Here is a 50,741-nt window from a genome sequence, read left to right on the forward strand (position 1 = left end):
GCTGGCAGCACCCGGCCTTCCGCGCCGAAACGCGCATGGAATTTTCCCCGGAGAACTTCCAGCAGAGCGCCGGCCTGACCTGCTATTACAACAGCAAAAACTGGAGCTACTGCTTTGTGGATTTCGAAGAGGGCCGGGGGCGGACGATAAAAGTGCTGCAGCTGGACCACAACGTGCCGTCATGGCCGCTGCACGAGCAGCCGATTGCGGTGCCGGAAACGGCGCAAAGCATCTGGCTGCGGGTGGAGGTCGAAGGACTGGTTTATCGCTACCGTTATTCGTTTGACGGTGAGGTGTGGCACACCGTGCCGGTTGACTATGCCGCCTGGAAGCTGTCGGATGATTATATCGGCGGGCGCGGATTCTTTACCGGTGCCTTCGTTGGCCTGCACTGCGAGGATATCAGCGGCGACGGGTGCTACGCCGATTTCGACTACTTCAGCTATGAGCCGGTTGCCGGATAACGCTTCAGGCCGGGTAGCCCAGCGCGACCGATAGCTGGCGCCCGGCGGTTTCCAGCAGGGCACGAAAGCGAGCGAGCTCCTCGTCATCGACGCGGGAGGTGAGCGTTGACAGGCTCAGGGCGGCAATAACGCGCGATTCATGGTTCCATACCGGTACCGCCACGCAGCGCACGCCCTGTTCGTTCTCTTCGCTATCGAGGGCATAGCCGTTGGCGCGGGTTTGCGCCAGCGCCGCCAGCAGGGCCTCGCGGGTGGTGAGGGTCGCGGGAGTGAAGGCCGTGTACTGATAGCCTTCCAGCAGGGGCTGGCGCTCTGCTTCGCTGAGCCAGGCGATCAGCACCTTGCCGATCGCCGTGGCGTGGATCGGCAAACGTCGGCCGATGCGCGAGTAGGCGATGGCGGCGAGTTTGCCTTCGATTTTTTCGATATAGACCCCCTCGCGACCGTCAAGGATACCGAGGTGGGTAGTCTGCCCGGTGTGCTGCGACAGTTCGGTCAGCCAGCTTTTGGCCTTCTGACGAATATCGATGGTCCCCACCACAAAATTACCGCGTTCGACCAGCTTCATGCCCAGGCGGTATTTGCCGTTTTCCGGGTTCTGGTCGATATAGCCGTGCAGCTGCAGCGTTTTGAGCAGCGAATGCAGGGTGCTTTTGCTGAGGCCCATCTGTTTGCTGATGTCGGTGATCTTGAGCTCCGTGGCCTGCTCGTTAAACAGGTCGAGGATCGTCAAGGCACGTTCAACAGACTGAATAATAGGCATAATGCACGACCGCTCACGCTAGGGGGGAAGGTGGAAAACGTACCCTTTTTACGCTGAAAAATCAAACGGCTGGCGGTAGTTTCGGGGGATCGTTTTGTCCCGGAGGCGGCGCGTAGCGCCTGTCCGGGCTACTAACCTCAGACGGTGGTGAGCTGGTAGCCCGGTCAGCACAGCGCCACCGGGGAGTGCGCCATCCTGGAGGCGGCGCGTGGCGCCTGTCCGGGCTACTAACTTCAGACGGTGGTGAGCTGGTAGCCCGGTCAGCGCAGCGCCACCGGGGAGCGTGTCATCCCGGAGGCGGCGGGTGGCGCCTGTCCGGGCTACTAACTTCAGGCGGTGGTGAGTCGGTAGCCCGGTCAGCGCAGCGCCACCGGGGAGTGCGTCATCCCGGAGGCAGCGGGTGGCGCCTGTCCGGGCTACTAAATCTCAGACGGTGGTGAGCCGGTAGCCCGGTCAGCGTAGCGCCACCGGGGAGTGCGTCATCCCGGAGGCAGCGGGTGGCGCCTGTCCGGGCTACTAAATCTCAGACGGTGGTGAGCCGGTAGCCCGGTCAGCGCAGCGCCACCGGGGAGTGCGTCATCCCAGAGGCGGCGCATTGCGCCTGTCCGGGCTACTAAATCTCAGACGGTGGTGAGCCGGTAGCCCGGTCAGCGTAGCGCCACCGGGGAGTGCGTCATCCCGGAGGCGGCGCGTGGCGCCTGTCCGGGCTACTAACTTCAGGCAGTGGTGATCCGGTAGCCCGGTCAGCGCAGCGCCACCGGGAAGGGCAGGGGTTACTGCTGTTGCGCCAGGGCGGTTTTATCGACGTAGGGCTTCATCAGCGCATCGGCCTCTTTCTGGGCAGCCTGTACCGCGGCTTCCGGGGTCACTTTGGCATCGTTGACCACTGCGGCCAGTTGGTTTTCCATGGCTTTACGCACGGCGACGGTCTCCCAGGTGGAATACCATGGATGGGCGTACTTCAGCTGCTCCAGCGCAATCGTCGCGCGCGGGTCCTGCTGCAGATAGGCTTTCATTTCCGGGGTATCGTAGGCGGCTTTTCGCGGCGAGAAATAGCCGGTAAAGCGGCTCCAGGCGCCGTTCACCTGCGGGCTGACCAGATAGGTTAAGAACTGATATGCCGCTTTCTTCTGCTCCTCGGAAATGCCTTTAAAGCTCACCAGGCTGGCGCCGCCGATCGGCACCGCCCGCTGCTCTTTTGCCGGCAGCATCGCCACGCCCAACTCAAAATCTTTGCTGTTCTCACGCATAAAGCCCAGCGCGCCGGTGCTCAGCATCGCCATGCCCACTTTGCCGGAGAAGAAGCTGGCGCTGATCTGCTTTGAATTCAGCACGCCGGAGGGCATCACTTTGTCTTTGTAGATCAGGTCCTGCCAGAAGCGCAGCGCCCCGATGGTGGTCGGCGCGTTGTAGTACACCTCGCCGGGGTAATCTTCGTTGAAATATTTACCGCCGTTGGCCCGCACCAGTGCCGAGAAAATCCAGCCGCCGTAGTCATCGTTGGTCGACGGCAGCATGATCCCCCACTGGCCTTTGCTCTCGTCGGTCAGCTTTTTGGCAGCCGCCAGCAGCTCGGCCCAGGTCTGCGGCGGTTGTTTGATCCCGGCCTGATCGAACAGCGTCTTGTTGTAATAGAGGATCGGCGTCGAGTTATGGAACGGGATTGCATAGGTGGTGCCCATCACCTGGGCGTTCTTGTGCATCGCCGGCCAGAAATCCTGCACCAGGAAGTCGCCTGCCTTCTGGTCGCCATATTTAAACAGCTCGTCCATCGGCAGGATCTCCTCCTTCAGCGCCAGATCGGTGGTGAAGTTGGCGGACATGATCACCAGCGCCGGCGGCTGCCCGGCCTTCTGCGCCGACTCGGCCTTGATCTTGGTGGTGTCGTAGTTACCGGTGAAGATCCCGCGCACTTCGACATCCTGCTGCGCGTCGTTAAAGGCTTTGATAACCCGGGTCATCTCCATGGTCAGCTTGCCGTCGACCGGCGCCGGGAACATGAAATCGATCTTCTCTTTCGCCAGCGCGCTGCCGCAGAGGGCGAATGAAAGCCCGACCGCCGTCAGGGTTTTAAGCATGGTCAATCTCCTGGAGTAAACGCCTGATTCACAGGCTCATTAAGTTGTGCTGCTGATCAGCATGAAAGAGATGAATATCGGCAGGCGCGAAGCCGAGGGTCAGCGTGTCGCCTTTCTCCGGCACCGTGCCGCGGTGGCGGCGACTAAAGCGCAGGGTGCCGATAGGGGTGCTGACGTGGAGCAGATAATCGGCGCCCATCAGTTCTCGTTGCAACACGCTGGCGGGCAGGCGCAGGTGGCCTTCCTCCACGCGATCGCTGATATGTTCCGGACGAATGCCCAGCCAGACGCGGGATTCGTCGCGCCAGTCCTGCGGCAGCGGATGACGCAGTTCGCCGAGCTGAACCTGGCCGTCGGCGCAGGGCAGCGACAGCAGATTCATCGCCGGCGAGCCGATAAAACCGGCGACAAACAGGTTCGCCGGATGGGCATAGAGGTGCTCCGGCGGCCCAACCTGCTGCACCTGGCCGCCGTTCATCACCACGATACGGTCGGCCATCGACATCGCTTCGGTCTGGTCGTGGGTCACGTAGACGGTGCTGGTTTTCAGCTGCTGGTGGAGATCCATAATGCTGTCGCGCACCTCGCTGCGCAGCCGCGCGTCGAGGTTGGAGAGCGGCTCGTCCATCAGAAACAGACGCGGATTGCGCACGATGGCGCGGGCCATCGCCACCCGCTGACGCTGGCCGCCGGAGAGCTTCGCCGGTTTGCGGTCCAGCAGGCTTTCCAGCTGCAGCATCTGCGCCACGTGGTCGACCCGCGGCTGCCAGCTGGCCTTGTCTTCCTTACGCACCTTCATGCCGAAGGTGATGTTGTCCTGCACCGACAGATGCGGAAACAGCGCGTAGTTCTGGAAGATCATCGCGAAGTTACGCTCGCGCGGCGACAGGGCGGTGATGTTTTCATTGTGCAGCCAGATCTCGCCTTCGCTCACCGGCTCCAGCCCGGCCAGCAGCCGCAGCAGCGTGCTTTTGCCGCAGCCGGAGGGGCCGACCAGTACCACAAACTCGCCGTCGTGAATGTCGAGGGAGAGGGCATCGAGCGCCGGTTTGCCGTCAAAGCGCTTACTGATGTTTTGCAAACTAAGCATGAGGATTAACGCTCTTCCGTTGGGCAGCTAATGTTTTCGTCATACAGCCAAGGCCCGGCGTGATGGGTCAGCGGGTGCTGGTAGCTGACCCACTGCTCGCCGACCTGGCGGTGCATCAGGCACGAGGCTGGCGACAGGTCGTAGTACGGGCGGCTGTCTTCATGAAAATAGGGCACCTGATGGACGGTGCCGGGAATGGTGGAGATGATCGCCTGGCGGTGCTGGGTCAGGGTCAGGCTGTGGTTATGGCCGCAGAAGATGCGCGTCAGCGAAGGGAAGCGCTCAACCAGCCCCAGCAGGCGGTAGCCGTTTTCACAGGCGATGGGATCCATCTGGGCATTGCCCAGCGGCAGCGGCGGGTGGTGCATAAAGACGGTGGCCGGTTTGTCGCCGCCGTCGAACAGTTGGGCTTCCAGCCATTTGATGGTTTCGTCGGTCAGCCAGCCTTTGGAGGTGCCGGCGCGGCTGGAGTCGATAAACAGCAGGCGGGTGGCAAAATCGTCCACCGCGTAATGCATGTTCTGCGCATCGTTGCCGAGCTGCGGGCACAGCGGCTGCAGGTATTCCAGAAACAGCGCTTTGTCGTCGTGGTTGCCGGGGATCAGGTACAGCGGATAGTTCAGGCCGCCGAGGATCTGGCGGGCCGCCTCGTACTCCTGCGGGCGGCCGCAGTTGACGATATCACCACTGATCACTACCGCGTCCGGGCGCTCGGGCAGGGCGTTCAGCTGGGAGACCACGTCGGCGTTGGCGGCATTCACATCGATAAAACCATACAGTTTTTGACCGTGGCTGCGAAAGTGGGTATCCGAGATTTGCGCTAACAGCATAGATAACTCCTTATTTGATCCCGGAGAAGCCGAAGCTTCGCAGGAACTGTTTCTGGAAAAGGATGAACGCCAGCATCAGCGGCAGACAGACCATCAAGGTACCGGCGCCGATGGTGCCCCACTGGCCGCCGGATTCGGCGCCCATGGCGAAGGAGACCAGCCCCACGGTGAGCACCTGTTTATCGGGATCGTTGAGCATCATCAGCGGCCACAGATACTCGTTCCAGTGGTAGGTAATGCTGACGGTGGCGAAGGCCAGCACCGACGGCCAGGACATCGGCAGCAGCACGCGGAACAGCACCTGCCACCAACGACAGCCCTCCATCAGGGCAGCTTCTTCCAGCTCTTTGGGGATGGCGAGGAACGCCTGGCGCATCAGGAACACGCCGAACGCCGAGGTGAAGTAGGGCATCATCACCCCGGTAAGGGTGTTGAGCAGGCCGAAGGTTTTCAGAGTCAGCATGTTCGGCACCATCATCACCACCGGCATGATCATCAGCTGCACCAAAAACAGCAGGAACAGCGTCTGTTTGCCGCGGAACTCGTGGCAGGCGAAGACGTACCCGGCGGTGGTGATGGTGAACAGTTGCACGATGAAGGTGCCGAAGGTGAAGATCAGGGTGTTAGCGTACAGGCTCAGCCAGTCGGCGCTGGCCCAGGCGTCGCGGAAGTTATCGAGGGTCAGCGGCGGGCGCGGCAGCAGCGAGGCCATGTCTTCGCCGAAGGTGGTGGCGCTGAAGGCGGTCGCCAGCATCCACAGCAGCGGGCTGACCCACAGCAGCGCCAGGCAGGCCATCAGCACGCTGAGGGTAAACGACTGTGAACGACGCAGGCGCAGCCACAGCGGGTGGGATCGCTGCCGCTCTCGCAGCAGCGGCGGTGAGGCTTCAGCGCTCATAGTGCGCTCCTTTCTCCAGCAGTTTCAGGTTGATCAGCGAGAAGGCGAACAGCCCGGCCAGCGTCAGGAAGGTGGCGGCAGAGGCTTTGCCGAGGTCGTGGGTATCCCACGCCAGATTCTGGATGTAGTAGAGCAGCACGGTGGTGGCGTTGTCCGGCCCGCCGCGGGTCATCACCGCCACGTGGTCAATCTGGGTGATGGAGTAGATAAGCGCGGTGGTGATGACGAAGCTGAGGGTCGGGCGCAGCAGCGGCAGGGTGACCTTAAAGAACACCTGGCTGCGGGTGGCTCCTTCCATTATCGCCGCTTCGCGAGTGGAGGCCGGGATACTCTGCAACCCGGCGAGGAAAAACAGCATGTAGTAGCCGGCGAACTTCCACACGCCAATCAGCGCCAGCGCCAGCAGCGCGCTGTTGCTGTGCCCCAGCCAGTTGGTGTTCATCGGGCCGAAGAGCTTTGCCAGATAGTGGTCCAGCAGGCCGAGGCCGGGCATAAAGATAAACAGCCACAGCGCGGCGGCGCTGACCATCGGAATGATCATCGGGAAGAAGAAGGCGGTGCGCAGCCAGCGGTTCACGCGGTGGTTTTCGCTGAGGGCCACCGCCAGCAGCAGGGCCAGGGTGACGCCGGGGATCACCGTCAGCAGGATGTAGAGCAGGTTATTGAGCAGCGATTGCCAGAAGACGTTATCGGCAAACAGGCGGGCGAAGTTATCCAGCCCGACAAAGGGCGCGCCGTCGCTGGCCATGCGGGTGTCGAACAGGCTGTCGTATACCGAACGGCCGAGCGGGAACCAGGTAAACAGCAGTAAAAACAGCAGAGAAGGCGACAGTATCAGCCAGGGGAGCCAGGTTTTTCTCATGGTGGCAGACGTCTCGTTCAGGCGTTTGTGGAAGCCCGGATTGTGGGAACGAATGACTGCAAAGGGATGGCGGGGAGATGACGGTTTGATGAAGTGGCAGCAAAATGCCGGGCGCAAGGGGCGCCCGGCGGGGGAGCGTCGTGCTTAGAAGTCGGCTTTCAGCACCACGCGATAGCGGGCTTTGCCATCGCGCACGTGCTTCAGGGCATCGTTGATCTGCGACATGGGGAACAGTTCGGTAGTTGGGGCGACTTTGCTGCGCCCGGCGAATTTCATCAGCTTGCGCAGTTCAGACGGGTTGCCGGTGGCCGAGCCGGAGATGCTGCGGTCGCCGCCAATCAGGGTAAAGGCCGGGACCTGCAGGGGTTTCATCACCGCGCCGACGGTGTGGAAATTGCCGCCGTAGGCCAGCGCTTCAAAGTACGGCTGCCATTCGAGGTCCACCGCGACGGTGTTGATGATCAGGTCAAACTGACCGGCCAGCGCTTTTAAGGCTTGCGGATCGCGGCTGTTGACCACACGATCGGCACCCATTGCCAGCACTTCCTGCTCTTTCGCCGGATTCGAGCTAAAGGCAGTAACTTCCGCACCCATGGCGTGCAGCAGTTTGATGGCGATGTGGCCCAGGCCGCCGATACCAATGACGCCGACGCGGCTGGTGGCGGTGACGTGGTGCATCAGCAGGGGTTTAAAGACGGTGATGCCGCCGCAGAGCATAGGGCCTGCGGTTTCGATGTCGATGCTTTCCGGCAGGGGGATCACCCATTGCCAGTCGGCGCGCAGTTTATCGGCGAAGCCGCCACGGTTGATGATGGTCGGTACCGAGCCTTCCAGGCAGTTGATCTGGTTGCCGCTGATACAGGCGTCGCAGTGCCCGCAGCTGCGGGCGGTCCAGCCGATCCCCACCTTCTGGCCGATCTTCAGTCCTTTATTCTGCGCTGAGCTGCCCAGCGCCGAGACGTGGCCGATCACTTCGTGGCCGGCAACCAGCGGATAGCTCGACATGCCCCATTCGTTGTCGATCATCGACAGGTCAGAGTGGCAGATCCCGCAGTATTCAACCTGCACTTCGACGTCCTGGGGCAGCAGTTCGCCCGCGTCGTATTCCCATAGCGACAGGTCGGCGCCCGCTTCTTTGGCGGCGTAGCTTTTAATGGTGCTCATGACGGTTTCCTTGGTTTGGCGTAGTGTGCGTTGTCTGGCCAGGCTCAGATAAACAGAAAGTGTAGAGCATCGGGCGGGTGAGTGCTTGGCAGAAGGAGGCGCGGGGGAGATGGCGGCGCTGAGGCGTTGCGGGGAGCAGCAACGGGGAGTTGAGGGACTAAACGCTGTTTTTTTCAACACTTAGCGAGGCTGGCATACGCTGGCGCTTGCATGGCGGCCATCGACAGGTATAATCCACAACGTTTCCGTATCCCTTCAGTGCCGAAGTGGCGAAATCGGTAGACGCAGTTGATTCAAAATCAACCGTAGAAATACGTGCCGGTTCGAGTCCGGCCTTCGGCACCATCGGAACATCAATAGACGTCAACGGACGTCTTTTTTTGTGCCTGAAATTCAGTATCTGCAAGGCTTTCCTCGATTTTTCACTCAACCTAAGTCAACCTGATTCAATCTACATCAACTTACTGATGCGGGTACAACTGCGGGTATATCCCGGTTCGATAATGTTTGTACCCACACAGAACCCTTGAAAGGATACTCATCATGGCTCTGAGTGATGTGAAGGTTCGTTCGGCTAAGCCTGAAGCAAAAGCCTATAAACTAACTGACGGCGACGGTATGGTTTTGCTGGTTCACCCTAACGGCTCCAAATACTGGCGGCTACGTTATCGCTTCGGTGGTAAAGAGAAGATGTTGGCGTTGGGGAAATACCCTGAAGTGTCGTTGGCGGATGCCCGGGCACGCCGGGATGAAGCCCGTAAGCTATTAGCGAATGGCGTCGATCCCAGTGAGAACAAGAAAGCCGTTAAGGTAGAGCTGGAGCAAGAGGCGATAACGTTTGAAGTGGTCGCCAGAGACTGGCACGCCAGCAATCAAAAGTGGTCGGCATCGCATAGTGCTCGTGTATTGAAAAGCCTGGAAGATAATCTCTTTGCTGCTATTGGTAAGCGGAACATTGCTAAATTGAAGACGCGAGATCTGCTCGTACCTATCAAAGCAGTTGAGTCATCCGGGCGGCTTGAAGTCGCAGCCCGTTTACAACAGCGGACTACCGCGATTATGCGCTTTGCCGTTCAGAGCGGCTTAATCGACTATAACCCCGCTCAAGAGATTGCCGGTGCGGTTGCTACGGCGAAAAGACAGCATCGTGCTGCATTGGAACTTAACCGCATTCCTGAATTACTTCACCGCATCGATCAATACTCTGGCAGACCGTTAACCCGACTGGCTGTCGAACTCACGTTGTTAGTTTTCATCCGTTCAAGCGAGCTGCGTTTTGCACGCTGGTCAGAAGTGGATTTCCAAACTGCTATGTGGACGATTCCGGGCGAGCGTGAGCCACTGGAAGGAGTCAAGCATTCTCAGCGTGGTTCGAAGATGCGCACTCCACATCTTGTTCCTTTGTCGCGACAAGCCCTCGCTATCTTGGAAAAGATCAAAAGCATGAATGGGAACCGAGAGCTGATTTTCGTGGGCGATCACGATCCGCGTAAGCCGATGAGTGAGAATACGGTTAACAAGGCTCTGCGAGTGATGGGCTATGACACGAAAACGGAAGTCTGTGGGCATGGTTTCAGGACAATGGCATGTAGTTCGTTGATTGAGTCGGGGCTGTGGTCGAGGGATGCGGTGGAGAGGCAGATGAGCCATCAGGAACGCAACTCTGTTCGGGCGGCTTACATCCACAAGGCTGAGCATCTGGGGGAGAGGAGGCTAATGTTGCAGTGGTGGGCTGATTTTCTGGATGCAAATCGGGAGAAAGAGGTTAGTCCGTTTGATTTTAGGAAGCGAAACGGTGATTAATCGGTCTCAAATGGAAAAGATGTTTTACTTCCTAGACTTAATCCCATATCAGTAGACAGATTCTGTCTTTACGATGAGGTCTGGTAGAGGGGAGATCATCTTCGATGTAGATATGTGTTTGCCGTGTACTACTGGCTTGATAAACTACACTCTGTAGTAAGATGAGGTAAAAAATGGCCAGAGCCGACTTAGTGCTAAGTTTAGTTGAGACTGGGATGAAGGGTGACCTTCCGCGTTTCAAAATAACTGCAGAAGCGATCGCTGCAGAAGCAACAGCACGCCATCAATATCAGCTTGCCGATAAGCTGAAAAATATTCTTACTAGTACAGGCTCTGGTGAGGCGCGCCGTTATACCTACGATTCTGATCTCCAGAATGCCTTTTATGAAATCCAACCGCGTAAAATTCTGGATGATTTGATCATCCCTGAAACCGTGACTACGCAGTTTATGGAGTTGATAGAAGAGCATGCGCGTCGCGATCTGTTGCGGTCGTATAATCTGGAACCGCGTCATAAACTATTGTTATCTGGGCCTCCAGGAAACGGCAAAACTTCAATTGCCGAAGCGCTGGCCAACCATCTCTCGCTTCCTTTCTTTACGGTTAAGTACGAAGGAATAATTAACCGCTATCTTGGAGAAACAGCACAGCAAATAGACAAGTTATTTGAATTTGTTAAAACTCAGCGCTGCGTGCTATTTTTTGACGAATTTGACGCCATAGGTAAAGAGCGCGAAGATGTTAATGACAACGGTGAAATGAAGCGTGTAGTGAATTCCCTGCTTAAACATATTGACCTACTACCTAGCCATGTTGTGTTTGTAGGGGCAACGAACCATGAAGCAATGCTCGATAAGGCCATCTGGCGCAGATTTCAGTTACAGATAACTTTGCCGTCTCCAACACAGAGTATGGCGACGAAATGGTTTGAAGAGTTTGAGAAACGCGTGGGTCATTCTCTCGGCCTTGCCCCTTCGACACTTGCCAGAAAGCTGTCTGGTCTTAGCTTCGCCGAGTTAGAAGAATTTGCTCTCGATGTGCAACGTAAATACGTGCTTGGTCTCCCCGCAAGCGAAAAAAAACTGAAGGAAATTTCCGCTCACTGCCTTAAGCACTGGTCGGAGCGATATCGGCAAAAAGATTAATTCACTAATAAGGAAAGTGAAATGGCGCAGAATCCTCTCTTAATATTCACCCCGCCAAAACCAGTTTTAAAGAGGGACGATCTGACGCCTAATCGTTCATCGATTCAGTTTCCGAATATAGATATCCAGGCTGCACGAGTTTTTCCAAAAGTCGAAAGGCTTGAGCGTAATTTTGCAGAATATATCGAACTTGCTGAAACCGCTGACGGCTTTCTTCCTGAAAAAGTACTTGTGCTGGAAGTCGTCGGCGAAATAGAAGGCCTCGCTACCGCACTTACCCGAGTTAAGGGTTTTGAATATCTTTCCTCCGCATTACTTGAAAAGTCTTTTGATAGTGAAGATTATTACACGTTAAGCAATGGAACCCGTAGACCTGCTTCCAGAAACGCTTATCTGACAATGAGCAGCCAGGCTGGGCTCAGTCGTCTCTTGGCACTGTGGCGCGAATACCAGAAAAATAGGAAAGTAGAATGGGGATTTGGTGCGCTGAAGGCCGTCTTTGACCGACTTACAGATATTCGTTTCTGGGATACCCGAGACAGGCTAGCTGCTACTTTCGTCTTAGAAGACTGGCAGGGACGTGTTGAGGATGCGACTGCTGGATATGATGATCCCGTTCCTTTCGAAATTGAACTTTGGTATCGGTCGTCTCCTGAGGAGCAGTCTAGGGCGGAGTCACGCATAAGAGGTTTAATATCTCGTGCAGGTGGCACCATTATCGGTGGATGCAAGTATAAAGGTATCAGCTATCACGCACTTATCGGTAATCTCCCTGTCAGTAAGGTTCAGGAGATACTCCTATATGGGGGCGAAGCTCTGGAACTGATGCGCTGCGATGATGTAATGTTTTTTAGGCCACTAGGCCAATGCGCTTTTCCCATTATTGAAGAAAATGTTCAGACTGGGGACGAGATATCGACGCTGGTCGGTCAGAATCTCCCCGATCCCTATGCGAGTCCGATTGTCGCTTTACTCGATGGTCTACCACTTGAAAACCACTCGGCCCTCAGAGGTAGGCTAGAAATTGACGATCCGGATGATTTCGAATCTCTTTACACCTCGCCGTCCTATCAGAATCACGGTACATCGATGGCATCTCTGATTGTCCATGGTGATCTTTCGAATCAGATCGAACCGCCTCTTTCTAGGCGTATTCATGTCAGACCAATCATGATTCCCGGGAGTATCAGTTTCGATGGTAGTGTGAGGGAGCAAATTCCTACTCAATATCTTCCCGCTGATCTGATCCATCGCGCCGTTGTCAGAATGAAAAAAGGAGAAAACGGTCAGCCGCCCACATCTCCAGACGTCTCCATTATTAACCTATCTATTGGAGATCCTTGCCGTATGTACGATGCCCAGATGAGTCCATGGGCGAGAATGTTGGACTGGTTGTCTGTTGAATATCAGGTATTGTTCGTCGTTAGTGCAGGAAATTCGAGTATGCCTTTAATTCTGGATAATGTCGCTGGGGATGATTTCTCTAATCTCACCCCTACAGAACTGGAAGAGCATGCTCTTAAAGCAATCGCGGTTCAACGTCCGTTGCGTCGTTTGCTTTCACCTGCTGAATCAATAAATGCGTTAACCGTCGGTGCATCGCATCATGATGGCTTTACTGGCAATATTCCACCAAGACATGTTGATGTATTTTCAACTCATGGAATGTTTTCACCGATTAATACCATTGCGTTAGGAAGGCGAAAGTCGATCAAACCTGAGGTGCATATGCCTGGGGGGCGTCAAACTTATGTGAATAAAACGAACACATCGCGCGATCCGGTCAGGCTTGATGTTTCCAAAACATTTCGTTTTGGACCGGGACTGAAATCAGCTATGCCTGGAGCTGAGGGGGCACTTAATCAGTGTGGTTTCACGGCGGGCACAAGTAACGCAGCAGCGCTAGCGACCAGGAGACTTGCGATGCTGCATGACACGCTCCAGGAAATGAAGGTGTTCGGATACAAGGAAGCACTTTCGAAAGCATCTGATGCCCTGATTTTAAAGGCAATGATGATCCATGGTGCTGAACATAATACTCTCTCGAGCAGAGTAATTAGTCACCATTTAGATGTGAACGGTAGCAGAACATTTAAATCTGATCTTAATCAGTATCTAGGATTTGGCCAGGTAAACGAAAGCCGAATTCACTTTTGTGCTGACAATCAAGCAACACTTATTTATTCAAACGTTATCGAGGCTGAGACTGCTCAAGATTATTTTTTCCCACTCCCACCAAGTCTTGCCGCGAAAACTATTAATCGTCGCCTGGTAGTAACAGTAGTTTGGTTCTCGCCAGTGAATCATGGACATAAAGATTACCGCGGGGCTCAACTCTGGGCAAGTCCAGCTTATGGTGATATTAATCTTGATGAATTTGATTATTATCCTTCACATCTGAAAAATGGCACAGTGTTTCACGACGTTCGCAAGGGAAATCGCGCTTCAGCCTTTACCGAGGGAGATCGGTTGGCTATCAGAATTAATTGTTACGGTCGAGCTGGAATTAAAAATCTCAAGGTTCCTTATGTAGTTATTGCGACATTAGATACACCAGGTACGGCGCTGCCAGTTTATGAGGAAGTTCGAGAGGCGCTACGTATTATGGCGAAACAGAATGCTTAATGTGATATTTAAAAATGTATAAGCACTCATTCACAAACTTGTGAATGAGTGCTTGTTTATCAATAAAAAAATTATTATGGCATTTTGTTAAATTGAGCTTCCGGCTCTATCAGACTCCCCCACTGACCACCTGGATGATAGGGCCTCGGCCTGCTGCAAAACAGTTTGTACGGCCATGTCCTGAAGGTCAGGTGGATATCCATATTTACGTAGAATACGCTTTACCAGCACCCTCATGCGCGCACGAGCAGAGTCACGACGCGCCCAGTCAACCGATACATTTGCTCGTAAATTTATAAGTAGTTCATGAGCGATGATTCGAAGTTTGTCATCACCCATCAGTTGTACCGCATTTTCATTTTCAGCCAGAGCGTCGTAGAAGGCTATCTCTTCATCAGACAACCCCGATTCTTCGCCCCTTTGACGGGCGGCACGGATATCTTTTGCGAGGCGGATAAGTTCTTGCAATACTTCAGCCGTAGTGATGGCATTTGCATGATAGCGAGCTACAGCTTCTTCAAGACGTTCAGAGAAGGCCTTGGTTTGTACCACATTGGCTTTGCTACGTGAGCGAATTCCATCATTAAGCAGCTTGCGTAAAGCTTCCAGAGCAAGATTTTTTTTCTCCATCTGCTGAACTTCAGCTAGGAATTCATCCGAGAGTATGGATATATCTGGGCTTTTAATACCCACAGCCCCTAAAATATCTACAATCTCGGTCGAAATTACTGCGCGGCTAACGATTTGCTGGATAGCCAACTCTCGTTCTTGTTGGGTAATACCCGAACCGGAGCTACTTTTGACTAATGCGGCGCGAATCGCTTGGAAGAAACCAACTTCTTCTCGAATTTCACGAGCTTCATCAGAGGCAGAGGCCAAAGCGAAGGCTTTTGATAGTGCTAACACAGCATCTTGGTAACGGCGATGAGCATTTCTTTTCGCTTCTTTTGAATTCTCTTTTGCAGAAAGATTCTGTTGCAAATTGAGAATCCACTCGATAGCACCAGCCATCATTGCTAATCGTTGTTGTGGTGTTCCTGACATAGCAGAGGCGTAGTCGAAACCATGGAACATGTCACGTACGATTTCGTACTTCTCTATCATTACAGCTATTGCCTGTGCTTCGTCAATTCCGGTATTGTCTTGGTCACTCTTAGAGTATCGTTGCAATGCCGATTTTAGATTTTGCGCAATACCGATATAATCAACAATTAGTCCAGCAGGCTTGTCACGGAACACTCGGTTTACGCGTGCGATAGCCTGCATCAGACCGTGTCCTTTCATTGGTTTATCCACATACATCGTGTGCATGCAGGGAGCGTCAAAACCAGTCAGCCACATATCGCGAACTATTACTAGCTTAAGTGGGTCTTTTGGATCGCGGGCACGCTTAGCAAGCAAATCACGACGTTTTTTATTGCCGATGTGTGGCTGCCAATCATGCGGATCGCTCGCAGAGCCAGTCATGACAATCTTCACACTGCCTGCATTATCATCATTGCTGTGCCAATCGGGACGTAACTTAATAAGCTCATCATACAAAGCAATACATATACGTCGGCTCATACAAACTACCATTGCTTTTCCTTCCAGAGCAGCGACACGGTCTTCAAAATGGGCAACCATATCCTGCGCAACAAGTGCTAAGCGTTTTTTGCTGCCCACCAGCGCTTCAACAGTTGCCCATTTTTGCTTGAAACGCTCTTGATCAATTTCGGAATCGTCCTCGGTCAGTTCGTTAACCTCGGTATCAATATTTGGTTTTTCATCTTCGTCAAGCTCAATACGAGCCAGTCGGGATTCGTAGTAAATAGGGACGGTAGCACCATCTTCTACTGCACGGCTGATATCATAAACATCTATATAATGACCAAATACCGCCGGAGTATTTATGTCATCGGCCTCGATTGGTGTACCTGTAAAACCAATAAAAGATGCATTGGGTAATGCATCGCGCATGTATTTAGCGAAGCCATAAGAGATTTCACCGGTCTTTGTATCGACTTTCGCTCTAAATCCATACTGACTGCGATGAGCCTCATCGGCTATAACTACTACATTACGCCGTATAGTGAGTGGTTCAGCAATCTCACCAAATTTTTGCAATGTAGTGAAAATCACGCCGCCCGATGCACGATTTAAGAGTTTTTGTAAGTCTTCGCGGCTACTGGCTTGAACAGGTGTTTGCCTAATAAGATCACGGCACATTGAAAAGGTTGTAAACAACTGATCGTCTAAGTCATTTCTATCAGTAAGTACTACCAATGTTGGGTTTGCCATTGCAGGATGCTTAACCAACTGACCAGCATAGAAAGCCATTAGTAGACTTTTTCCTGAGCCTTGCGTGTGCCATATAACGCCAGCTCGTTTATCCCCTTGGGACTGTGGATTAACTAAACTTTGACCATCTGCTGTGCCTTCCCTAGAGGCTCGAATAGTAGATTCGACAGCACGATTTACTGCATGAAATTGATGATAGCCGGCAATGATTTTTGAGAGTCCTGACCCAGTTTCACCGAATACCGTAAAGTAATATAAAAGCTCAAGCAGTCGTTTATGTTCAAAAACACCTTCTATTAAGATAGCAAGCTCTGGCAAACCTTTCGGAGTCACATTCTTACCATCAGTTGTCCGCCATGGCATAAATCTTTCAAGATTGGCAGATAGCGATCCTACCCGCGCAGCAACACCGTCAGATACAACTAACAATGCATTAGTGTTAAATAATCCAGGTATTTGATTTTTATAGGTTTGAAGTTGATTAAATGCACTAGCTAAATTAGCTGTAGAACTACCTGGGGCTTTTAGCTCAATTACTGCGAGTGGTAAACCATTAACGAATACAACTACATCTGGCCGTCGTTTATAATTACCTGCAATAACTACAAACTGATTAACTGCCAACCAGTCATTAAGCTCGGGAAATTCAACATCAATAAGCTTAACCTTACCAGCGGTCAGTGTTCCATCGTCCGCGTAATACTCAACATCCACACCTTCTATCATTAGCTTGTGAAGACGACGGTTTTCTTCGAGCAAGGAAGGAAGCTCTGTCTGTATTACTTGGCGTATGGCATCCTGTCTGGCATCCTCTGGTAGGCTGGGATTTAGGCGAGCAACGGATTCCACAAGCCGTTTTTTAAGCACAACCTCATGATGGCTCTCACGCTCAGGGTGATGCCCATCAGGACCAATATCTTCTTCTCGTTGGATGCTGTAGCCAAGGGTAAGAAACTGTTCGAGCAGAGCTTGCTCTACGGCAGCTTCAGATAGAAATGCCATTACTATTCTCCCTTTTCTTCCTCAAGTTCAATCGCTGAGACTTGCACCCCACGAGCAGCATTCAATGCTTCGACATAGGCATCACGATCCAGTTGATAGAGTAACCGGCTAACTTCAATATTAATTGATAACTCATCACTACCGGGTAGTAAAAAACGCAAGATGGTGGTATCACCTTCACCGGCTTCCACTTCTAAACCTATATATCTATCAATCAAAGAGTTATCTTCATTGAATCGTTCCCAAGGTTCTCGTGAACTTATGGGGTCTAACTTAGTGTCCAAATAAGCTTTGTGCAAAAAGGCTACAATAGCATCAGCAGCTAAAACTGCTGTACGCCGATGATGTACTGCGAGCCTTTCTAAATATGGATCTTTTCCATGACTAACTGGACCCGCTTTATTGCGTAGGTCGTTTAGGGCATGGGCAAGCTTATGGTGACTGGAAACTAATTTTCTGAACTGATCATCACGTATGTCACCAAGTTTTAAAGCCCGAATAGCCGCAGTTAGCCAATCAGACAATGAAGGTGTTTCCTGCACCGGCTTGAGGGGAGCCTGAGGTGTGTGGAAGTTTTCCACGATAACTTGACATACGGTTTCAACGACGGTTTTGGCACAGTCAATGCATGCATCGTTATCCTGCTCGAGGTTACGTTCAAGCGCCTCAAAGGTTTGCTGTAGCATTGGAGCTTGGCGCCAATGCGCGCAAGCTTCCCGAATTCCGGGACACCAATCTAGAGTCATATCGCGGCTCCAAAAAGATCACTGCCATTTGGCGCGCACAGGTCTCCAGATATCAGCTTGGGAAGCAATGTATCACGCAGGTTAGCTAGCGTTTCGCTCTCCTGAGCATTGGCCTTAATACTGTTGAATTGAAGGGTAACTATATTAGAGAAAGCTTTCCATATATTCTCGTTTGATGGTGATGCTAATTTGAATGAAGCCACCGAACTAGCTTGAACGCGCTGACGGCCAGACGTACCTGTCATATTCCGAATGGCTTGTTCACGAAAATTGTTGTCTCTTGCGAGCAAATACCCAAATTCAGCAGGTACAGGATACTTTGTACGCATCACTATATATTCAGTTGAACCCCAACCTATCGACTTGTCTGGTAAACATTGAATAAATGCAGTTTTACCGTTTTCAAGGCATGGAGTAATTCTAGCGAGCAATGTGTCGCCATTGCGAAAACGCATACCGCTGCCAAATTGTCGGATGACAGGAGGGGCAGGCCAGCATCCATCAGTAGGTAATGAGGACATTTCTAAATAAGGAGCCTCTGTTCCTCTACGAAGAGGCTCACTGGGGTTGAAGTCGATAATTTCGTTTGCTGGTATCCATCTCCAGCCTTCGGGAATTTCCCCTAACTCTAATTCAACGAGCCGATCTGGGAAAATGTCATAGAGGTCAGCAGGTAGTCCAGGTAATGATTGCCCCTTCTGCCAGCGGCCTTCCATTTTAGCCCTGACTGGCTCGAAATCTACAAACCACGCTTTAAACAAAGCACTAGCCATCTCTTCTAGTAATTTGTTCATCCGTCGATTTAGAGCAATTTTATCGTCCAGAGTGCCAAGAGTATCTCCAATAGCACGCTGCTGGTCGAGTCCTGGAACTCGGAGAACCAGCGACTCTATCATCGCTTTTGTAAGGGCATTTCTCGTTGCCCCAGCAGAGGCTAAAGCCAACAAATGTTCTTGCATTAATGGGCTAATCAAAACGTAGCGTAAAAAACGCTTATCAAGCATATCCGGCTGTGGACGAATAATTGCAACATGCTGATTTACTCGTGCTGGCAAAACTGTTTGATCAACCTGACAACAACGTGCTACTGAATCTCCAGTAATGTTGAGAAGAACATCACCTTCCTCGACAATGACATTGCGCAATTCCCATGCTTGAGAGTCGTCGATATATACGAGGCCTTCACGGGAAAATCGATCGTTGTATATATTTTGGCTACGTATTAGAGCAGTATTGCCACCTCTGTAAGATTCCTTGCCTCCACGAGGCGTTGCACCGCTACCAATTTTAAGACAAACCTCCCCTAGATGGATTTGTTTCCATTCAGTCTCCATACCCAAGCCCTCTCAAATTCGCCTCAATCTTGGTATCTAGCTTAACTGCACTATCGCGTTGCTCATGCCATTGCTTTGATAGACGAGCCATTTTTTCCGCGAAGGGTTCATCATCATCTTCTTGCTCTGCTGCGCCAACGTAGCGTCCTGGAGTCAGTAGATAATCGTGTTTGCGGATCTCTTCAAGTGTGACTGATTTGCAAAATCCAGCCATGTCAGCATATTCGCCAGCTCCATCTTCCCCACGCCAGGCGTGATATGTATCTGCAATTTTCTGTATTTCGTCGTCAGTGAACTCACGTCTGGTACGGTCTATCAATACACCTAATTTACGAGCATCAATGAATAAAACTTGCCCACGGCGGTCGCGTTGTCCGCCTGCATGACCATTCATGGGATTTTTATTGCGAGCTAGAAACCAAAGGCAAGCGGGAATTTGTGTAGAGTAAAAAAGTTGTCCGGGCAATGCTACCATGCAATCTACAGCATCGGCTTCAAGCATTGCTTTACGAATTTCCCCCTCACCGGATTGGTTGGAGCTCATGGAGCCGTTTGCCAGCACTATCCCAGCGTGGCCGTTTGGGGCAAGATGATGGTAGATATGCTGTAACCAAGCGTAGTTGGCATTACTCACAGGGGGGATACCGAACTTCCAGCGCACGTCTTCACGTAAGCGATCTCCACCCCAATCTGAGACATTAAAAGGTGGGTTAGCTAAAATAAAATTTGCCTTCAGATCACGGAGTTCATCCTTATGGAAGCTACCTTCATTATTCCATCGAATGTCGGAATCAATGCCCCGCACTGCTAGGTTCATCTTGGCTAAACGCCATGTAGTGTAATTTGACTCTTGCCCATAAATAGCAATGTCACCTATACGGCCTCCGTGCTCCTGCACAAATTTTTCCGATTGGACGAACATGCCGCCAGAGCCACAGCAAGGATCGTAAATGCGACCAAAGTAGGGTTCAAGCATTTCTACAAGCACTCGCACAACCGAACGAGGAGTGTAAAACTCACCACCTCGCTTGCCTTCAGCACCGGCAAATTGGCCTAGGAAATACTCATACACGCGACCTAGAATATCTTTGGAGCGGCTACCCTCTTCGTTGAGGGCAATACCGGAGATAAGGTCGATAAGCTCTCCTAACATCACTTTATTCAAAGCTGGTCGTGAGTAGTCTTTAGGTAGCACACCTTTAAGCGATTCATTATCTGTCTCAATGGCACGCATCGCGTCATCAATTAGTGAACCGATAATGGGGAGCTTGGCGCTAGCCTGCAGGTGTGACCAACGTGACTCTTTCGGTACCCAGAATACATTATCGGCGAGATATTCGTCTTTATCCTCGGCGGCCAGAGCATCTTCATTCAACAGAGCTTGGCGCTTCGCTTCAAAGGCATCTGAGATGTATTTGAGGAAAATAAGTCCGAGAGCAACATGTTTGTAGTCCGATGGCTCCATGTTGCCGCGAAGTTTATCGGCGGTTTTGAAGAGCTCAGCCTCGAAGCCAAGGTCTCCGCCTTTACTAGTATTGTTTGAACCAGTCAGTGCCATCTTGTTCGTTCCTTTTACTTAATGCTTTCACCACTGGGGCTGAAATCTTGGGATTTTTCAACTCACACAAAGTTCGGAGGTTGCCACCGTGTATGCAGACAGCAAAATATTCGCTACGAACGTGGAATGAGAATATTCCTGTTGTGTTGATTTCAGTATAATGTGGTAAGGGTTTTGTCTAATAATATCACTGTCTTGGCTTTGAATCTGCTGCTCATTTTTTTCTTGCTAGCTGAAGTCTGCCCCCTCGAAAGGCACATCAATATGAATTTAGTTTAAAATTATAACAAATATAACAATAGGTTATGTGACCCTGGCCCGAAATCCTGCGCCATTCAGAAACAGAATGCCGGCATGATCTACACTCCCTGAACGGAGGTGGTGCCGATGAAAAAATCACGATTCACCGAAGAGCAGATTGTTTTTGCCCTGAAGCAGGCTGAACTGGGGACGTCCGTGCTGGAGGTCTGCCATAAGCTGGGTATTTCCGATGCCACATTCTATACATGGCGCAAGAAATGCGGCGGGATTTCGCCTTCGGAGCTGAAACACATGCGGCAGCTTGAGGAAGAGAATCTAAGGTTGAAGAAGCTGGTTGCCGATCTGAGCCTCGACAAAACCATGCTGCAGGATGTGCTGGCAAAAAAGACCTGGCACTGGCGCGTCTGCGCGAATGGGGCCGGGACCTGCAGGCACGCTACGGAGCCAGTGAGAGGCAGGTCTTTTTTGCGCTACGGGTCAGCCGTAGCTCTTTCCGCTACCGTTCTGTGGCAGCAGACGACAGTGCGCTGCGCCTCCGTATCAGGAAGATCACTGAAACCCGGGGTCACTATGGCTACCGCAGGGTTCACGTCATGCTCCGGCGGGAGGGCTGGCGGGATAATCATAAACGCATTTACCGACTCTACAGCGAGCAGGGGCTGTCCCTGCGTCTCAAACGCCCACGCCGGAATAAATCGGCACAGCGCCGACAGCCCCAGCCCCAGCTCCAGGGGCTGTATCCGAATCATGTCTTTGTCTCTGACGCCTTATTTGACGGGCATCGGTTACGTCTGCTGACAGTCATTGATCTCTACACACGCGAATGTCTGGGGATCTGCGTGGGCCCGAATCTGCGCTCAACGGAGGTCGCAGAGATGCTGAACACCATTACGCTCAGACGTCCCTTACCACAATTGCTGAAAACCGATAACGACTCTGAATTTGCAGGGAAAATGCTGGATAAATGGGTGTATGAACGAGGGAGCCGTATCGATTTTTCTCGACCGGGAACACCAACGGACAATGCCACAGTGGAGTCGTTCAATGGCAAGCTGCGACAGGAATGTCTGAACGAGAACTGGTTAGTGTCTCTGGAGGACGCACGGTGCAAAATCGAGGCCTGGTGCATACACTATAACCAGAGGCGTCCCCATTCTGCACTGGGCTGGATGACGCCATCCGAATTCGCTGAGAAGCCTGCCGGTTGGCAGAATATGCAGCCAACATGAAGCCGGTTATTCCTGATTACGACTGGATGATATTCGGGATCAGGGTCACCGTAGTACGTTTCATAATTTTTCTATCCGCCGCGAGTCAGCAATACGTTGCTGCATCCAGCTCTCCACCTCACTTTTACGCCAGCGGGAACTGCGCCCCAGTTTGATGGGTTTCGGGAACTGACCGTCCCCAATCAGTTTGTAGAACCACTTATCTGTCATACCGGTATACGTCGTGATAAAGCTCATATCGATAAGCGGGTCTTCAGCGCAAAGGACTGGGTTATTGGTAGTAGCCATGGAATCTCTCCCTCTGAAAATTAATGATGGGAGGAGTCCGGTGTGGTTGAGTTCTATTGCACGCCAGTACTCCTTCAGAGGATAGGGATTGCCAGTAAAAAAATACCTGAGAGCCATATCGGCCCCGATAGGCTGGGGCGAATCTTGACGGGGATATCAGCGCTGGCTGCATCCAAAATTACGCTCGCCATCACCAGTAACTTTGGTATGGTCCTTTGCAAGATATGAAGCCCTTAATAATGCTTCCCGTAGTTGCTCATTATTCCCGCGGTCAATCCAGTACACCGGGCTTTCCGGAAAGTGTGCCAGCGTTGCATACTCCGAAGTACCCACCCGTAAGGCGCTACACCACGCCTGTTTGATTAACCCTGCCAGTGAAGCCGGATCGTTATAGTTACCTGCGGAACACCAGACTTCGCGATTAAGCAACAACACCACGTGGTAGTGCTTTTTACCGTTGCGTTCTCCATATTCCCTTGCCCAGATATAACGCAGGTCGGTCATGCGTTTTCGGTTGCCCTCGCGGTGTTTACGAAGCAGGTATACTGTAATCTTTACTTTCAGAGAGTCTATAAATCGTGAAATAACAGCAGCATCTGTAGATGCAGGAGCATTGGGTAGTCGTAGATCAACCCTCAGCATTAATACTCGCGGATAAGCCTTAAGGGCGTTCAGTAAGGTGTCGGTAATACGTTGTTGCCAGAAAGGATTAGAGGTGTAATTCATTATGGAATCTCCAGTGGTTTGTTTTTCACATCAATGACTGGAGCTGTAAAAAAACACTCTTAAAAATAATGCTTCAGGTAATTAAAACTGAGATTTGATGTTTCAACCTATCTGGATTAAATCATTTCTGATTACAAAAGGGTTATGAAGGTAACCCATAGCTTTAAGCGTAACAGAGAGAAAGGATGTATCAGGTATATATTACCAATCCGACAGTTTGTGCTATGTAAAGTGTGTACATCCGGTGGCCATGCACCATCAATCTGCTCCTGGCTGGTCCTTCAGTCACTCTGGAGTTAACGTTGTATGGGGGAGTTGATTGACTATGCTATTAAAGTGCCATCAGCCCCAGTATTTAAAGGAATTTCGTGCTATGAATGGAACGTTTTTTCCTTGTTTTTTCCTTGTTTTTTCCTCTATTAGGCATCATTTTTAACACGAAAAATCTTCATTAAAATCTTGGCTTAAGTTATCCTAAAAGGAGGCTTGAGAGAAGGAACTGGACATGAGTGATGAGCGTATAAAAAGGATGAGAATCAAATCTGCGCAGGAATTGTCAGGAAATGAACCAATGCTGATAAGGGAATATCTTTCAACCTTTCCATTGTCTATGCTCGGGCGCATATTAATATCGCTAAATATAACGATAGCAAACTCAAATTTCCCTCAGATAGCCAATAATGCCCCGGAATTAATAGATTTTATTTGTTCGGATGTCGTTTCTGATAAAATAAAATCTCCTTTTGATAAGATAAATAAACTTGTAAAAGATGTAGAAGGTGACGCTTTCTCCGATGTTTGTATTGTATGGCTTAAAAATGATATCGAGGCATGCCACTATTTCTGGTGGAAACTGATGCAGCTCGAATGGAAAGGTGTGTTTAAACTGCTCAGAGCGGATAATATACATCTCTACAGTGATGTGGGGAGTAAGCAGCAAGCTCAATGCGTTTCTGATACATTTTGTTTGCCCAGAGTCGTAGGCGGACATAAAGAACGCTATAAATCCATTTTTACCTTATTAAGTTTGTTGCCATTCAAAAATACTGAAATAAATCTTCTGATTTCACATTTATCCTGTAACTACAAGAGAGATAAAGAGATATGCAGGCATGAGGTCAATGTCACCTCTTTGATGAAAAGCAAAGAGTCGGTTTCTTTTTCAGTTTGTTACTTAAAGAAAAAAAATATGTTCCTGGCTGATTTAGAACCTCTCACGGAGAGTGATAGTAAATACGCATTAATCACACAGCTTTATATGCTTACAAGAGAAGACAATTTTAAAGAGTTAGTCACCTCGTTGACTAAAGCTTGGTCACAAAAGAAGGTACGTGAAAAAAGAAAAGAGACGGATAAAAAACGGACTGCCGAACTTCTCGGCTTGAGCAAAGAAAGCATCAGGATGCTTAAGGAATTATCAAAAAAACACAGTATGGGCCAATCAGAACTGATGGATCTGGCTATACAGTCTTTGTTCGAACAAATGCAATAATTCATTATAAAATCAGAAATATATCATCATAATGGATGACGGTAGCTTTCGATCTCAGTGTGTATGTTTTAGTCGTAGTTGTCACGGGACTATGACACTCAGTGTCGCATTCAATTCCATCCGCGTAAAAACTCACCATTTCAGAAGACATATCCGTGCCACAGCCCCCCTTAAAGTGTGAACTCTCACCACACTGACTGAGGAAGATTAATGGCTGTCTACCGTAACGACCCCGATTTAAACCTGCTGGGCCAGTGCAGCAATGAAGAGCTGCAACTACTGGTTTCTATTCTGACCACTGACCCTCGTGACGGCGACATCCGCTGGACAGAGAGCCTGACCAGCACCCCGGAATACCGTCTGCTGGCACCGGAACACCGCCGCTACTGGCAACTGATAGCGGCTGAACTTCAGCGTTACGGGGCCAATACGCTGGTAAGTTTGATTAGGCTGGGGCAAGGCGTGACCTATCGAGAAATCCTTGGTGATGTTTGCGACAAACTTGATGTGAACTTCAACCTGAAAAGCACCACCGAGACCATTGAATTGTGCCTGCTGATGAAGGTGCTGGAGAAAAGCCTGGACCAGATGACATCCGAAGAACTGGCTACCTTTTCCCGCAATATGCAACTCGACCTAACCAACCCCACCCCTCAGCTCATTTTGATGGCAGTACAGGCAGCCATACGTACCTCCTCGCTGGCTGCACTGGAGCTTGCCACCGTACTGTCTGCAAGCGTCATTACCTCACTAGGAGGCGTCGCCACTTGGGGCACGGTGGTGGTGGCATCCAGAGCACTGTCCGTTATTGCCGGTCCCGTCGCCATTGCGCTCAGTTCGGCGTGGATGATTTCCGACATTGCGGGTCCGGCTTACCGGGTCACCATACCGGCCTGCATCATCGTAGCCTGGCTCCGGCAGCAACGTCTTTCCCGCTAATCCATTTTTCACTGCCAGCAGATGACTGGTACCAATATTTTCTGCTGGGAGCACATAACATGTCTGAACAGGGACACCGCTATGATCGGTTGGCCAGCCGTCTCGCCATCCTGGTCAGTCGCCTCTTTATGGGCGAATCACTCAGCGTCAGACAATTGGCTCAGGAGTTTGGCGTTTCTGAGCGCACCGTTCAGCGCGACTTGCGTGAGCGTCTGCGTTATCTCGACATCGAATATTCCCGTGGAAGCTTCCGGCTCCTGGACGCCCGGGGTCCCTTTCGCACCAACAGCGACATTCTCCGCTTTGCCCGGATAACCAGCGTGGCGCATTACTTTCCTACTCTGGATCCCAGGCTGCTGTCGGTGTTGCTCGACAGTGGTCAGGATTCCCCCTGCATTATCTGGAATGCCCCGCCACGTCAGGCACCTGCGTTGTTTGGTGGTTTCCAGGCTATCGTTCAGGCCATCATCCGTAATCGCCGTGTTCACTTTCTGCATCAAGGTCATCAGCAGTCTGCAGTGGCCCCTTACCGGCTTATCTGTCTGGACGGGGAGTGGTACTTGGTGGCCGTATCGAAAGATCGCATTCAGGTGTTCACCCTTTCAGCCATCACTGATGTGGTGATGACCCTCAGCGGTTTTGTGCGAAACAGCCATATCACTCGCATTTTTCAGGACCCGAGATTCATTCAGGCTCTGCCGCATTATCAGTATATCAGCGGGCTCATCAGGGAATGAGCCTGCATTCCCGTCCGTCAGGGCAATTTGCTTTACTCACAAAAGGATACATTCATGAACAATTCATCACTCAGCGCGTTGGTGCTGGTCTGTGGCCTGGTTCCGGTCATGGCGCAGGCTTTCGGAAATAAGGACACTTGGTCCAGCGGTTGGGGCCAAGGCGTATCAGAGTTTGTTATCAAGGGGAAAGGTCAGTCGCAACTGTCTCTGACCTGTGAGGATTACGGCTCGCAACCGGCCACGGTCATATTTACGGACGCTAACGGGCATGAAGTCAGTATGGATGAGGATAAAAACCTCCAGGTCAGCATTGACGGTGGAGAGGCCATTGATATCAGTGAGTCTGGCAGTCGTCTCGGCAGCAATAACCTGGTGCTGGCCTGGACACAGTTGCGTAACGGCAAACAAGTCTCGGTATCCGGCGAAGGTGTTAAGCCAGCTACCTTCACACTAGCTGGGGCGGCGAAGGTGCTGCCAGAGTTTGGCACACACGGCTGTGTGGCAAAGGCATCACACTGATTTGTAACTATTTTTACCGTCTATTGCTGGTAATGAATGATGATGTTCATGTCCCGGCGATACGTTTCTCTTAAAAGGAATACGCTGTGAAAATCAAACAATTGTTGATATCCGCACTGTTTTTACTGTCTGCTTCGGCGCTGGCGGAGCCAACGTCTCCAATAAAAGTGGAGACCAGTGATTATGTTCATCCTGCCGGAACACGCTACGCCACTGTAGTGGTCACCTCGCTGGATGACAGTGTGAAAGTTGAAAACATTGACGTGAACCGGGGCAACTGCCGCATCGACAACAAAAAGTTTATGTCCTCCGTTAACAAGGAAACCATTCTGCCGATCACTCTGCGCTACGGTCAGTCCGTCAAAGTGAATTTTTATAATGAGTGCGTGGCTTCGGAAGTGGTAGTCACCACCGACAAAGGGGCGTGGCGCTACACCTATAACTGAGTAGTCTCTCTGCTTCATCTCCCTCAATAAAAGACGTCACATCACCAACGGACTGCCGTCAGGCAGTCCGGAGTAAACCCTATGATTTTTCTGAAAATGCTGGTGACTGCTTTGGGTCAGGTTCTGACCTGGTACGGCGGTCAGCAGGCCCGACAGTTTATTGAAATCCGCTTTCGTCAGGCCGGTCACGATGACGACAGCATAGATGCAGCCAGAGAAGCAGCCACGCTGCTGGTGACCGCGCTGATAACGGTCCTGATGGCGCAGATATTACGGATCCTGGACAACTTCTGAGCCGCCTTCTGCTGCAACGATCACTGAACCTGCATATCGCCCCTGCCTCCTTCCGGAGCAGGGGCTTTTGTTTTTATGCCCCAAAACCTAAGGAAATTATCATGAAATTAGCCAGCCGCTTTGGTGCGGTCAACCTGGTTCGCCGCGATCGTCCGCTAACCCGTGATGAACTGGCGCATTACGTACCGAGTGTCTTTAGTGAAGAAAAGCATGAATCACGTAGCGACCGATACACCTACATCCCGACTATAACCCTTCTCGATAACCTGCAGCGTGAAGGCTTCCAGCCGTTCTTTGCCTGCCAGACCCGAGTGCGCGACCAGAGTAAGCGTGAACACACCAAACACATGCTGCGCCTGCGCCGCGAAGGCCAAATCACTGGCAAGCAGGTGCCGGAAATTATTCTGCTTAATAGCCATGACGGCTCCAGCTCATACCAGATGCTACCGGGGCTATTTAGATCGGCTTGCCAAAATGGGCTGATTTGCGGTGAGAGTTTTGGTGAAGTACGTGTTCCCCATAAGGGTAACGTGGTGGAGAAAGTCATTGAAGGGGCTTATGAGGTACTGGGGACATTTGACCGGGTTGAAGAGACGCGAGATGCGATGCAGTCGCTGCTACTTCCCCCACCGGCCCAACTAGCAATGGCAAAAGCGGCATTAACCTATCGCTTTGGTGAAGAGCATCAGCCGGTGACGGAATCGCAGATCCTTATCCCGCGGCGCTGGCAGGATGAGAGTAATGACCTGTGGACCACTTATCAGCGCATTCAGGAGAACCTGATTAAAGGCGGACTGTCGGGACGAACGATGAAAGGTAAACGTGCTCAAACCCGCGCCGTCAAAGGTATTGACGGGGATGTAAAGCTCAATCGCGCTCTGTGGGTGATGGCCGAGAATATGCTGCAGCTTGCTTCGTGAGCCTTTCTATTATCCCTTCCCTAAGGCCTTGCCAATAGATCGGCGAGGCTTTTTGTTTTAAGGAGCAAATATGTCTGTATTCAATTTATCCCCGGTATTTCCTGCAAGAGAGCAACGCATCATTCGTCGGGCGTTACGACTGGTGGAGAAATATCAGCGTCAACCGAGTGAGCCATTTACTTCCACCAGCTTCACTAAAACCTGGCTGCAATTACAGATGGCTCATCAGGAGCGTGAAGTTTTTATGGTGTTGTATCTCGACAATCAGCACTGCCTGCTGGGATGCGAAACACTGTTTACCGGCACACTTAGCCAAACCGAAGTTCATCCCCGCGAAGTGGTTAAATTGGCACTGAAGCACAATGCTGCTGCAGTCATTTTGGCTCATAACCATCCGTCAGGTACGACAGAAATCAGTCAGCAGGATAAACACATTACTCAGCGGATAGTGAAAGCGTTAGCACTGGTAGAAGTGCGAGTGTTGGATCATTTGGTTGTTGGGAATGAAGTGGTTTCTTTTGCTGAGCAGGGTTTGCTTTAAACGGAGGTTTTCATGCCATTCACACTATCCCATGAATGGGGGCTACAAAGCGATATCACCCCACGATTTGGCGCAAGATTAGTTCAGGAAGGCAACCGGCTGCATTACCTGGCTGACAGGGCTGGTTTGACGGGAAGCTTTAGCCCAGAGCAGCTACAAAGCCTGGAAAATGCTTTCCCACTGTTTATAGAACAGTTAGAAAATATGTTGCGTTCCGGTGAGCTAAATCCACAGCAGCAACATCAGATGACCATTCAGCTTACAGGTTTAACTTGTATAGCTGATACCCTTAGTAGTTGTGGCTACGTTTACCTCACTGTTTATCCCGCCCAATAACTTCTTCTCTCTTCTTTTATCAGGACCCAAATTATGCACATTTCATCTGTACCGGCCATGGTGCCGGTTTCGTCACGTCTGTCGCCTGTGCAGGTGTGGCAGCAACTGTTAACGTATCTGCTGGAGCATCATTACGGTCTGACACTTAACGACACGCCATTCCACGACGACGCGACTATCGAAGAACATATCGAGGCGGGAATAAATCTAGCTGATGCGGTGAATTTCCTAGTGGAACGTTATGAACTGGTGCGTACTGACCGTAAGGGATTCACTTGGCTGGAGCAGGCGCCGTTCCTGACCTCCACCGATATTCTTAGAGCCAGGCGAGCTACCGGATTAATAAATACCTGAATTCTTCGAGCTTCGTTCCTGATTTTTACCTCTGAACTTCCCACCTTTTTTATTCATCGCATAATGCGCCTGCCACTTCCGGCAGGCGTGTTTGCTTTTATGGACGATTAACGATGCAAACAGAACCCGACGTATTGACGGAACACAATGAGCTCATTCTTTCGACCAGTATCGAACGTGTAGTCACTGGACGCGATTCCGCACTAAAACAGATAGAACAACTCATTGAACAGCTTGATGCCATTTCGCGGTTAACCTCAGAAATTGGCGGTGGTACAGCGCAAGACTGGGCGATGAAGCTAGGGCACCGCTACGATAGTTGGCTGACTGAGAAGGCAGATAAAGCGATGCCTGCCGTCACCCGCAATATCGACAGTAGTATCTGGCGCGATTTGATGCTGAAGTCCGGCATGATGGCCTTAATGGATGCACAGGCTCGCGACCAGTGGCACAAGAACTTGGAGGAGGGCGATCTTCCTGCTATCAGTGAGGCGAACATTCTCAGCACTTTTGAACTGTTACATCTTAACAAAATGGAAGTCTTTGAGCGCGGGATCATTAACGTCTTCAAAGGCCTGTCGTGGAATTATAAAACCAATAGTCCCTGCAGCTTTGGTAAGAAGATCATCATCAATAATCTGGTGAGCCACAATCGCTGGGGATTTAGTCTGAACTGGGGTTGGCGGAGGGATCAGTTGGCTGACTTGGAGCGAATGCTGTTTTTACTGAGTGGTAAATCAATACCTGACAACCGTAGCGATATAACTACTCGGTTGATGGCGCATATTCGAGATAACCCGGATAAGGATGTTTATGAAGATGAGTTCTTCCGTATTCGCTACTTTCAGAAGGGCACTGCGCACTTGACTTTCAAGCGCCTGGATTTGGTCGAGAGGATGAATGATATTATCGCTAAACACTACCCAGGAATGTTAGCGAAGTAGTTTTGGAGAGTTTTGACGCCTACGGCGAACAAGTTTATGATCCAGCTTAATTTCTTTTCCTCATGAAGGGACGGGTATGGGCAACAGAATGTGGATGATCCGCGGTGACGGCGGCAAGCTCTATGACGATTTTCGTGATAAGCAAATTGTAGGCATCGGTTGGTCTCAGCTGGCTCCATTAGTCAAACCCGGCCTGTCCCGAGCCCAGTTACTCGCCTTATACCAGGAGGCAGATCCCTTAACAAAGCTGGGAACAGCCCGTTCTGGTGCATCGCAGGTCTGGCGTTTTGTGAATGAGATCCAAAAGGGTGATTGGGTTATTACCTATTCGCCAGCCAACCGTACTTATTTGCTAGGCAAAGTCACATCCGACTTCCAATATCATCCTGAATGGGTGGAAGAGGGAATGGGGATCGCTCGGCAGGTTAAATGGAATACTCAAGAAATCGACCGCGATAGGCTGTCTGTCGCTACCAAAAACACATTGGGTTCTACGCTGACGGTTTTCCAGCTTCCAGAATATGCGCTAGAAGAGCTTTTGCAGGATAAGAAACCCACTGCAGATGTAATTACTCAGAATCCAATTGCGATGGATGAAGATGAGGTTGTTTCTGATCCGCTTCGCGATATGGAAATGCTGGCGTTTGAGGGTATCAAAGATCGTATCAACTCTCTTGACTGGGATGAGATGCAAAATCTTGTTGCCGGAGTTTTACGCAGTATGGGCTATAAAACGCAGGTTTCACCTGCGGGTGCCGATCGGGGTAAAGACATCATTGCTTCACCCGATGGATTCGGTTTTGAAAATCCACGAATTATCGTTGAGGTAAAACATCGTAGGGAGCAAATGGGGAGTCAGCAGATTCGCAGCTTTATCGGCGGTCGCCATAAAGACGATCGCGGGCTTTATGTCAGTACGGGGGGCTTTACGAAAGATGCTCGCTATGAAGCCGACCGCTCGACGATACCTCTGACGCTCTGGACGCTTGATGATCTCGTCCGTGCGCTTATTGAGAACTACGAGCAAGTCGATATCGAGACCAAACTTTTGGTGCCTCTGAAGAAAACTTTCCTGCCGGCCTGAATCTTGCTTTGATAGCCATATCGGTGTTCTACTGGTGTGGCTTTATACCCACTTGCAATGTCTATTTTTTGTAGGGATTTTAACTTGTGGGTACAAGTGCGGGTATAGCTATTTATTCCTGTTTCTAAATAACATTGATATCAGTCTATTAGGTGTGAAATTCGAGTCCGGCCTTCGCACCAACACTACTTCCTCTGACTTTTCCCTACCTAAACTAACCCCTAAACACCTCTTTCCTGTGCCATTCCACAAAACCCTCTTTCGGATAATTATCTCTCCCTTGCGGTAGCCCGATCGGTTTTCCGTCAAAGTCCCAGAACAGCCTCCCGACGATGCCGCTACCGTTAACGGCTGGAGAAATCTGGACCCGCATATGCTCATCCAGGCCAATCGATCCTTTATCAAACGCCTTATGGTGAATGGCGCACAGCGCCAGGCCGTTGGGAGTTTCACAGGGGCCGCCATGCTGCTTCCATTTGATATGGGCCGCTTCCAGCGCAACGGAAGTATTATCGTGGCGCATATTGAAGCCGCAGATGGCGCACTCGTAGTTATAGGCCCTAAGGACCTGCTGGCGGAACTGCGGATCGCGTTCCCTACGGATTTGCTGGAGACTAAAACCCATCTCGTCGGCGATCTCTTCCTGGATACTCTCCGGGAAATGGGTGTCGAGGATCTGATGTGCAAGGGTGTTAATCAGCTTGTTGTTGGCGGCGAGTAGCGAGTAATGCGCTTCGTCAAAACCTCCCGCCACGTGACAGGATTCCAGCTCTTTAGGCGGGGGCTGGTCGCTTCCTGTTGTCGAGCACAGCTCGGCGTTGTGAAGTTCCCAGAAGCCGTCGCCTTTTAAACGCCAGAAAGGCATATCCGGGCGGTATTGTGCACGCTGCGGGCCAAAGCGTTCCAGCAGACTACGCAGTTGATCGCGAATCTCAGACGTGTAATCAAACATCCGCGGGTGTCCACGCTGATATTGAGACAGCACGTGGAGTAACAACAGCGGCTTATGCGGTGCACGCTGCTCGCCTTTACGCCAGATTGTGATATTGGCAATCGCGTATTGTAGGGTTTTACTTGAAGGCATCGCGTCAGATCGTGAGCTAAATAATTGCGATGATGCTCGCAAACCACCGCCTGTTCAAGCTTCTAAGTCCTGAGACTTAACGTCGGTCTCGTTTGATTCATAATTTGAATGCATGTATTAGAAAGTAACTCGCCGCTTTACGTATAATAAAGCCTCTTTCGACAACATTAATTCACTCTATGAAAACGCTGCCTGACCATCTGCCACGCAAATATATCCTCGAAGCCATCCACGCTTACGATGCCGGTATCGCGCATCAATTCAAACCGGCGCGGTTGTATGAAGTGGAATTTGAAGGGCGTCGCTATCCCTCAAAAGCCATCGTGGGTATCGCCGCGACCCTGATGACGGGCGTGGAATTTACGCCGGCGGACTTTAGCGGTGGGGTTAAATCGAAGTGCGTCAGACTGCTGACCGAGCAAGGGTTTCGGATCATTCATGGTCCTGAAGAAAATGACCCGCCTGAGGAATATGTCATCCCGGAGGAATGGCGGTCGGCGGCTGATTTTGTCGAAGGGGCGGCTACTCAGGTCCTGGTTAACCGCTACGAAAGGGATCGTCGCGCCCGGGAGGCCGCAATTCGCTACCATGGTTGTACGTGCAAAGTGTGCGGCCTTGATATGGAAAAACAATACGGGAATATTGGCAAAGGCTTTATTCACGTTCACCATCTGGTGCCGCTGTCGGTGATCAAACAGGATTACCAGCTGAACCCTAACACCGATCTCATTCCGGTATGTCCTAATTGCCACGCGATGCTGCACCGAACTCATCCGCCGTTAACACCGCAAGCATTACAACGCCTGCTGCAAGAAAATAAACGCTCCTGACCCATCAGGAGCAATGCTGATTACGCCCGCGCGCCTTTCCCCGCAATCACCCCAATAAACTCCTGAACCTGCTTTTGCTTTCTCGCCGACAGCTTCTCAACCCGGCGCATTGCCGCTTCCAGTTCCGGCTCGGGGTCAATTGCCGTCAGCACAATGCAGCCGTCCATCACGCGCACATCCACTTTAGTGCCCGTCGTAAACCCGGCGGCCTCCAGCCACTTGCCGCTCATGGTCAACGCCGCAAGGCGGCTGTGGTCGGCAAAACGACGCACATAACCCACGGTTAACTGGCGCTTATTTTTTGGCAATACTTCTGGTTCACCTGAATCTGAAATACAATCCACATCAGTCATAATGGCTATTCTCTATAAATAGTGATGGTGATGAGCGATGTGGGCGTGCAGTCACACGTTCATATCGCGACTAAATAACACCTGTAAATTTATCCAGTACTAAAAATAAAGTCCAGCTGAAAACAAAACATAATAAGAACCTTCTGCCTTGTTTTCAGAGTTAAATAAAAATGACAATGCGGCTGGATATATTTTGAAGAATAAATGAAGTGAATATAAACCGCGGGCAGGCCAGGTATCACCGAACAAATAAAAACGGCGCTGCTGCGCCGTACAGGTAACGTGGATCAATCGCGCGTTTGTACCCAGAAAGCATGAATCAGGCCGGGGATGTAGCCCAGCAGGGTCAGCACAATATTCAGAATAAATGCCCAGCCGAAGCCTTTACCTAATAGCACGCCGAGCGGCGGCAGAATAATCGTCAATACAATTCTCCAGAACCCCATATCTACTCCCTGGAAATAAAATCAATGAATTACAACGTGACGTTATCTTTAAGCATAGCCATTTTATCCCCGGCTTCCACTCTCCCTGCTTTTTTTACTCGCTTTTACACATGCATATAATCCATGAATGAATTATGGCTATTTGCTCTGAAATGCAACCCGTGCGAGGTTCCTGAACAGTTTCTCGTCATTTTCCAGATGAGGTCAAAGAACTGCAGGAATAATTTCACCTACTATGGCTGCCGATGTCAGGAAAAACAAAAAAGGAGAACTACCGTGATGTTTACTCTGGGTCAGACAGTCAAAAAAACGATCGTAACGGGCGCTCTGCTCATGGCCTCCACGTCATTGTGGGCCGCTGAACACTGGATTGATGTCCGCACTCCCGACCAGTATCAGGAAACACATGTGGAAGGGGCGACAAACATTCCCCTGAAGCAGCTGGAAGCACGCATTGGCGAAGTCACCAAAGATAAAGACGACACGCTGCATCTGTACTGCAATACCGGCAACCAGTCCGGTAAAGCGGAAAAAATGCTGCAGGAGCTGGGGTATAAGCACGCCATCAATGAAGGCGGTCTGAAAGACGTCGAAAAAACACAGAAGATGGTGCAGTAGCTCGCGTTTCCCCCGGTGGGCTCACGCTCCGGGGCAGTAAAAAGCCGGTGTTCGCGAGAGGGCGATACACCGGCTTTTTTGCTTGTAGTACTGAGCCGTGCGGCAGCAGGCGCTTGTCAGTTGAGAACGGTGGTGGGTTCTCCCGCCTTTGCCCGCTCCGGCGGCGTGTCGCACCACAGCGTGTCATAGCGATAACCCGTCAGGTCTTCAACCACATGGCGTGCTTCAGGCGTCACTTCCTGCTTAAGACCGTTGGCCTTCAGGCGCTCAATCTCATCGACAAAAATCTTGTGCGTGCGCTTGTTCAGATGGAAGGTCAGCGCCTGCCACAACGCAATCAGCAGCAGCACGGCGGTTCCGGCAAACAGCAGCGTGGCGATGGTGTTGATGGCTTCCTGCGGCTGCGTCAGGCTGCCTTTCACGAAGCCGCCGCTTTGCAACAGCAGGCCCACGGCAAAGGTGGCGATGGCGACCGTCGTTTTCCGCGAGAAGGTCATCACGGCGGCAAACAGCCCTTCACGACGCTGGCGGGTGATCATCTCGTCAATATCGGGAATAAACGGGAAGACATTCCACGGTGTAAATTCCAGCACGCAGCGGCCAACCTGGTACACGCCGGCGAGGATCACCAACAGCATGACCTTGTTGTCGGTCGGGAACTGATACACCAGGAAGAAGCCGCCGAGGCACAGCAGCATCAGGCAGTAGGCGAAAACATACAGCCGGGAAGGGCCATACTTAATGATTGCCACGCCCGCCGCCAGGGTCACCGGCAGCCCGACAATACTCATCGACAGCAGCGAACCCGCCAGTGAAGAGGAGACCTGCAGGCAGTAGACGCAGAAGAAGACGAACACGGTGTTGTAGACATCTTTCGCCGTAAAGGAGAACAGATAAATTGCCAGGTGCTTACGGAACGCACGGACTTTCAGGGTTGAAGCATACTCCTTGAACAGGTTGCCAAAGGCCGCCAGTTTTTCAGCGCCGCTCGTCGGCTTCTGCTCTTTTTCCAGTTCCGCCAGCATCTCCGGCGTCAGCTCGCGTTCCCAGGTCACTTTCCACGAAATAAATACGCAGATCATAAACATCACGGCAAACACCACGCCGTTGATCAGATACGCATCGGCGTTGTTTTCCCCCAGCGCGGCAATCAGCAGGCCAGGAATAAAGGTCGCCAGAAAGGTCCCGGAGGCCGACAGGAACATGCGGCAGGTGGACAGCTTGGTCCGGCCATTAAAATCTTTGGTCATCTCTGAAGGCAGCGTCTCCCACGGGATCAGCACCATGGCGGCGATGATCTCAAAGGCCAGATACACCGCCAGATAGAACCAGTAATTCATGCCGTCCAGCCACAGCAGGGTGTAAACCAGCATCAGCGGGGCGCCGATCAGCAGGAAGAACCGGCGACGGCCAAATTTCTTACCGAGATAGTTTTTATAAAAGTGGTCCGTGAAGCTGCCCATAAACAGGCTCACGACCGCATCCACGATCCGCGCGATAGCCACAATCGACGCCGCTTCAATCGGCGACAGGCCGACAAACGTGGTGTAGAAGAACAGCAGCCAGGCGCCGATAACGGTAAATGCGCCGCCGCCCATGATGTCCGTCAGGCCGTAGCCGATACTGACGGGGATGGTTACCTTTCTGTTTTTACGGGTCATGCTTTATCCCTGTCTCTGGCGATCAAAAACGAAAATAACGGCGGGCGTTGTCCACGCAAATTCCGCGGATCATGGTGTCGAGGATGTCGCGATCGTCCGGGACTTCGCCGCGCTCGACCCAGCCACCCACCAGGTCGCAGAGGATCCGGCGGAAATAGTCATGGCGGGTATAGGAGACAAAGCTGCGGGAGTCGGTGAGCATGCCGATAAAGTTGGCCAGCAAGCCCTGATCGGCCAGCGCGTTCAGCTGGTTGACCATGCCGCGTCGCGTATCGTTAAACCACCACCCGGAGCCGAACTGCAGCGGCGATTTCATGCCGTCTTCACCGCTCTGGAAGTTGGCGATGGTGGAGGCCACCACGTCGTTGTCGCGGGCGTTGAGGTTATAAACAATGGTTTTAGGCAGGCCGTTATTTTCGACCATGGCGTTGAGCAACGCGTTGAGGCTCTGCGCCAGGTGGGTCTGATCGCCAATGGAGTCAAAGCCACAGTTGATGCCAACCTGATTGAACATCGGCTGGTTGTTGTTACGAATGGCGCCAAAGTGGATCTGCATGGCCCAGTCGCGTTGCTTGTACATTTTGGCCAGCGCGACAAATATCATGCTGTCCCAGGCCTGACATTCGTCTTCCGTCAGCGCATCGCCTGCCAGCCGACGCTGAAACAGTGCGGCCTGACCGGCGGCGTCGAGCGGGCGGAAACGGATCTCCAGCGGCCCGTGGTCCGACACGCGACAGCCGGCGTCGTGGAAAAAGCTCACCCGCGCTTCGAGGGCGGCGAGGAAGGTCTCCAGCGAGGTGATAGTCTGCTGCGTTTTCTGCGCCAACTGCGAGACAAACGTCAGGAAGCGGTCGGGATGGGCGTCGAACAGCTCATCCGGGCGGAAGGTGGGCAGAACCCGGGGGGCGAAATCGGCCTTTGTCGCCAGCAGCTGGTGCCAGGTCAGATCGTCGAGCGGGCCGTCGGTGGTGCACAGCGCTTCGACGTTGGAGCGGCAGATCAGCGCCTGCGGTAAAAAATCATCCTGACGCAACTGCGCATTACAGCGCGCCATGATATCGCGCCAGTTTTTACTGTTGAGAGTGTCGTCGATGCCAAAATAGTGTTTCAGCTCAAGGTGGGTCCAGTGATACAGCGGATTGCCAAAGCTGGATTCGACCGTCTGCGCCCAGGCGGCAAATTTTTCCTCCGCGCTGGCTTGTCCCGTAATGTACCGTTCGGCAATGCCGTTGGCCCGCATCGCGCGCCATTTATAATGATCGCCTTCCAGCCACAGCTGGGTGATATCGCGAAACGGTTTATTTTCCCAAATCGCTTTGGCGTCAAGATGACAGTGGTAATCAATAATCGGCAATGCTTTTGCTACGTCAGAATATAACCGCTGCCCTGGCTCGTTGTTTATCATGAAATGATTATTTATCAGCGACATACCTACTCCATAAACGGTGCTGCTTGCGCTAAAGGTTCCCGCGGTGAGGCGGGGTTCGGTGCATTACGGGAATTCAATGAGGACGAGGGTAAACCCTCTTTTCATTTAACGTCTACTACCATACAAGATGTGATAATAAAAATGTGAGCTGCCGCATGTTATTACCTGTCAGGCAGGTTAAGGGCTGGGGTAAATGCGGTGATATTTATTTTTCTGTTAATAAATAACGGTGTTGGTGTAAGTCTAAAAAATTAAATTCATTATTTTCTTTTACAACAACAAAACAATAATTCCCTCAGTTGGGCCTTCACCCGTTGCGTTCGTGAAATAGATTTCTTGCATCGCTGCACTCTTTTTTTATCGGGTGGTTGATCGGCGGGGTATTAGTGCATATGCTAGTCAATACTAGTATGGTACTTACTCATCAACATGATGCACTGACGCAACGAAAAGGTGGATACGAAATGCAGATGACAATGCGCTGGTTTGGGCCACAGGAAGATAAAATCCCGCTGGAATATATCCGGCAGGTGCCGGGTGTCGAGGGGGTGGTGGGGGCGCTGTATGACGTGGCTCCCGGCGAAGTGTGGCCCGTCGACAAAATTCAGGCGCTGGTGAAACAGGCTCACGACGCGGGCCTGACGATGGAAGTGATTGAAAGCGTTAATATTCATGACGATATTAAAATTGGTACCCCCGAACGCGACCGCTATATCGAAAACTACAAGCAAACCATCCGTAACCTGGCGGGCTTTGGGGTAAAGGTCATCTGCTATAACTTCATGCCGGTGTTTGACTGGATGAAGACCGACATGAATTACGTCCTGCCGGACGGTTCCCTCACCATGGCCTTCGAAAAGCACGGCATTGATAAGAGCCTGGAAGAGGTGGTCAAAGAGGTGCTCGATAACGCCAACGGCTTTGCGTTACCGGGCTGGGAGCCAGAGCGTCTGGCAAAAGTGCAGGAACTCTTCGCCCGCTATGATGGGGTGGATGACGATAAACTGCGCGAGAACCTGTTCTATTTCCTGCGGGCGATTATTCCGGTCTGCGAAGAAGTGGGCGTGAAAATGGCGATTCACCCGGACGATCCGCCGTATTCTATTTTCGGTCTGCCGCGGGTCGTTAAAAACCATGCGGACCTGACGAAGATTTGCGACGCCGTCGATTCTCCGGCCAACGGAATTACGCTGTGCACCGGCTCAATTGCCGAAGACCCGAATAACAACGTCTATGAAATCCTTGCTGAATTTACGCGCCGCAAGCGGATCCACTTTGCCCATGTGCGCAATATCAAGCTGATTAAAGACAAAGACTTCTACGAATCGGCGCACCCTTCGCAGTACGGCTCGCTGGATATGTACCGCGTGATGCAGGCGCTGCACGATAACGGTTTTGACGGGTATATTCGCCCCGACCACGGCCGTTTTATCTGGGGTGAGACCGGGCGTCCGGGATACGGGCTGTTCGACCGCGCCTTAGGGGTAACCTACCTGATGGGGCTGTGGGAAGCGCTGGAGAAAAAACGCGTCTGACGTTCGTCGCCGGGGGTAGCAGGCCCCCGGTTGGCGTTGCACGGCGGGTGGTTAGTGCCAGCCCCGTGCCGCCGCTCTCTTAAGCATGGCGCGCACCACCAGGCGATGGAAGGGCGCAATCAGCGTGATATAAAGCTTCCCGGTCCGGTTGTGGCAATGCACCACGGAGGCCAGCACAACCTCTCTTTTATTCTCTTCACCGCAGTGACGCTGTAGCACCGAGATCCTGAAATCCAGATGCCGGTCATCGGCGCCGATGATCAGCTCGTTACTCTCTACGGCGATTACCGGAAAGAAATCGATGTGCGGCATACCGCCTGCAACCAGCTCGGCTCGCATTTGCGTGGAGGAGTGGATGCCAAAGGGTTTGACCATGATATCCCGGCAGGCCAGCAGCCATCTGAACCAGCGCGGTGGCCTCTCCAGGACCTGATGAGCCAGGGCGTTGATATCAGAAGGCGCATCTGGCGGCAGCGTGATGGCGAAAGCATCAGCAAGCTCGGGTGATGCAAAGAGATTTACGATCCGGCTATTTCCGGGTAACGGCACGGTACGAACGGTTTGCAAGGCGCTCCCTCTGCTGGTGGTGGCATCCGATGACCAGTGTAGTGCGATCCCCTGTTTTTGCGAGAGCCGACCGTGCTGTCCCGAGGTGATAAAAAAGGGCGCCGTGTTGACGCCCTCTTGGTATCCGCCGCTTACGATGACGCGGGCGGTTTCTGCCGGTGGCGGTACAGCCACATCAGCTTATAGGCCGCCGGGATGATAAACAGCGACAGCAGCGGGGCGGTGATCATTCCGCCGATCATCGGCGCGGCGATACGGCTCATCACCTCCGATCCCGCGCCGGTTCCCCATAAAATCGGCAGCAGACCGGCGATAATCACCGCCACGGTCATCGCCTTTGGCCGCACGCGCAGCACCGCGCCTTGATACAGCGCTTCGTCGAGCCGCTCGGCGCTGAAGGTCTGCGGATTTTCCAGCGTCGGGTCGGCCTCAATGGCGTGGCGCAGGTACATCAGCATCACCACGCCAAACTCCGCCGCCACCCCGGCCAGCGCGATAAACCCGGTGCCGGTCGCCACGGACAGGTGGAACCCCATGGCGTAGAGGAACCAGATCCCGCCAACGAGGGCGAACGGCACGCTGGTGATGATCAACAAGGCTTCACCAAAACGGCGGAAGGCCAGATAGAGCAGCACGAAAATGATCATCAGCGTCATCGGCACCATCAGTTTTAACTTCTGGTTAGCGCGTTCGAGCAGCTCAAACTGCCCGGAGTAAGAGATGCTGATGCCCGGCTTCAGCTTCACCTGCTGGGCGATGACCTGCTGCAGATCGTGCACCACCGAGACCATGTCGCGATCGCGGGCGTCGATGTAGATCCAACTTGCCGGGCGGGCGTTCTCGGTTTTCAGCATCGAAGGGCCGGTCACCACCTTCACGTCGGCCACGTCGCCGAGGGTGATCTGCTGCTTCAGCGGCGTCAGGATCGGCAGCTGGCGCAGGGCTTCCGGGCTGTCGCGATAGCTCTGCGGGTAGCGAATGTTGATCGGGTAGCGTTCAACGCCTTCGACCGTTTCGCCCACCATGGCGCCGCCGATGGCGGAGGAGACGAACAGCTGGACGTCGCCGATGGTCATGCCGTAGCGGGCGGCTTTCTCGCGCTGAATATCGATGTTGAGATAGCGTCCGCCCACCAGGCGTTCCGCCAGCGCCGAGGTGACGCCCGGCACGGTACGGGCGACAACTTCGATCCGTTCGGCGACCTCGTCGATATCGGACAGCACCGTCCCGGAGACCTTAATGCCGATCGGGCTTTTGATCCCGGTGGAGAGCATATCAATGCGGTTGCGGATCGGCGGCACCCATAGATTCGCCAGCCCCGGCAGGCGCACGGTTTTATCCAGCTCCTCGATAATCTTCTCCATGGTCATTCCCGGCCGCCACTGATCCTGCGGCTTAAGCTGAATGGTGGTTTCGACCATTTCCAGCGGCGCGGAGTCGGTGGCGGTCTCCGCTTTACCGGTCTTGCCGAACACCCGGGCCACTTCCGGCACGGTCATGATCAGCTTGTCGGTTTTCTGCAGCATATCTGCCGCCTGCGCCGCCGAGATCCCCGGCAGCGTCGAGGGCATATACAGCAGGTCGCCTTCATTAATCTGCGGCAGGAATTCGCCGCCGACGCGGTTAAGCGGCCAGATGATGGTGAGGATCGACAGCAGGGCAATCAGCAGCGTGGTTTTCGGCCAGTGCAGGACCTTCAGCAGCAGCGGATGGTAGATGCGGATCAGAAAGCGGTTGAGCGGGTTGCTGGTTTCCGCCGGGATCTTACCGCGGATCCAGAATCCCATCAGGATCGGGATCACCACGATCGCCAGCAGCGCCGCGCCCGCCATGGACCAGGTTTTGGTAAAGGCGAGGGGGCCAAACAGTTTCCCCTCCTGGCCTTCGAGGGTGAAAATCGGGATGAACGACAGGGTGATAATCAACAGGCTGATAAACAGCGCCGGGCCAACCTCCACCGAGGCGTCGGTGATGATTTTCCAGCGCGTGTCGTTACCGAGCTTTTGCTGTGGATGGTGATGCTGCCACTCTTCCAGCCGTTTATGGGCGTTTTCAATCATCACGATGGCGGCGTCCACCATCGCCCCGACGGCAATGGCGATCCCGCCGAGCGACATAATATTGGCGTTCAGTCCCTGGAAATGCATCACGATAAAGGCGATACACAGGCCGAGCGGCAGAGAAATAATCGCCACCAGGGCGGAGCGGATGTGCCACAGGAACAGGGCGCAGACCAGCGCCACCACGATAAACTCTTCCAGCAGTTTGTAGCTGAGGTTGTCGATCGCCCGGTCGATCAGCTGGCTGCGATCGTAGGTGGTGACGATCTCCACGCCGGGCGGCAGGCTGCCTTTCAGCGTCTCCAGCTTGTCTTTCACCGCGGCGATCACGTCGCGGGCATTCTTGCCGGAGCGCAGGATCACCACGCCGCCGGCCACTTCGCCTTCGCCGTTCAGTTCGGCAATACCGCGGCGCATTTCCGGGCCAATTTGCACGCGGGCGACATCGCGCAGGTAGACCGGCACGCCGTTCGCGCCGGTTTTCAGCACGATGTTGTTGAAGTCATCCAGCGTCTGCAGATAGCCGCTGGCGCGTACCATATACTCCGCTTCCGACAGCTCGACCGACGAGCCGCCCGCCTCCTGGTTCGAAGCATCCAGCGCCGATTTCACCATCGACAGGCTGATGCCGTACTGGGTCAGCTTCTGCGGGTCGACGACAATCTGATACTCTTTGACCACGCCGCCCACCGACGCCACTTCGGAGACGTTGGGGATGGTCTTCAGCTCATACTTCAAGAACCAGTCCTGCAGCGAGCGCAGTTCGGCAAGATCATGCTTACCGCTGCGGTCGACCAGGGCGTATTCAAAGATCCAGCCCACGCCGGTGGCATCGGGGCCCATCTCGGCGCTGACGCCCGACGGCAGTTTGCTCTGCACCTGATTGAGATATTCCAGCACGCGGGAGCGCGCCCAGTACGGGTCGGTACCGTCTTCAAAAATCACGTACACGTAGGAGTCGCCAAACTGCGAGAAGCCGCGCACCGTTTTGGCGCCCGGCACCGACAGCATGGTGGTGGTCAGCGGCCAGGTGACCTGGTTTTCAACGATCTGCGGCGCCTGACCGGGATAGCTGGTCTTGACGATCACCTGCACATCGGAGAGGTCCGGCAGGGCATCGACCGGCGTATGCACGATGGTCCAGGTGCCCCAGATACTGAGAAACAGCGCGCCCATCATCACCAGAAAACGGTTGGCCACCGAGCGACGGATTATCCATTCAATCATTTGTCATTTCCTCAGTGGACGTGTGCCGCCGGTGCTGCGCTTGCCGGAGCCGTACTTGCTGGTGTTGCGGCAGGCGTCTGCGCGCGCATGCGATCCAGCGCCCCGGAGATATTGGCTTCTGAATCAATCAGGAACAGGCCGCTGGAGACCACGTTCTCGCCTTCGCTGAGGCCGCTGCGCACCGCGGTCATGCCGTTGGATTGCTGGAAGACGTCGATACGTTTCGGCACGAAGCGCCCGTCGCTATCGACGGTGATCACCCGTTGCTCGGTGCCGGTATCGATCAGCGCTTTAGAAGGGATCAGCAGCATCGGCTGACTTTGCGTGCTCAGCCGGAGCCAGGCGTTCATTCCCGGCTTCAGCGCTTCATCCGGGTTGTCCACCTGCAGGCGCAGCTGGAGGGTGCGGGTCTCGGCATCGGCGCTGGGCAAAATGGTCCATTTGCTGATGGTGAAGGTCTTATCGGGCCACGCCGGAACCGAGATCGTAAACTGCGAGCTGTCTTTGAGCAGCCAGGCGATAGATTCCGGCACTGCGGCGCTGATCCACACCGGGTCCATCCCCTGAATCTTCGCCACTACGTTATCTTTGGTGATGTTCATCCCGCTGCGTAAATCAAACGCGGTAATCACGCCGTCGATGGGCGCTTTGAGGGTGAAGCGGGTCTGGATTTTGCGCGTCGCTTTGAGGCGACGAATATCCTCCTCCGGCATCCCGGCGAGGCGCAGGCGCTCGAGGATCCCCTCTACCTGGGTGGCGGTGCCGCCGGTTTCCCGCAGCAGTAAATATTCACTCTGGGCTTCGACCCAGTCGGGGATCGTCAGGTCGACCAGCGGCGTGCCCTGGCGGATTTTATCGCCGACGGTCAGAGGGTAAACCTTGTCGATAAACCCCGCCGAGCGCGCCTGGACAATGACAAACTGATATTCGTTAAAGCTGACGCTTGCCGGAAGCAGCTGCGAGAAATGCAGCGGTCCGCGGCGCACGGGTTCGGTTTTTAAGCCCAGGTTTTGGGTTTGCGTCGGGTCGATGCGCACGCCGGGCGTGCTGGACGCCGCTGCGTCTTCATCGGCATATTTTGCTACCAGGTCCATGTCCATAAACGGCGACTTGCCCGGCTTATCAAAACGGGTGTTGGGGTACATCGGGTCATACCAGAACAAGACTTTACGGGCGGCGTGTTCGCCGCTCGCCACCGCGCTGTCTGCTACGGCGGGGGGCGAAAAATAGCGATACAGGCCTGCGGAGATAAGACCGCCAATCAGCATACTGCCGATGATTAGCGCACTGTTTTTGCGGGTGAACGATGCCATATCTTTATCCATATCAACGTTATTGGTGGTTATCTCCGTGGGCCGTTATTGCGCGAGATGGATGTCCTGTAATAAGGAGAGGTTGCCCTGCTGCACAAAGGTAAAGGCGACTTTGCTGCCGGTTTTAATGTCGTTGAGCTGGGTTTGCGGGGTGATGGTGAAGCGCATGGTCATCGGCGGCCAGTTCACGGCCGGGATGGCATCGTGGGCGATGGTGACCTTTTTGCTTTCCATATCAATGGATTTGACTTCGCCGGTGGCGCTGATGGCCTGCGCCTGCTGCGCGGCAGGCTGACTGTTCATCATGTCGCCATGCTGGTGCTCAGCGGCCTGGGCGCTAAACATCACTGCGGAAAGAAAGCCAAAAACGATCGTTTTCGTGACCTGATTCATGATTCATGCTCCTGAGAGTAAGTAAAAAGTTATTCCACCCATCCGCCGCCAAGGGCGGTGAACAGTGCGATTTCGTTGACCTGACGGGCGTAGTTGAGGTCCAGCAGGGTTTGCCGGGTGGTGAACAGCGAACGCTCGGCGTCCAGCACTTCGATGTAGCTCACCGCCCCGTGCTGATAGAGCGTTCTTGCCCGCTGCAGTGTGATTTGCAGCGAGGCGAGGTAGCGCTGCTGGGCGCTGATTTGGTCGGCCAGGCTCTGGCGCAGGGCCAGGGCGTCGGCGACCTCTTTAAACGCGGTCTGGATTTTTTGTTCGTAATTCACCACCGACTGCTGCTGGCGGATTTCGGCAAGATCGAGGTTGGACTGATTGCGCCCGGCGTTAAAAATCGGCAGCTCGATGTTGGGGACGAAATTCCACAACCCGCTGGCGGGGTTAAATAAGCGCGATAGGTCGGTGCTGCTGCTGGATAACGAACTGGTTAAGGTTATCGACGGGAAAAATGCCGCGCGTGCGGCGCCAATATTGGCATTGGCGGCGCGTAAACCGTGCTCGGCTTCTAAGATATCCGGGCGCTGCAACAGGATCTGCGACGACAGCCCGGGCGGTAAGACCACGCCGTTGATATCAAGCAGGCTGCTGGCCGCGTCATCGGGCAGATGCTGATAGCTGCCGAGCAGCAGCTGTAACGCATTGTTGGCCTGCGCCAGTTCGCCTTCACGTTTGGCGATATCGGCGCGGGTGCTTTCGATCACCCCGCGAGCCTGCTCCAGAGCCAGCACATTGGTGCTGCCGGTCAGCAGTTGTTTCTCCACAAAGGCGTAGGACTGCTGATAGTTCTGCAATGTTTCCTGGGCCACCTGTAGCTGGGCCCAGGCCAGGCGCTGGTTGAAATAGCTTTGCGACACATTGGAGATCAGCAGGATATGGACCGCCCGGCGGGCCTCTTCGCTGGCGAAATAGTTTTGCCGGTCGGCCTCGCTTAAGTTCTTCAGTCGGCCGAAGAAATCGAGATCGAAGCTGAGGTTAAGCCCGGCCTGATAGTCGCTGTTGGTGGTGGTATCGCCTTTGAGTTTGCCGCTGTAGGTGGTGCTGGCGGCGCTGTTCAGCTGCGGGTAGCGGTCGGCGTCGGTGACGCCATATTGCGCTCGCGCCTCCTGAACCTTGAGCGTCGCCATGCGCAAATCACGGTTGTTCAGCAGCGCTTCGCCAATCAGCGATTTGACCTGCGGGTCGACGAAAAACGTCCGCCAGCCGGTATCCTGATAGTGGGCAGTGGCGGCGACCAGTTTGTTCTGGCTGAGCGAGAACTGCTGCGGCACCGGCGAGGCCGGCTGCTGGTACTCTGGCGCCAGCGAGAGACAGCCGGTCAGAGCAAAGACCACGCTGAGCGTGATGAGCTTTAATGTGCGCATAGGGCAGGTCGTTTTTTGGCGATGATTGAATGGCTGGTACTTTACAAAACCGCCTCTGTTCGACGCGTGACAGGAAAATGACAATGCTGTCATTTTCCTGAGAATTCATTGCTATCCGGTCGCTCTCCACTAGAATTGGAAACCCGCACAAACGGCGCGTGAAGGAGCATGTCATGAAGATTTTGATCGTCGAAGATGAGAAGAAAACCGGTGAGTACCTGACCAAAGGGCTGACGGAGTCCGGTTTTGTCGTCGATCTGGCCGATAACGGCCTGAACGGCTATCACCTGGCGATGACCGGCGATTATGACCTGCTGATCCTCGACATTATGCTGCCGGATGTGAACGGCTGGGATATTGTCAGAATGCTGCGCGCCGCCGGGAAAAGCATGCCGGTTCTGCTGCTGACGGCGCTGGGTACCGTCGAGCACCGGGTCAAGGGGCTGGAGCTGGGGGCGGATGATTATCTGGTGAAGCCGTTCGCGTTTGCCGAACTGCTGGCGCGGGTAAGAACCCTGCTGCGGCGCGGGGCGTCGGCTATCGTCGAAAACCAGTTTCAGGCGGCGGATTTATTCGTCGACCTGCCCAGCCGCAAAGTAACCCGCAGCGGCGCGCGGATCACCCTGACCAGCAAAGAGTTCACGCTACTGGAGTTCTTCCTGCGTCATCAGGGGGAGGTACTGCCCCGGTCGCTGATTGCCTCCCAGGTCTGGGATATGAACTTTGACAGCGACACCAACGCCATCGACGTGGCGGTGAAGCGGCTGCGGGCCAAAATAGATAATGATTTTGAGCCGAAGCTTATCCAGACCGTGCGCGGCGTCGGCTATATGCTTGAGGTGCCGGATGGCGAGTAAGTGGCTGCAGCGGCCGTTTTCGCTGGCGACCCGGCTGACCTTTTTTATCAGCCTGGCGACGGTGGTGGCGTTCTTTGCGTTCACCTGGATAATGATCAACTCGGTCAAAGCGCACTTTGAAGAGCGCGACGTTCACGACTTAAAGCAGCTGGCGACCACCCTGGAAACGGTGCTCAATCATGGCGATGACTCGCAGGCGCGACGGCTGGAAATCCTGAAAAACGTTATCGATGGCTATGCCAATGTCTTTATCTGTCTGGATGATGCCAACGGCACGATCCTGTTCCAGTCGCCAAATGGCCCGGACCTGAGCCATATTCTGCGCACTCCGGGGCTGGCGGCGCAGCTGCAGGACGGGAGCGTGATCTCGTGGACCGACCCGCACCCGCAGGTCATGACCCATGATAATCATCAGCTGCAGACCCGCGCCTGGCGGCTGATTATGCTGCCCCTCGGCAAGCAGGCGGATGGCAAACCGGCGTATCACCTGCTGATGGCCTTATCGATCGATTTCCATCTGCACTATATTAATGAGCTGAAGGCGAAGCTGGTGTCGGCGGCGTCGGTGATCAGCCTGCTTATCATCCTGATTGTGCTGTTCGTGGTCTATCAGGGGCACAAACCCATTCGCCAGGTCAGCCGACAGATTCAGAACATCACTTCGAAAGATCTCGACGTGCGTTTAGATCCTGGCCGTGTCCCGGTTGAACTGGAACGGCTGGTGCTCTCTTTTAACCATATGCTGGAACGTATTGAGGATGTCTTTACGCGCCAGTCGAACTTCTCCGCCGACATTGCCCATGAGATCCGCACGCCGATCACCAACCTGGTGACGCAAACCGAAATCGCTCTCAGCCAGACTCGTAATCAGAAAGAGCTGGAAGAGGTGCTGTACTCCAATCTGGAAGAGTTCTCGCGGATGTCGCGGATGGTCAGCGACATGCTGTTTCTGGCGCAGGCGGACAATAACCAACTGACGCCTGAGCAGAAAACCATGAATCTGGTGGATGAGGTCAATAAGGTGTTCGACTTCTTCGAGGCGTGGGCCGAAGAGCAGGCGGTGACGCTGCGTCTGAGCGGGAGCGCTGGTTGGGTGACCGGCGATCCGCTGATGCTGCGCCGGGCGATCGGTAACCTGCTATCGAACGCCATTCGCTATACCCCGGCCCAGCAGGCGGTGACGATCCATATCCATGAACGCCAGGGGCAGGTGACGCTGGTGGTGGAAAACCCCGGTAAGCCGATTGCCGCCGAGCATTTGCCCCGGCTGTTCGATCGTTTCTATCGCGTCGACCCGTCCCGCCAGCGCAGCGGCGAGGGGAGTGGGATCGGCCTGGCGATCGTGAAGTCTATTGTGACGGCCCATCACGGCAGCGTGGCGGTGGAGTCCGACAGCCGCTCAACGCGGTTTATCCTGACGTTACCAACGCAGCAGTTGTAACTGCCGGAAGCCGGAGCTATCAGGCTCCCGGCTATCCGGCGGTAGTACGGCGGGATTACTCTTCGAAGTACCAGTAGCCCTGGTTGATCAGGCGCGTCAGTTCCGTCACAAAGGCCGGGTTCTGCAGCGCATCGCCCAGCTCTTGCTGGCTCAGGGTGGTGTAACGGCACAGGGCGTCCAGCGACTGAGCATCGGTTGTTTCCAGACGCTCGCTGTTCACAAAGAAGCTGTCGCCGATATGCAGCACCCGCAGTCCGCTCAGGCGGCACAGGTTTTCCCCGCCGGCCAGTGCATCGACGATTTCATCTTCAGCATACGGCGGTTCCGCCGGGGCGACGTCCAGCTCATGACGTGGCGTGGTCGCGAAGCGGCCGAACCACTGGGTAAAGTCTTCCGGCTGGTTAATCATGTCGATCATCATCGTGCGCAGGCGTTCGAGTTCGTACTCTTCTACCCGGCCAGGATGTTCGCGACAGGTGAGGTCCGGATCGCTGTAGTGTTCGCCGCCGAGGTCGTTTTCCAGCGCATAGTCCGCAAAGCTGCTGATCAGGTCGCGGCCATTAGGGCCACGGAAGCCCACAGAGTAGTTCAGCGCGGTCTCGTGGGTGATGCCATCGTGTGGGAATCCCGGCGGAATATAGAGAATATCGCCAGGTTCCAGATCTTCATCGATGATCGGTGGGAAAGGATCGACATGCAGCAGCGCCGGGTGCGGACAGAACTGGCGCATCGGCAGCTTGTCCCCAACGCGCCAGCGACGGCTGCCCATTCCCTGAATAATAAAGACATCATACTGGTCGATATGCGGACCCACGCCGCCGCCGGGGACCGAGAAGGAGATCATCAGATCGTCCAGGCGCCAGTCCGGCAGAACGCGGAACGGGCGGACCAGTTCGGCGGCAGGCATATGCCAGTGGTTCACCGCCTGGGCCAGCAGGGACCAGCCGGTCTCGCCCAGACCGTCGAAATGTTCAAACGGCCCGTTGCTGGCCTGCCACTGATCGTTGACCAGGCTTACCAGGCGACTGTCGACTTCCGGCTCCATGGCCAGGCCAGCCAGCTCGTCCGGGGTAATCGGATCGACGAAGTTCGGGAAAGCCTGCTTTAACACTACCGGCTGCTTTTGCCAGTACTTCTCTAAAAACTCGGGCCAGTTAATGTTCAGTTGATAAGCCATAGATTCACACCAGTCATGAAGAAACGGGCCTGATTATAGAAAGGTGTCGGTGGCGGGCGCTTTGTCATGCGTCAAAGCCGCTGCTTAATTCACCATCGCGGAAGGGCGTTTTCCATTGCTATATATGTATGGCAATGGATGACCATGAGAGAAGAACCGGGAGCAGCAAGGATAACGTGTTCTTTTGTCTGCGAGGCGAAATAGTGTGAATACGTCTGCAGGCCGCGTGGCATCTGGGTTTCTTTGTTATCAGGCCAGCGCGGGAATAACCGTTTCGTTTAAATAATGAGCGCTTGATAAGTTTTTTGTATTTTAGCGCTTGCCATCCAAAGAGAACTCCCTATAATGCGCTCCCACTGACACGGCAAATGTGAACAACTTCACAGAGTAAGCCGGGTCGGAAAGAGAAAACTTCTGAAAAATGAGGTTGACTCTGAAAGAGGAAAGCGTAATATACGCCACCTCGCGACAGAGCGCCAAGCGCCGTCGCACTGCTCTTTAACAATTTATCAGACAATCTGTGTGGGCACTCAAAGTGACATGGATTCTTAACGTCCTCGGACGAAAAATGAATACCAAGTCT

46 protein-coding genes and 1 tRNA gene (1 of these 47 running past the window's edge) are annotated in these 50,741 nt (G+C 53.2%); 23 read left to right on the forward strand and 24 right to left on the reverse strand.

Annotated elements, in window-relative coordinates; all coding sequences use genetic code 11:
- Positions 1-464 carry the 3' end of a glycoside hydrolase family 43 protein gene (locus tag EDF82_RS23810; RefSeq protein WP_123757935.1) on the forward strand. The gene continues 1,156 nt to the left of window position 1, outside the view, so the window shows 464 of its 1,620 coding nt (coding positions 1,157-1,620); its start codon lies off the left edge, out of view; the stop codon is at positions 462-464.
- A gap of 4 nt (positions 465-468) precedes the next feature.
- On the opposite strand, the gene EDF82_RS23815 is transcribed toward EDF82_RS23810, so the two are convergent.
- From EDF82_RS23815 to EDF82_RS23845, 7 genes are all read right to left on the reverse strand, one after another.
- Complete coding sequence (locus EDF82_RS23815; protein WP_123757936.1) at positions 469-1,227, reverse strand: IclR family transcriptional regulator; 759 nt, start codon at positions 1,225-1,227, stop codon at positions 469-471.
- Positions 1,228-2,000: 773 nt separating this feature from the next.
- A complete protein-coding gene (locus EDF82_RS23820) occupies positions 2,001-3,305 on the reverse strand; it encodes an ABC transporter substrate-binding protein (protein WP_123757937.1) in 1,305 nt (434 codons plus the stop codon).
- Positions 3,306-3,333: 28 nt separating this feature from the next.
- The gene (locus EDF82_RS23825) at positions 3,334-4,395 is read right to left on the reverse strand and encodes an ABC transporter ATP-binding protein (RefSeq protein ID WP_123757938.1); all 1,062 of its coding nucleotides are present in this window, start codon (positions 4,393-4,395) and stop codon (positions 3,334-3,336) included.
- A 5-nt stretch (positions 4,396-4,400) separates the two neighbouring features.
- Positions 4,401-5,225: a phosphodiesterase gene (locus EDF82_RS23830; RefSeq protein WP_123757939.1), complete on the reverse strand. Its 825-nt coding sequence runs from the start codon at positions 5,223-5,225 to the stop codon at positions 4,401-4,403.
- 10 nt (positions 5,226-5,235) lie between these two features.
- A complete protein-coding gene (locus tag EDF82_RS23835) occupies positions 5,236-6,123 on the reverse strand; it encodes a carbohydrate ABC transporter permease (protein ID WP_123757940.1) in 888 nt (295 codons plus the stop codon).
- The gene (locus EDF82_RS23840; protein WP_123757941.1) at positions 6,113-6,985 is read right to left on the reverse strand and encodes a carbohydrate ABC transporter permease; all 873 of its coding nucleotides are present in this window, start codon (positions 6,983-6,985) and stop codon (positions 6,113-6,115) included. The genes EDF82_RS23835 and EDF82_RS23840 overlap by 11 nt, the downstream gene beginning before the upstream one ends.
- A 144-nt stretch (positions 6,986-7,129) precedes the next feature.
- Complete coding sequence (locus EDF82_RS23845; protein WP_123757942.1) at positions 7,130-8,149, reverse strand: NAD(P)-dependent alcohol dehydrogenase; 1,020 nt, start codon at positions 8,147-8,149, stop codon at positions 7,130-7,132.
- Between the two features lie 260 nt (positions 8,150-8,409).
- Here EDF82_RS23845 and EDF82_RS23850 point away from each other — a divergent pair.
- The 4 genes from EDF82_RS23850 to EDF82_RS23865 all read left to right on the forward strand — a co-directional run bounded on the left by EDF82_RS23850 (position 8,410) and on the right by EDF82_RS23865 (position 13,722).
- Positions 8,410-8,494 (forward strand) — tRNA-Leu (locus EDF82_RS23850).
- 198 nt (positions 8,495-8,692) lie between these two features.
- Positions 8,693-9,952, forward strand: coding sequence for an integrase arm-type DNA-binding domain-containing protein (locus tag EDF82_RS23855; protein ID WP_123757943.1), 1,260 nt, complete (start codon positions 8,693-8,695; stop codon positions 9,950-9,952).
- A 173-nt stretch (positions 9,953-10,125) separates the two neighbouring features.
- Positions 10,126-11,097, forward strand: coding sequence for an AAA family ATPase (locus tag EDF82_RS23860; protein WP_049267269.1), 972 nt, complete (start codon positions 10,126-10,128; stop codon positions 11,095-11,097).
- A gap of 21 nt (positions 11,098-11,118) precedes the next feature.
- A complete protein-coding gene (locus EDF82_RS23865) occupies positions 11,119-13,722 on the forward strand; it encodes a S8 family peptidase (protein WP_123757944.1) in 2,604 nt (867 codons plus the stop codon).
- Between the two features lie 87 nt (positions 13,723-13,809).
- Here the strand turns inward: EDF82_RS23865 and EDF82_RS23870 are convergent, their stop codons facing one another.
- Genes EDF82_RS23870 through EDF82_RS23885 form a run of 4 tightly spaced genes read right to left on the reverse strand, consistent with a single transcriptional unit; the run spans position 13,810 to position 20,642 of the window.
- Positions 13,810-17,004: a type I restriction endonuclease subunit R gene (locus tag EDF82_RS23870; RefSeq protein ID WP_123757945.1), complete on the reverse strand. Its 3,195-nt coding sequence runs from the start codon at positions 17,002-17,004 to the stop codon at positions 13,810-13,812.
- A 2-nt stretch (positions 17,005-17,006) separates the two neighbouring features.
- A complete protein-coding gene (locus EDF82_RS23875; protein WP_049267265.1) occupies positions 17,007-17,750 on the reverse strand; it encodes an abortive infection family protein in 744 nt (247 codons plus the stop codon).
- On the reverse strand, positions 17,747-19,084 hold the full coding sequence (locus EDF82_RS23880) for a restriction endonuclease subunit S (RefSeq protein WP_123757946.1): 1,338 nt from the start codon (positions 19,082-19,084) through the stop codon (positions 17,747-17,749). The genes EDF82_RS23875 and EDF82_RS23880 overlap by 4 nt, the downstream gene beginning before the upstream one ends.
- The gene (locus EDF82_RS23885) at positions 19,074-20,642 is read right to left on the reverse strand and encodes a class I SAM-dependent DNA methyltransferase (protein WP_100684826.1); all 1,569 of its coding nucleotides are present in this window, start codon (positions 20,640-20,642) and stop codon (positions 19,074-19,076) included. The genes EDF82_RS23880 and EDF82_RS23885 overlap by 11 nt, the downstream gene beginning before the upstream one ends.
- A 387-nt stretch (positions 20,643-21,029) precedes the next feature.
- On the opposite strand from EDF82_RS23885, the gene EDF82_RS23890 reads away from it, so the two are divergent.
- Positions 21,030-22,132, forward strand: a protein-coding gene (locus EDF82_RS23890) for an IS3 family transposase (protein ID WP_123757947.1) whose coding sequence is annotated in 2 segments (ribosomal slippage) — positions 21,030-21,291 and positions 21,291-22,132 — 1,104 coding nt in all. Because the reading frame shifts where the segments join, the coding sequence is not laid out codon by codon here.
- A gap of 60 nt (positions 22,133-22,192) precedes the next feature.
- Here EDF82_RS23890 and EDF82_RS23895 read toward each other — a convergent pair.
- Positions 22,193-22,420, reverse strand: a complete 228-nt coding sequence (locus EDF82_RS23895; protein WP_100684825.1) for an AlpA family transcriptional regulator — start codon at positions 22,418-22,420, stop codon at positions 22,193-22,195.
- A 156-nt stretch (positions 22,421-22,576) separates the two neighbouring features.
- A complete protein-coding gene (locus EDF82_RS23900) occupies positions 22,577-23,146 on the reverse strand; it encodes an inovirus Gp2 family protein (protein WP_100684824.1) in 570 nt (189 codons plus the stop codon).
- 505 nt (positions 23,147-23,651) lie between these two features.
- Here EDF82_RS23900 and EDF82_RS23905 point away from each other — a divergent pair.
- From EDF82_RS23905 to EDF82_RS23960, 12 genes are all read left to right on the forward strand, one after another.
- Positions 23,652-24,638 (forward strand): hypothetical protein, encoded by a 987-nt coding sequence (locus tag EDF82_RS23905; protein ID WP_123757948.1) that lies wholly within the window; start codon positions 23,652-23,654, stop codon positions 24,636-24,638.
- A gap of 210 nt (positions 24,639-24,848) precedes the next feature.
- Positions 24,849-25,577, forward strand: coding sequence for a DUF3944 domain-containing protein (locus tag EDF82_RS23910; protein WP_100684822.1), 729 nt, complete (start codon positions 24,849-24,851; stop codon positions 25,575-25,577).
- Positions 25,578-25,636: 59 nt separating this feature from the next.
- Positions 25,637-26,314 carry a YafY family protein gene (locus tag EDF82_RS23915; protein WP_049141562.1) on the forward strand — a complete coding sequence of 226 codons (678 nt, stop codon included), beginning with the start codon at positions 25,637-25,639 and terminating at the stop codon, positions 26,312-26,314.
- Between the two features lie 54 nt (positions 26,315-26,368).
- Entirely contained in the window at positions 26,369-26,833 is a 465-nt protein-coding gene (locus tag EDF82_RS23920) for a hypothetical protein (protein ID WP_123757949.1), read from the forward strand.
- Positions 26,834-26,919: 86 nt separating this feature from the next.
- Positions 26,920-27,279: a hypothetical protein gene (locus tag EDF82_RS23925; RefSeq protein WP_046881884.1), complete on the forward strand. Its 360-nt coding sequence runs from the start codon at positions 26,920-26,922 to the stop codon at positions 27,277-27,279.
- 81 nt (positions 27,280-27,360) lie between these two features.
- Positions 27,361-27,573 (forward strand): hypothetical protein, encoded by a 213-nt coding sequence (locus EDF82_RS23930; protein ID WP_100684820.1) that lies wholly within the window; start codon positions 27,361-27,363, stop codon positions 27,571-27,573.
- 98 nt (positions 27,574-27,671) lie between these two features.
- Positions 27,672-28,493, forward strand: a complete 822-nt coding sequence (locus tag EDF82_RS23935) for a DUF932 domain-containing protein (protein WP_123757950.1) — start codon at positions 27,672-27,674, stop codon at positions 28,491-28,493.
- A 70-nt stretch (positions 28,494-28,563) separates the two neighbouring features.
- Positions 28,564-29,034, forward strand: coding sequence for a DNA repair protein RadC (gene radC, locus EDF82_RS23940; protein ID WP_049265504.1), 471 nt, complete (start codon positions 28,564-28,566; stop codon positions 29,032-29,034).
- A gap of 12 nt (positions 29,035-29,046) precedes the next feature.
- Complete coding sequence (locus tag EDF82_RS23945; RefSeq protein ID WP_046881888.1) at positions 29,047-29,370, forward strand: type IV toxin-antitoxin system YeeU family antitoxin; 324 nt, start codon at positions 29,047-29,049, stop codon at positions 29,368-29,370.
- 33 nt (positions 29,371-29,403) lie between these two features.
- On the forward strand, positions 29,404-29,724 hold the full coding sequence (locus EDF82_RS23950) for a TA system toxin CbtA family protein (RefSeq protein ID WP_049265506.1): 321 nt from the start codon (positions 29,404-29,406) through the stop codon (positions 29,722-29,724).
- Positions 29,725-29,837: 113 nt separating this feature from the next.
- Positions 29,838-30,668 carry a DUF4942 domain-containing protein gene (locus EDF82_RS23955; protein WP_049265507.1) on the forward strand — a complete coding sequence of 277 codons (831 nt, stop codon included), beginning with the start codon at positions 29,838-29,840 and terminating at the stop codon, positions 30,666-30,668.
- A gap of 76 nt (positions 30,669-30,744) precedes the next feature.
- Positions 30,745-31,752, forward strand: coding sequence for a restriction endonuclease (locus tag EDF82_RS23960; RefSeq protein WP_004108748.1), 1,008 nt, complete (start codon positions 30,745-30,747; stop codon positions 31,750-31,752).
- Positions 31,753-31,966: 214 nt separating this feature from the next.
- Here the strand turns inward: EDF82_RS23960 and EDF82_RS23965 are convergent, their stop codons facing one another.
- Positions 31,967-32,836, reverse strand: a complete 870-nt coding sequence (locus EDF82_RS23965; RefSeq protein ID WP_123757951.1) for a phosphorothioated DNA-binding restriction endonuclease — start codon at positions 32,834-32,836, stop codon at positions 31,967-31,969.
- 179 nt (positions 32,837-33,015) lie between these two features.
- On the opposite strand from EDF82_RS23965, the gene EDF82_RS23970 reads away from it, so the two are divergent.
- Positions 33,016-33,666, forward strand: coding sequence for an HNH endonuclease (locus EDF82_RS23970; RefSeq protein ID WP_123757952.1), 651 nt, complete (start codon positions 33,016-33,018; stop codon positions 33,664-33,666).
- A gap of 20 nt (positions 33,667-33,686) precedes the next feature.
- Here EDF82_RS23970 and symE read toward each other — a convergent pair whose 3' ends face one another.
- Positions 33,687-34,019 carry an endoribonuclease SymE gene (gene symE, locus EDF82_RS23975; protein WP_123757953.1) on the reverse strand — a complete coding sequence of 111 codons (333 nt, stop codon included), beginning with the start codon at positions 34,017-34,019 and terminating at the stop codon, positions 33,687-33,689.
- A gap of 287 nt (positions 34,020-34,306) precedes the next feature.
- A complete protein-coding gene (locus EDF82_RS23980) occupies positions 34,307-34,465 on the reverse strand; it encodes a YqaE/Pmp3 family membrane protein (RefSeq protein WP_015585265.1) in 159 nt (52 codons plus the stop codon).
- Positions 34,466-34,744: 279 nt separating this feature from the next.
- Between EDF82_RS23980 and pspE the strand changes: the two genes are divergently transcribed.
- Positions 34,745-35,083, forward strand: a complete 339-nt coding sequence (gene pspE, locus EDF82_RS23985) for a thiosulfate sulfurtransferase PspE (RefSeq protein ID WP_123757954.1) — start codon at positions 34,745-34,747, stop codon at positions 35,081-35,083.
- Between the two features lie 116 nt (positions 35,084-35,199).
- Here the strand turns inward: pspE and EDF82_RS23990 are convergent, their stop codons facing one another.
- Both EDF82_RS23990 and uxaC read right to left on the reverse strand, forming a co-directional pair.
- Positions 35,200-36,744 carry an MFS transporter gene (locus EDF82_RS23990; protein ID WP_123757955.1) on the reverse strand — a complete coding sequence of 515 codons (1,545 nt, stop codon included), beginning with the start codon at positions 36,742-36,744 and terminating at the stop codon, positions 35,200-35,202.
- Positions 36,745-36,766: 22 nt separating this feature from the next.
- Entirely contained in the window at positions 36,767-38,173 is a 1,407-nt protein-coding gene (gene uxaC / locus EDF82_RS23995) for a glucuronate isomerase (protein WP_123757956.1), read from the reverse strand.
- A 464-nt stretch (positions 38,174-38,637) separates the two neighbouring features.
- Between uxaC and uxuA the strand changes: the two genes are divergently transcribed.
- Entirely contained in the window at positions 38,638-39,708 is a 1,071-nt protein-coding gene (gene uxuA / locus EDF82_RS24000) for a mannonate dehydratase (RefSeq protein ID WP_123757957.1), read from the forward strand.
- A 51-nt stretch (positions 39,709-39,759) separates the two neighbouring features.
- Here the strand turns inward: uxuA and EDF82_RS24005 are convergent, their stop codons facing one another.
- The 5 genes from EDF82_RS24005 to EDF82_RS24025 form a co-directional block, all read right to left on the reverse strand.
- Positions 39,760-40,275 (reverse strand): DUF2867 domain-containing protein, encoded by a 516-nt coding sequence (locus EDF82_RS24005; protein WP_154145354.1) that lies wholly within the window; start codon positions 40,273-40,275, stop codon positions 39,760-39,762.
- 131 nt (positions 40,276-40,406) lie between these two features.
- Positions 40,407-43,562, reverse strand: a complete 3,156-nt coding sequence (locus EDF82_RS24010; RefSeq protein ID WP_123757959.1) for a CusA/CzcA family heavy metal efflux RND transporter — start codon at positions 43,560-43,562, stop codon at positions 40,407-40,409.
- 11 nt (positions 43,563-43,573) lie between these two features.
- Positions 43,574-44,875: an efflux RND transporter periplasmic adaptor subunit gene (locus tag EDF82_RS24015; RefSeq protein ID WP_123757984.1), complete on the reverse strand. Its 1,302-nt coding sequence runs from the start codon at positions 44,873-44,875 to the stop codon at positions 43,574-43,576.
- Between the two features lie 45 nt (positions 44,876-44,920).
- A complete protein-coding gene (gene cusF, locus EDF82_RS24020; protein WP_123757960.1) occupies positions 44,921-45,268 on the reverse strand; it encodes a cation efflux system protein CusF in 348 nt (115 codons plus the stop codon).
- 29 nt (positions 45,269-45,297) lie between these two features.
- Complete coding sequence (locus EDF82_RS24025) at positions 45,298-46,683, reverse strand: efflux transporter outer membrane subunit (RefSeq protein WP_123757961.1); 1,386 nt, start codon at positions 46,681-46,683, stop codon at positions 45,298-45,300.
- A 173-nt stretch (positions 46,684-46,856) separates the two neighbouring features.
- Between EDF82_RS24025 and EDF82_RS24030 the strand changes: the two genes are divergently transcribed.
- Both EDF82_RS24030 and EDF82_RS24035 read left to right on the forward strand, forming a co-directional pair.
- A complete protein-coding gene (locus EDF82_RS24030; protein ID WP_123757962.1) occupies positions 46,857-47,540 on the forward strand; it encodes a copper/silver response regulator transcription factor in 684 nt (227 codons plus the stop codon).
- A complete protein-coding gene (locus tag EDF82_RS24035; protein ID WP_123757963.1) occupies positions 47,530-48,981 on the forward strand; it encodes a Cu(+)/Ag(+) sensor histidine kinase in 1,452 nt (483 codons plus the stop codon). The genes EDF82_RS24030 and EDF82_RS24035 overlap by 11 nt, the downstream gene beginning before the upstream one ends.
- A 55-nt stretch (positions 48,982-49,036) precedes the next feature.
- On the opposite strand, the gene EDF82_RS24040 is transcribed toward EDF82_RS24035, so the two are convergent.
- The gene (locus tag EDF82_RS24040) at positions 49,037-50,158 is read right to left on the reverse strand and encodes a cupin domain-containing protein (RefSeq protein WP_123757964.1); all 1,122 of its coding nucleotides are present in this window, start codon (positions 50,156-50,158) and stop codon (positions 49,037-49,039) included.
- Positions 50,159-50,741 lie beyond the last annotated feature (583 nt).

Source organism: Klebsiella sp. BIGb0399, assembly GCF_003752615.1.
Classification (GTDB): domain Bacteria; phylum Pseudomonadota; class Gammaproteobacteria; order Enterobacterales; family Enterobacteriaceae; genus Klebsiella; species Klebsiella lignicola.

What these genes read in the sequence shown, in the direction of transcription:
- EDF82_RS23920 (WP_123757949.1), top strand. Translation starts at nt 26,369, where the DNA reads ATGAACAATTCATCACTCAGCGCGTTGGTGCTGGTCTGTGGCCTGGTT.
- EDF82_RS23875 (WP_049267265.1), bottom strand. Translation starts at nt 17,750, where the DNA reads ATGACTCTAGATTGGTGTCCCGGAATTCGGGAAGCTTGCGCGCATTGG.
- EDF82_RS23970 (WP_123757952.1), top strand. Translation starts at nt 33,016, where the DNA reads ATGAAAACGCTGCCTGACCATCTGCCACGCAAATATATCCTCGAAGCC.
- EDF82_RS23840 (WP_123757941.1), bottom strand. Translation starts at nt 6,985, where the DNA reads ATGAGAAAAACCTGGCTCCCCTGGCTGATACTGTCGCCTTCTCTGCTG.
- EDF82_RS23870 (WP_123757945.1), bottom strand. Translation starts at nt 17,004, where the DNA reads ATGGCATTTCTATCTGAAGCTGCCGTAGAGCAAGCTCTGCTCGAACAG.
- symE (WP_123757953.1), bottom strand. Translation starts at nt 34,019, where the DNA reads ATGACTGATGTGGATTGTATTTCAGATTCAGGTGAACCAGAAGTATTG.
- EDF82_RS24040 (WP_123757964.1), bottom strand. Translation starts at nt 50,158, where the DNA reads ATGGCTTATCAACTGAACATTAACTGGCCCGAGTTTTTAGAGAAGTAC.
- EDF82_RS23905 (WP_123757948.1), top strand. Translation starts at nt 23,652, where the DNA reads ATGAGTGATGAGCGTATAAAAAGGATGAGAATCAAATCTGCGCAGGAA.
- EDF82_RS23900 (WP_100684824.1), bottom strand. Translation starts at nt 23,146, where the DNA reads ATGAATTACACCTCTAATCCTTTCTGGCAACAACGTATTACCGACACC.
- EDF82_RS24025 (WP_123757961.1), bottom strand. Translation starts at nt 46,683, where the DNA reads ATGCGCACATTAAAGCTCATCACGCTCAGCGTGGTCTTTGCTCTGACC.
- EDF82_RS23885 (WP_100684826.1), bottom strand. Translation starts at nt 20,642, where the DNA reads ATGGCACTGACTGGTTCAAACAATACTAGTAAAGGCGGAGACCTTGGC.
- EDF82_RS24030 (WP_123757962.1), top strand. Translation starts at nt 46,857, where the DNA reads ATGAAGATTTTGATCGTCGAAGATGAGAAGAAAACCGGTGAGTACCTG.
- EDF82_RS23950 (WP_049265506.1), top strand. Translation starts at nt 29,404, where the DNA reads ATGCACATTTCATCTGTACCGGCCATGGTGCCGGTTTCGTCACGTCTG.
- EDF82_RS23830 (WP_123757939.1), bottom strand. Translation starts at nt 5,225, where the DNA reads ATGCTGTTAGCGCAAATCTCGGATACCCACTTTCGCAGCCACGGTCAA.
- EDF82_RS23980 (WP_015585265.1), bottom strand. Translation starts at nt 34,465, where the DNA reads ATGGGGTTCTGGAGAATTGTATTGACGATTATTCTGCCGCCGCTCGGC.
- pspE (WP_123757954.1), top strand. Translation starts at nt 34,745, where the DNA reads ATGTTTACTCTGGGTCAGACAGTCAAAAAAACGATCGTAACGGGCGCT.
- EDF82_RS23880 (WP_123757946.1), bottom strand. Translation starts at nt 19,084, where the DNA reads ATGGAGACTGAATGGAAACAAATCCATCTAGGGGAGGTTTGTCTTAAA.
- cusF (WP_123757960.1), bottom strand. Translation starts at nt 45,268, where the DNA reads ATGAATCAGGTCACGAAAACGATCGTTTTTGGCTTTCTTTCCGCAGTG.
- EDF82_RS23895 (WP_100684825.1), bottom strand. Translation starts at nt 22,420, where the DNA reads ATGGCTACTACCAATAACCCAGTCCTTTGCGCTGAAGACCCGCTTATC.
- EDF82_RS23855 (WP_123757943.1), top strand. Translation starts at nt 8,693, where the DNA reads ATGGCTCTGAGTGATGTGAAGGTTCGTTCGGCTAAGCCTGAAGCAAAA.
- EDF82_RS23990 (WP_123757955.1), bottom strand. Translation starts at nt 36,744, where the DNA reads ATGACCCGTAAAAACAGAAAGGTAACCATCCCCGTCAGTATCGGCTAC.
- EDF82_RS23865 (WP_123757944.1), top strand. Translation starts at nt 11,119, where the DNA reads ATGGCGCAGAATCCTCTCTTAATATTCACCCCGCCAAAACCAGTTTTA.
- EDF82_RS23915 (WP_049141562.1), top strand. Translation starts at nt 25,637, where the DNA reads ATGTCTGAACAGGGACACCGCTATGATCGGTTGGCCAGCCGTCTCGCC.
- EDF82_RS23825 (WP_123757938.1), bottom strand. Translation starts at nt 4,395, where the DNA reads ATGCTTAGTTTGCAAAACATCAGTAAGCGCTTTGACGGCAAACCGGCG.
- radC (WP_049265504.1), top strand. Translation starts at nt 28,564, where the DNA reads ATGTCTGTATTCAATTTATCCCCGGTATTTCCTGCAAGAGAGCAACGC.
- uxaC (WP_123757956.1), bottom strand. Translation starts at nt 38,173, where the DNA reads ATGTCGCTGATAAATAATCATTTCATGATAAACAACGAGCCAGGGCAG.
- EDF82_RS23860 (WP_049267269.1), top strand. Translation starts at nt 10,126, where the DNA reads ATGGCCAGAGCCGACTTAGTGCTAAGTTTAGTTGAGACTGGGATGAAG.
- EDF82_RS23845 (WP_123757942.1), bottom strand. Translation starts at nt 8,149, where the DNA reads ATGAGCACCATTAAAAGCTACGCCGCCAAAGAAGCGGGCGCCGACCTG.
- EDF82_RS23965 (WP_123757951.1), bottom strand. Translation starts at nt 32,836, where the DNA reads ATGCCTTCAAGTAAAACCCTACAATACGCGATTGCCAATATCACAATC.
- EDF82_RS23945 (WP_046881888.1), top strand. Translation starts at nt 29,047, where the DNA reads ATGCCATTCACACTATCCCATGAATGGGGGCTACAAAGCGATATCACC.
- EDF82_RS23930 (WP_100684820.1), top strand. Translation starts at nt 27,361, where the DNA reads ATGATTTTTCTGAAAATGCTGGTGACTGCTTTGGGTCAGGTTCTGACC.
- EDF82_RS23815 (WP_123757936.1), bottom strand. Translation starts at nt 1,227, where the DNA reads ATGCCTATTATTCAGTCTGTTGAACGTGCCTTGACGATCCTCGACCTG.
- uxuA (WP_123757957.1), top strand. Translation starts at nt 38,638, where the DNA reads ATGCAGATGACAATGCGCTGGTTTGGGCCACAGGAAGATAAAATCCCG.
- EDF82_RS23960 (WP_004108748.1), top strand. Translation starts at nt 30,745, where the DNA reads ATGGGCAACAGAATGTGGATGATCCGCGGTGACGGCGGCAAGCTCTAT.
- EDF82_RS23910 (WP_100684822.1), top strand. Translation starts at nt 24,849, where the DNA reads ATGGCTGTCTACCGTAACGACCCCGATTTAAACCTGCTGGGCCAGTGC.
- EDF82_RS23835 (WP_123757940.1), bottom strand. Translation starts at nt 6,123, where the DNA reads ATGAGCGCTGAAGCCTCACCGCCGCTGCTGCGAGAGCGGCAGCGATCC.
- EDF82_RS24010 (WP_123757959.1), bottom strand. Translation starts at nt 43,562, where the DNA reads ATGATTGAATGGATAATCCGTCGCTCGGTGGCCAACCGTTTTCTGGTG.
- EDF82_RS23955 (WP_049265507.1), top strand. Translation starts at nt 29,838, where the DNA reads ATGCAAACAGAACCCGACGTATTGACGGAACACAATGAGCTCATTCTT.
- EDF82_RS24015 (WP_123757984.1), bottom strand. Translation starts at nt 44,875, where the DNA reads ATGGCATCGTTCACCCGCAAAAACAGTGCGCTAATCATCGGCAGTATG.
- EDF82_RS23820 (WP_123757937.1), bottom strand. Translation starts at nt 3,305, where the DNA reads ATGCTTAAAACCCTGACGGCGGTCGGGCTTTCATTCGCCCTCTGCGGC.
- EDF82_RS24035 (WP_123757963.1), top strand. Translation starts at nt 47,530, where the DNA reads ATGGCGAGTAAGTGGCTGCAGCGGCCGTTTTCGCTGGCGACCCGGCTG.